General features: G+C 47.3%; 47 protein-coding genes, 1 tRNA gene and 1 pseudogene (1 of these 49 running past the window's edge). 28 read left to right on the top strand and 21 right to left on the bottom strand.

Features of this window, described 5'->3' with window-relative positions; translation table 11 throughout:
• The 4 genes from BLV62_RS14290 to BLV62_RS14275 form a co-directional block, all read left to right on the top strand.
• Positions 1–431, top strand: the 3' portion of a protein-coding gene (locus tag BLV62_RS14290) for a DHA2 family efflux MFS transporter permease subunit (protein ID WP_089762641.1). 1,150 nt of this gene lie to the left of the window's left edge; 431 of the gene's 1,581 nt are visible here — the last part of the coding sequence; its start codon lies beyond the left edge, outside the window; its stop codon occupies positions 429–431.
• A 44-nt stretch (positions 432–475) separates the two neighbouring features.
• Entirely contained in the window at positions 476–928 is a 453-nt protein-coding gene (locus BLV62_RS14285) for a MarR family winged helix-turn-helix transcriptional regulator (RefSeq protein ID WP_089762640.1), read from the top strand.
• On the top strand, positions 925–1,761 hold the full coding sequence (locus BLV62_RS14280) for a universal stress protein (RefSeq protein ID WP_089762639.1): 837 nt from the start codon (positions 925–927) through the stop codon (positions 1,759–1,761). Before BLV62_RS14285 ends, BLV62_RS14280 begins: the two co-directional genes overlap by 4 nt.
• A 111-nt stretch (positions 1,762–1,872) precedes the next feature.
• Positions 1,873–2,889: a DUF3500 domain-containing protein gene (locus BLV62_RS14275; protein ID WP_089762638.1), complete on the top strand. Its 1,017-nt coding sequence runs from the start codon at positions 1,873–1,875 to the stop codon at positions 2,887–2,889.
• Between the two features lie 47 nt (positions 2,890–2,936).
• Here the strand turns inward: BLV62_RS14275 and BLV62_RS14270 are convergent, their stop codons facing one another.
• Positions 2,937–3,482, bottom strand: coding sequence for an AAA family ATPase (locus tag BLV62_RS14270; RefSeq protein ID WP_089762747.1), 546 nt, complete (start codon positions 3,480–3,482; stop codon positions 2,937–2,939).
• 145 nt (positions 3,483–3,627) lie between these two features.
• Between BLV62_RS14270 and BLV62_RS14265 the strand changes: the two genes are divergently transcribed.
• On the top strand, positions 3,628–4,758 hold the full coding sequence (locus BLV62_RS14265) for an FG-GAP repeat domain-containing protein (protein WP_089762637.1): 1,131 nt from the start codon (positions 3,628–3,630) through the stop codon (positions 4,756–4,758).
• On the opposite strand, the gene BLV62_RS14260 is transcribed toward BLV62_RS14265, so the two are convergent.
• Positions 4,759–4,977 carry a hypothetical protein gene (locus BLV62_RS14260; protein ID WP_089762636.1) on the bottom strand — a complete coding sequence of 73 codons (219 nt, stop codon included), beginning with the start codon at positions 4,975–4,977 and terminating at the stop codon, positions 4,759–4,761.
• 138 nt (positions 4,978–5,115) lie between these two features.
• Between BLV62_RS14260 and BLV62_RS14255 the strand changes: the two genes are divergently transcribed.
• The 4 genes from BLV62_RS14255 (at position 5,116) to BLV62_RS14240 (ending at position 9,516) form a co-directional block, all read left to right on the top strand.
• Entirely contained in the window at positions 5,116–5,595 is a 480-nt protein-coding gene (locus tag BLV62_RS14255; RefSeq protein ID WP_089762635.1) for an inorganic diphosphatase, read from the top strand.
• Positions 5,592–6,086 carry a DUF421 domain-containing protein gene (locus BLV62_RS14250; RefSeq protein WP_089762634.1) on the top strand — a complete coding sequence of 165 codons (495 nt, stop codon included), beginning with the start codon at positions 5,592–5,594 and terminating at the stop codon, positions 6,084–6,086. The genes BLV62_RS14255 and BLV62_RS14250 overlap by 4 nt, the downstream gene beginning before the upstream one ends.
• A 204-nt stretch (positions 6,087–6,290) precedes the next feature.
• The gene (locus tag BLV62_RS14245) at positions 6,291–8,927 is read left to right on the top strand and encodes a PAS domain S-box protein (protein ID WP_089762633.1); all 2,637 of its coding nucleotides are present in this window, start codon (positions 6,291–6,293) and stop codon (positions 8,925–8,927) included.
• 118 nt (positions 8,928–9,045) lie between these two features.
• Positions 9,046–9,516: a hypothetical protein gene (locus BLV62_RS14240; RefSeq protein WP_089762632.1), complete on the top strand. Its 471-nt coding sequence runs from the start codon at positions 9,046–9,048 to the stop codon at positions 9,514–9,516.
• Between the two features lie 81 nt (positions 9,517–9,597).
• On the opposite strand, the gene BLV62_RS14235 is transcribed toward BLV62_RS14240, so the two are convergent.
• Together BLV62_RS14235 and BLV62_RS14230 are read right to left on the bottom strand one after the other, a co-directional pair.
• Entirely contained in the window at positions 9,598–12,078 is a 2,481-nt protein-coding gene (locus BLV62_RS14235) for a YfhO family protein (RefSeq protein ID WP_089762631.1), read from the bottom strand.
• A gap of 18 nt (positions 12,079–12,096) precedes the next feature.
• Positions 12,097–12,705 (bottom strand): hypothetical protein, encoded by a 609-nt coding sequence (locus tag BLV62_RS14230; RefSeq protein WP_089762630.1) that lies wholly within the window; start codon positions 12,703–12,705, stop codon positions 12,097–12,099.
• Positions 12,706–12,786: 81 nt separating this feature from the next.
• Between BLV62_RS14230 and BLV62_RS14225 the strand changes: the two genes are divergently transcribed.
• From BLV62_RS14225 to BLV62_RS14210, 4 genes are all read left to right on the top strand, one after another.
• Entirely contained in the window at positions 12,787–14,832 is a 2,046-nt protein-coding gene (locus tag BLV62_RS14225; protein ID WP_089762629.1) for a TonB-dependent receptor, read from the top strand.
• A gap of 222 nt (positions 14,833–15,054) precedes the next feature.
• Positions 15,055–15,849, top strand: a complete 795-nt coding sequence (locus BLV62_RS14220) for an MlaE family ABC transporter permease (RefSeq protein WP_089762628.1) — start codon at positions 15,055–15,057, stop codon at positions 15,847–15,849.
• Between the two features lie 3 nt (positions 15,850–15,852).
• Positions 15,853–16,626, top strand: coding sequence for an ABC transporter ATP-binding protein (locus BLV62_RS14215; protein WP_089762627.1), 774 nt, complete (start codon positions 15,853–15,855; stop codon positions 16,624–16,626).
• 3 nt (positions 16,627–16,629) lie between these two features.
• The gene (locus tag BLV62_RS14210) at positions 16,630–17,646 is read left to right on the top strand and encodes an MlaD family protein (protein WP_089762626.1); all 1,017 of its coding nucleotides are present in this window, start codon (positions 16,630–16,632) and stop codon (positions 17,644–17,646) included.
• A 340-nt stretch (positions 17,647–17,986) separates the two neighbouring features.
• On the opposite strand, the gene BLV62_RS14205 is transcribed toward BLV62_RS14210, so the two are convergent.
• The 6 genes from BLV62_RS14205 to BLV62_RS14180 all read right to left on the bottom strand — a co-directional run bounded on the left by BLV62_RS14205 (position 17,987) and on the right by BLV62_RS14180 (position 27,657).
• Entirely contained in the window at positions 17,987–19,180 is a 1,194-nt protein-coding gene (locus BLV62_RS14205) for a DUF4998 domain-containing protein (protein WP_139170167.1), read from the bottom strand.
• Between the two features lie 23 nt (positions 19,181–19,203).
• Positions 19,204–20,358 (bottom strand): DUF5000 domain-containing lipoprotein, encoded by a 1,155-nt coding sequence (locus BLV62_RS14200; protein WP_168927857.1) that lies wholly within the window; start codon positions 20,356–20,358, stop codon positions 19,204–19,206.
• Between the two features lie 24 nt (positions 20,359–20,382).
• Positions 20,383–22,239, bottom strand: coding sequence for a RagB/SusD family nutrient uptake outer membrane protein (locus BLV62_RS14195; RefSeq protein WP_089762623.1), 1,857 nt, complete (start codon positions 22,237–22,239; stop codon positions 20,383–20,385).
• A gap of 18 nt (positions 22,240–22,257) precedes the next feature.
• The gene (locus tag BLV62_RS14190; protein ID WP_089762622.1) at positions 22,258–25,644 is read right to left on the bottom strand and encodes a SusC/RagA family TonB-linked outer membrane protein; all 3,387 of its coding nucleotides are present in this window, start codon (positions 25,642–25,644) and stop codon (positions 22,258–22,260) included.
• Between the two features lie 216 nt (positions 25,645–25,860).
• Entirely contained in the window at positions 25,861–27,003 is a 1,143-nt protein-coding gene (locus tag BLV62_RS14185; RefSeq protein WP_089762621.1) for a FecR family protein, read from the bottom strand.
• Between the two features lie 72 nt (positions 27,004–27,075).
• On the bottom strand, positions 27,076–27,657 hold the full coding sequence (locus tag BLV62_RS14180) for an RNA polymerase sigma factor (protein ID WP_089762620.1): 582 nt from the start codon (positions 27,655–27,657) through the stop codon (positions 27,076–27,078).
• Between the two features lie 230 nt (positions 27,658–27,887).
• Here BLV62_RS14180 and BLV62_RS14175 point away from each other — a divergent pair, with 230 nt between their 5' ends.
• The 4 genes from BLV62_RS14175 (at position 27,888) to BLV62_RS14160 (ending at position 32,520) form a co-directional block, all read left to right on the top strand.
• Positions 27,888–29,036, top strand: coding sequence for a putative sensor domain DACNV-containing protein (locus BLV62_RS14175; protein WP_211117776.1), 1,149 nt, complete (start codon positions 27,888–27,890; stop codon positions 29,034–29,036).
• Between the two features lie 3 nt (positions 29,037–29,039).
• Positions 29,040–29,645, top strand: coding sequence for a pseudouridine synthase (locus tag BLV62_RS14170; RefSeq protein WP_225889591.1), 606 nt, complete (start codon positions 29,040–29,042; stop codon positions 29,643–29,645).
• 266 nt (positions 29,646–29,911) lie between these two features.
• Positions 29,912–32,377: a glutaminase family protein gene (locus tag BLV62_RS14165; protein ID WP_089762618.1), complete on the top strand. Its 2,466-nt coding sequence runs from the start codon at positions 29,912–29,914 to the stop codon at positions 32,375–32,377.
• Positions 32,378–32,447: 70 nt separating this feature from the next.
• Positions 32,448–32,520 (top strand) — tRNA-Lys (locus BLV62_RS14160).
• A gap of 757 nt (positions 32,521–33,277) precedes the next feature.
• Here the strand turns inward: BLV62_RS14160 and BLV62_RS14155 are convergent.
• From BLV62_RS14155 to BLV62_RS14135, 5 genes are all read right to left on the bottom strand, one after another.
• On the bottom strand, positions 33,278–33,718 hold the full coding sequence (locus BLV62_RS14155) for a very short patch repair endonuclease (protein ID WP_089762617.1): 441 nt from the start codon (positions 33,716–33,718) through the stop codon (positions 33,278–33,280).
• 3 nt (positions 33,719–33,721) lie between these two features.
• On the bottom strand, positions 33,722–34,681 hold the full coding sequence (locus BLV62_RS14150; RefSeq protein WP_089762616.1) for a DUF4928 family protein: 960 nt from the start codon (positions 34,679–34,681) through the stop codon (positions 33,722–33,724).
• Positions 34,671–35,849, bottom strand: coding sequence for a DNA cytosine methyltransferase (locus tag BLV62_RS14145; protein ID WP_089762615.1), 1,179 nt, complete (start codon positions 35,847–35,849; stop codon positions 34,671–34,673). The genes BLV62_RS14150 and BLV62_RS14145 overlap by 11 nt, the downstream gene beginning before the upstream one ends.
• 402 nt (positions 35,850–36,251) lie before the next feature.
• Complete coding sequence (locus tag BLV62_RS14140) at positions 36,252–36,728, bottom strand: hypothetical protein (RefSeq protein WP_089762614.1); 477 nt, start codon at positions 36,726–36,728, stop codon at positions 36,252–36,254.
• Positions 36,729–36,735: 7 nt separating this feature from the next.
• The gene (locus BLV62_RS14135) at positions 36,736–37,119 is read right to left on the bottom strand and encodes a hypothetical protein (protein ID WP_089762613.1); all 384 of its coding nucleotides are present in this window, start codon (positions 37,117–37,119) and stop codon (positions 36,736–36,738) included.
• 247 nt (positions 37,120–37,366) lie between these two features.
• Here BLV62_RS14135 and BLV62_RS14130 point away from each other — a divergent pair, with 247 nt between their 5' ends.
• From BLV62_RS14130 to BLV62_RS14095, 8 genes are all read left to right on the top strand, one after another.
• Positions 37,367–38,008, top strand: coding sequence for a hypothetical protein (locus BLV62_RS14130; protein WP_089762612.1), 642 nt, complete (start codon positions 37,367–37,369; stop codon positions 38,006–38,008).
• Positions 38,009–38,161: 153 nt separating this feature from the next.
• A complete protein-coding gene (locus BLV62_RS14125; protein WP_089762611.1) occupies positions 38,162–38,845 on the top strand; it encodes a FadR/GntR family transcriptional regulator in 684 nt (227 codons plus the stop codon).
• A gap of 246 nt (positions 38,846–39,091) precedes the next feature.
• Positions 39,092–42,442, top strand: coding sequence for a SusC/RagA family TonB-linked outer membrane protein (locus BLV62_RS14120; protein WP_089762610.1), 3,351 nt, complete (start codon positions 39,092–39,094; stop codon positions 42,440–42,442).
• 16 nt (positions 42,443–42,458) lie between these two features.
• Entirely contained in the window at positions 42,459–43,922 is a 1,464-nt protein-coding gene (locus BLV62_RS14115; RefSeq protein ID WP_089762609.1) for a RagB/SusD family nutrient uptake outer membrane protein, read from the top strand.
• Positions 43,923–43,935: 13 nt separating this feature from the next.
• Positions 43,936–45,102 (top strand): sialidase family protein, encoded by a 1,167-nt coding sequence (locus BLV62_RS14110; RefSeq protein ID WP_089762608.1) that lies wholly within the window; start codon positions 43,936–43,938, stop codon positions 45,100–45,102.
• Between the two features lie 5 nt (positions 45,103–45,107).
• The gene (locus BLV62_RS14105; protein ID WP_089762607.1) at positions 45,108–46,031 is read left to right on the top strand and encodes a dihydrodipicolinate synthase family protein; all 924 of its coding nucleotides are present in this window, start codon (positions 45,108–45,110) and stop codon (positions 46,029–46,031) included.
• A gap of 51 nt (positions 46,032–46,082) precedes the next feature.
• Positions 46,083–47,156 carry a hypothetical protein gene (locus BLV62_RS14100; RefSeq protein ID WP_089762745.1) on the top strand — a complete coding sequence of 358 codons (1,074 nt, stop codon included), beginning with the start codon at positions 46,083–46,085 and terminating at the stop codon, positions 47,154–47,156.
• 2 nt (positions 47,157–47,158) lie between these two features.
• Positions 47,159–48,376 carry an MFS transporter gene (locus tag BLV62_RS14095; protein WP_211117778.1) on the top strand — a complete coding sequence of 406 codons (1,218 nt, stop codon included), beginning with the start codon at positions 47,159–47,161 and terminating at the stop codon, positions 48,374–48,376.
• A gap of 26 nt (positions 48,377–48,402) precedes the next feature.
• On the opposite strand, the gene BLV62_RS14090 is transcribed toward BLV62_RS14095, so the two are convergent.
• A complete protein-coding gene (locus BLV62_RS14090) occupies positions 48,403–49,512 on the bottom strand; it encodes a tetratricopeptide repeat protein (protein ID WP_168927858.1) in 1,110 nt (369 codons plus the stop codon).
• Between the two features lie 195 nt (positions 49,513–49,707).
• On the opposite strand from BLV62_RS14090, the gene BLV62_RS14085 reads away from it, so the two are divergent.
• From BLV62_RS14085 to BLV62_RS14075, 3 genes are all read left to right on the top strand, one after another.
• Positions 49,708–51,633: a tetratricopeptide repeat-containing sensor histidine kinase gene (locus BLV62_RS14085; protein ID WP_168927859.1), complete on the top strand. Its 1,926-nt coding sequence runs from the start codon at positions 49,708–49,710 to the stop codon at positions 51,631–51,633.
• The gene (locus tag BLV62_RS14080) at positions 51,623–52,264 is read left to right on the top strand and encodes a response regulator (protein WP_089762604.1); all 642 of its coding nucleotides are present in this window, start codon (positions 51,623–51,625) and stop codon (positions 52,262–52,264) included. Before BLV62_RS14085 ends, BLV62_RS14080 begins: the two co-directional genes overlap by 11 nt.
• Positions 52,265–52,394: 130 nt before the next feature.
• Positions 52,395–52,820 carry a hypothetical protein gene (locus tag BLV62_RS14075; RefSeq protein ID WP_089762743.1) on the top strand — a complete coding sequence of 142 codons (426 nt, stop codon included), beginning with the start codon at positions 52,395–52,397 and terminating at the stop codon, positions 52,818–52,820.
• A 75-nt stretch (positions 52,821–52,895) separates the two neighbouring features.
• Here BLV62_RS14075 and BLV62_RS14070 read toward each other — a convergent pair whose 3' ends face one another.
• From BLV62_RS14070 to BLV62_RS28320, 5 genes and pseudogenes are all read right to left on the bottom strand, one after another.
• The gene (locus tag BLV62_RS14070) at positions 52,896–54,101 is read right to left on the bottom strand and encodes a macrolide family glycosyltransferase (protein ID WP_089762603.1); all 1,206 of its coding nucleotides are present in this window, start codon (positions 54,099–54,101) and stop codon (positions 52,896–52,898) included.
• Positions 54,102–54,287: 186 nt separating this feature from the next.
• Positions 54,288–54,785, bottom strand: a complete 498-nt coding sequence (purE, locus tag BLV62_RS14065; protein ID WP_089762602.1) for a 5-(carboxyamino)imidazole ribonucleotide mutase — start codon at positions 54,783–54,785, stop codon at positions 54,288–54,290.
• A gap of 5 nt (positions 54,786–54,790) precedes the next feature.
• Positions 54,791–55,909: a 5-(carboxyamino)imidazole ribonucleotide synthase gene (locus BLV62_RS14060; RefSeq protein WP_089762601.1), complete on the bottom strand. Its 1,119-nt coding sequence runs from the start codon at positions 55,907–55,909 to the stop codon at positions 54,791–54,793.
• A gap of 132 nt (positions 55,910–56,041) precedes the next feature.
• Positions 56,042–57,070, bottom strand: coding sequence for a phosphotransferase (locus tag BLV62_RS14055; protein ID WP_089762600.1), 1,029 nt, complete (start codon positions 57,068–57,070; stop codon positions 56,042–56,044).
• Between the two features lie 371 nt (positions 57,071–57,441).
• Positions 57,442–57,671 (bottom strand): annotated as a pseudogene (locus tag BLV62_RS28320) (hypothetical protein); the annotation flags it as partial.

Raw genomic sequence — 57,671 nt, 5'->3', positions numbered from 1 at the left:
CGGTGCCTGTCAGCACCATGTCGCTCTCTACGCTGAAAGGACAGGAAATCGGCCAGGGCGCGGCATTTTCAGGAATGATGCGCCAGCTGGGAGGCGCATTCGGCGTAGCGCTGATCTCCACTTTTGTAACCAGGCAAACGGATCTCCACAGGAGTACCCTGGTAGATCACCTGGATGTAAACAACCCTGATGTACAGCACCGTGTTGCACAAATGGCTGCAAGTATGAGGGCCAAAGGATTTGATATAGTAACTGCGCAGAACAAAGCATATGGGATCATGGACGGCGCTGTGATGAAACAGGCCACCGTACTTTCGTATATGGACGTATTCCTCTGGGTGGGCGTGATGTTCCTGGTATGCGTTCCGTTCGTGCTGTTGCTGGTGAAAACCAACAAACAGAAAGTAAACCTGGCGGATGCGGCGCACTGATATGACAGGTACGTTCGTCGGGTTAAAAACAATATATTTGTCTGATGAATAAGCAACACAATATTGTAGACCTGGCGCGGGAACTGGGACGAGCCATCAGTGAAATGCGCACCTTTATGCGTCAAAACTTACAGGTTAAGATCAGGGAACAGAACGTGGACATCACATTCGAGCTCCTGGAAATATTAGGTATCCTTTTCAGGAAAGATGGAGTGAATCAACAGGAGATAGCAGATGTTATTGTGAAGGATAAATCCAGTATGACCTACCTGATAGACAACCTGGAAAAGCGCGGGATGGTAGAAAGAAGAGAAGATCAGAACGACAGGAGAAGTAAACTTATCTATTTGACAGAAAAAGGCAGGGCGCTGGAGAAGGAATTAAATCCATGGATCCGTGAAATGTATGAAAAAGCGACCATGGGTATGGAGATGAATGATTTGCAGGTTGCCTTGTCGCAGATTCAGAAAATGAACGAAAATCTTAGGAAACAATGATGAAAACGTTGCTGGTACCGGTGGATTTTACTCCAACATCCGACGAAACGGTACGATTTGCCACTGCCTGGAGTAAACAGTATGAATATAACAGGATCATCCTGCTGAAAACATTTTATGAGAACGTATTCAGCGGCATTGTCTGGTCGGCGGATTATGCGGCCGTGGATCACGTCAGTGTAAATGCCGACAGGGAAGAAGCCCAGGCCCGGCTGCAAAGCATGGCTGCTGCTATTACGGCCGAAAATGAAAATATACAGGTAACGATCGCGTTAAGCGAATCGCCTTTGCTGAGGGCCGTTATTGACCTGGCCCGTCAGGAAGAGGTGACAATGATCGTATTGGGCAGCAATCCGCATGTCGCAGAAGAAGGGCTGATAGCCAGGAACCTGATAGCCATTGCAAAAGCCAGCCCCGTGCGGGTATTGGTAGTGCCGGCGGGTTATACATTCCGGCCGGTCGATAAAGCGCTTGTACCGTTCGATTTCAAGGCGCTGCATGTATTGGGCAAACTACAGCATATCGCCATCCCTGCTAACTGGGCTATCACACGCCTGTTAGCGCTTAACGTAAATACCGGCGAAGGGGAGTATAAGCCGGATGCAGCTACAGAGGCGGAACTGCACGAATATCTTTCTCCGTTCCAATACGATATTCATTATGAAAGCAGCAAGGATATTATCGGTCATGTATCCGAATTTACCGCTGCCAACGATGTACAATTGATTGTGGCGTTGCCGGGAAAGCACAGCTTCCTTTATACGCTTACCCATAAAAGCATTTCGGAAGCTATCACCAGGTCGGCCAAAGTACCGGTGATGATCCTTAAATGATCTGAAATTTCACGTTAACCGGGGTGGGACAGGTAGTTGCACACTATCTTTCCTGCCCCTTTGCATGTACAGAATTCTTTTTCTATCTTACTTCAAATTCCACGTTCTGCCATGCGTACCTTACTTTGTGCTACATGCCTGCTCCTGGCAACAGTTTTAGTCCATGCCCAGGACATGGCGAAAAATGCAGTCTCCTTTCTCCAATCGTTGTCGGAAGCCCAGCAACAGAAGACTGTATACCCGTTTGATACCGCGGAAAGGTACAGGTTTGCATATGTACCGCTCGACAACCGCAAAGGCATTTCCGTCAATGAATTGAACGACGTACAACGTAAAAAGCTTTTTACCCTGCTGGCCAATTCTTTAAGCGCATCAGGAACGGGGAAGGTAAAGGATATCATGCAGCTGGACCAGGTGCTGAAAGAACTGGAGAAAAGAGGACCCGACGATCATTATCGTGACCCCGGCAAATATTTTGTCACCATCTTTGGAACACCCGCTTCCAAAGGCGTCTGGGGCTGGAGGTTCGAAGGCCATCACGCCGCCTTTAGCTTTTCGGCAGACAATAACCGCCTTGTAGCCGGTACGCCGGGCTTTATGGGTGCTAATCCTGCTGTTGTAAAGGAAGGAGAGCAAAAAGGGAAAGAGGTGCTGAAAGAAGAAACCGCCGCAGGTTTCGCACTCCTGCAGTCGCTGGAGCCCGAACAACTGAAAAAGGCCCTGATCAATACCAATGCGCCAGCCGAGATCATTACCGGCGCCAGCAGGAAAGTACAGTTGCTGAAACCAATGGGCGTCGGTTATAGTGAGCTGAGTAAGGACGCACAACAAAAACTCCTGGCATTGCTGGAAGTATACGTACATCGCTATACGAAATTGTTCGCTGAAAGTACTTTGAAGGAAATCGAAAAAGCGGGGTGGGACAACCTGTATTTCGCCTGGGCCGGCGATACACAGCATACGCCCGGCAAGCCTTACTATTACCGCATCCAGGGGCCTACTATCATTATCGAATACGACAATACTCAGAACAACGCCAATCATGTTCATACCGTGATGAGGGATTTGCAGCACGACTTCGGTGGTGATGAGCTACTGGAACATTACAGGACGGCGCATCTCAAATAGTCGCCGTACCAAATGGCGTTCCTTCATGACGTTTTATTGTCGCGGTGTTAGCTAATCGCCGCCCGTATAAAAGCTACCCGTTCTTTCACGGTAACCAAAGGTATTTCAATGGTTTCATAACCCAGCTCCCGGTACAGGCTTTTCATTTGATGATAGGTTTCCACGGCTTCAGCAAATGGTTGTTTTCTTTCTTCATCCGCCCGGTAAATAGCTTCCCACGGAGGCGTAATAAATACTTTGGGGCCGTATCGTATAGCCCTGGCCGTTGCAAGCATGGAATTCGGTACTGGTAACCGGCATAGTCTTAAATACCCGATAACATCCGGGAATCCCCTGTCAAAGAAGGTGATTGCGGTGTTGTTATGATCCATGTATCGCTGGAAATCGGTATCCCACATGGCATTGGCAAATGCGATGGTATTCAGCCAGGGGAGCGCAGTTCCGCCTGTTGCTACCTGTTGTTTGATGATACTGCGCCCGCTCTCCGGGACAGTCGCGTACCCCGCTTCCTGAAGCGCATTGATCAAAGTAGTTTTGCCCATTCCCGGCCCGCCGGTAATGACAAAACATAACTGTTTCACTGTCGTGAGCATGTTGATTGCAATAAAGTTCCGGGAATAAGTTTCGTGAAGTGCATGCAAGGTAACAAAAAAAATGATCTTCAGCAAACAGGACACCACAGGACAGTTTTATCAGATTTGACCATTATATTGTTCTTTACGTTTTTAACAGTGCCATATGAAAACATACCTGTTCCCGATTATTCCCGTTATGCTGGCGACTGCCGCTTATTCCCAGGCTCCGGCCCATGGAGTGATGCAGTTCGAAAAAAAGGTGATCGCTTCCGAAAGCTATGAATCTGTAGCTGTTTTTGATGTAAATAATGATGGCAAGCCCGATATCGTTTCCGGGGCTTACTGGTACGAAGGGCCTGACTACTTCCGCCGGCATTATATAGGACCGGTAAAGCAGTTTGGCGAGTACTGGGACGATTTTTCCACTATTCCCTTCGACGTGAATGGCGATGGAAGAATGGATTTTGTTACAGGTGGATGGTTCGGCAAACAACTGACCTGGAAAGAAAACCCCGGTAACGAGGAGGAGTGGAAGATACATGAGATCGCAACACCCGGTAATATTGAAACTACCCGGGCTTTTGACCTTGATGGAGACGGCGTAATGGAGATCATTCCCAATACCCCCAACGATCCGTTGGTGATCTACAAACATGACAAGAACAGCAAAACATTTGTTCCCATCAAAATATCTGATCGCAAATCCGGCCACGGGCTTGGGTTTGGAGATATGAACGGCGACGGCAGAACAGACATTGTGGTGCCGGAAGGATGGCTGGAAGCGCCTAAGAAACCATTCGGGGAAAAGTGGATCTTTCATGCAGCCTTTAACCTGGGTACAGTAAGCGTTCCCGTTATAGTGGCCGACGTGAATAACGACGGGCTGGCCGACCTCATAGTAGGGCAGGGGCACGACTATGGACTGGATTGGTATGAACAGCGTAAAAACAAGAAGACCAACAACAGCAGCTGGATAAAACACGCTATAGATCCCTATAATTCCCAATATCATACAATGCTATGGGAAGATATAGATAACGACGGAGCTCCTGAACTGATCACCGGCAAGCGTTACCGGGCGCATAACGATCATGATCCGGGGGCGGCAGATCCCTGCGGCGTCTACTACTTTAAATGGAGCAATGAAAGCTTCAGCAAACAGGTGATCAGTTATGGAACTAAAGGAGTAGGGTTATACTTTGTAACGGCGGATCTTACGGGATCCGGGCGAAAAGATATTATTGTTGCGGGGAAGGATGGACTTTGCATCTTTTACAACAAGGGAAACCGCTGATCAATTGGATAGCAGGTGCTTTTCGATGGCGGTTCCCAGGTCGCTCAACTGCGGCGTTTCATTATCTTTCCCTTCTTCAAACCAATGATTGGCGCCCTCGTTATCCTGCTTCCTGACCAGGTGTATTGTTTTGTCGGGCAGCCTGACTATGAACGTATTTTCGTCTGACTGCGTAACTCCTATTTCGTGTCCTCCCACCTTAACTTGAAACTGGCTCATAACGATATGGTTTTTTCATCAATCGTCACAATCATTATGCCTGTATCATTATATTGATGCGTTGGTTGGTCCTTTTTTTGTTTCTTCGCATAATAGTCCTCTTTATTCTTGATTTTTAAGTTTAACCAAACAGTGAGTATGATCATTAAAGAGTTACCAGTTGTCATTGAAACGCCGAGAGGCAGTAGCGAAAAATATGATTTTGACCCGATCTCAAAGTTCTTTGTATTAAATAAGATATTGCCTGCCGGGATGGTTTTCCCTTATGATTTTGGATTTATCCTGGGTACTAAAGGCGAAGATGGCGATCCCCTGGACGCGCTGGTGATCTCTGAATTCAAAAGTTTCCCCGGTTGCCTGATCAAATGTCGCTTGTTAGGCGCGATCAAGGCGCAACAACGGGAAAAAGACGGCACTGTGGTGCGGAACGACAGGTATATTGCAGTTCCGGTGATGTCGAAGGCCTATAAAGGAGTAGATGCGATATCAACGCAGGCCATCAAGGAATTGGAGCATTTTTTTATATCCTATAATGAATTGGAGGGAAAAGAGTTTATGCCTCAGGGTTATATAGAAGCAGCCCCTGCCTATGAGCAGATTAAATTTCCTGAAAAATGAGTATCCTGGAAACGTTTTGGGGAAGCGGCGATCAGTTAGGCGTATTGCAGATGACAATACGGGCAGTAGTACTGTTTTTCATTACGTTGATGCTTCTCCGTTTGGGGGGCATGCAGATATTCGGGAGAAAGACTTCTTTCGATACTATTATAGTGATCATGATGGGAGCCCTGCTGTCCAGGGTGATCGTGGGGGCGTCGCCGTTCCTCCCTACAGTGGTCGCCACAGCCGCTATGGTGGCTATTAACCGTTTTCTGTCCTGGCTGGCTTCCATTAACGGGAAAATAGACCTGCTTGTGAAAGGAAGCCCCTTAATATTGTTTGATGACGGTGTAATCAACTGGCGTAATATGAAAAAGGCGAACCTGAGCTATTCAGACCTCATAGAAAGCCTCAGGATAGAAACATTGAAGGAGTCGCTCGCCGATATTGAAAAAGCCTACCTGGAAACCAATGGGCAGATCAGTTTCGTGGAAAAAAATAACAACTGATCATATTATGGAATAATTTGTGGAGTATATTATCATGATATGTATTTTTTAGCTTAAAATGGCACTATTGATAAGAAGATTTGCTTAGCCGTATAGACCATATGTGCATTTTTTTACTCAGTTGTTGTGTTGGTTGTGGAAATTTGTAGGTAATATAGGAGGAGGATTATCAACCAAGTGCTGTTAAGTATAGATTTTTTTACAATGATTAATGCTCCATTCCAGGCTTCTGTAGGGGAATCATCAGAACCAGTTGCCAACTTTTTACAGGGAGGAGGAGAATCAGGAAAGGCGATCCGTTCAATTGATTGGAATTTAACTAGTCTTGGCCCTATCTCCCAATGGCCAGCGGGCCTCCAGACGTGTATCAGGATTATGTTTTCTTCGCCCCAGCCCATCTTTATATGGTGGGGAGAGCAGAAGATCAGTTTTTATAATGACGCCTGTATTCAACTGCTCCAAGGGAAACATCCAACAGCAATGGGTCGGCCGGCCAGCGAATTGTTCAGGGATAAATGGACGGAATTAGAGGAAAAGATCAACCTGTGCATGCAGGGCGGCTCCGCACCCCAGTCCGACCCCCTTTTTCAACTTATTCATCGCGACAGCGGTTATAAATTCTTTGGCAGCCCGCTTCCGGGACCTTCGGTAGCGGAAAGCGGCATTATGTGCATAGGCGCCCCGCTGGAGCCTAAGGAATTGTTTTTTGATAGAACAGATATTACCCTTTTCTGCCGGCAGGTCCTCGAACAATTCGATAAAGTGGTACAGGATGCCGGCCTGACACTTATTTTAAGCCTTGCTCCTGTGTCTGCAGAGGTCTATATCAACCGCCCCATGTGGGAGCAGATGATGCTGACCCTGCTTACTAACGCCGTCAGGCATACGCAGAACGGCGCTATTGCCGTTAGGTTGAGCCAGGAAAAAGACAGGATCTGTTTTGCCGTGCAGGATTCAGGCATCGGCATGACGGGCAGCCTGATTGATGCTATCAAGGAAAGTTTTGCAGAGCCCGATATCCATCTCGCCAAAGGCTTACAGGGCTTAAATGCCATTGTACGGTTGCATGGCGGCGAAATAGAGATCAACAGCCATCCGGGAGTTGGCAGCACTTTTACGGTATGCATCCCTGTTGGCAAACATCATTTACCTAAAGAACAACTGAGAATCCCTGGCAGCCTCCAGGCTTTCCAGCTGAATAACGAAGAACCCATGCTGCCATCCGGCAACCTGGGAATTTCTGTAGAACGCCTGAGGGAAACCTTTGGTAACACCCATTACCGCCAGGTATTAGATTGCCTGCCCGCCGCCGTTTATACCTGCGATAAAGAGGGCCGGATACTACTGTATAACAAAGCCGCCGCCCAACTATGGGGCAGGGTGCCTAATGCCACCGTCGACAAATGGTGCGGTTCCTGGAAACTCTATATGGCCGACGGCGTTACGCCGCTGCCGCTGGACGAGAGTCCTATGGCCCGCGCTGTAAAAGAAGAGCGGCCGGTACGCGGAGACGTGATAGTAATAGAAAGGCCCGATGGAACCAAACGCTCTGTAACTCCATACCCAGACCCATTGTTCGACCCAAACGGAAGGATATACGGCGCAGTAAATATGCTTGTAGATATCACCGAACAACGGTTGGCGGAAACCCAAGGTTCCCGCCTGGCGGCCATCGTAGAATCGTCTGACGATGCCATCATCAGTAAAGACCTCAATAGTATTATAACCAGCTGGAACCCGGCGGCCGAACAACTGTTTGGCTATACCGCCGCTGAAATGATCGGGACCAGCATAACCCGCATCATCCCTGAAGACAAATTGGATGAAGAGGTTAGTATACTGAAACAGATCAGAGCGGGTAAAAGGGTTGAACATTTCCAGACAAAAAGGATTACGAAAGATGGCAGATTGCTGGATCTCTCCCTTACTATCTCCCCGGTCAAAGACCTGAAAGGAAATATCGTAGGTGCGTCGAAGATTGCCAGGGATATTACCGAACAACGGCGCCTTTTCATGGCCTTGCAGGAAAGCGAAGCCAAATACATGCAGCTGGCCGTGCACCTGGAAGGAATGGTCGAACTGCGGACCCGGGAACTGGTAGAAGCCAACGCCTTCCTGGAAAAATCAAACCAGGAACTGGAACAATTCGCATATGTAACCAGCCATGACCTGCAGGAGCCGCTGAGGAAGATCCATACCTTCGCCGGCATATTGTACAATGTAAACAAGGAACTGCTGTCAGACTCCAGCCGCATGTACCTGGAGAAAGTGATCCAGAGCGCTAAAAGAATGTCGCAACTGATCAACGAACTGCTGGATTATTCCCGCCTGGTACACGTGAAGGAACCATTTGTAGAAACGGACCTGAACGAGATACTGAAGAATGTATTGACAGACTTCGAGGTCACCATCAACCAGGGCGCCGTGGAAATAGCCGTAGATCATTTGCCTACGCTTACTGTCAGCCCGCTGCAGATGAACCAGCTGCTGCATAACCTCATTGGCAATGCACTGAAATTCCTGTCGCCCGACCGGCAGGGGCTCGTGCAGATCTATTCCCGCTTCCTCACCCAGGATGAAGTAATGGTACTGCCCGACCTGGACCCGTTGCAGAAATACTATCTCATTTCCATTACCGACAACGGTATCGGGTTCGACCAGATATATGCAGAAAAGATCTTCCAGATCTTTCAACGGCTAAACGACAGGAATGCTTACGAAGGAACAGGTATAGGTTTAGCCCTTTGCAGGAAAATTGTTTTGAATCACAAAGGAATTATTTACGCCACAAGCGCTGTAAATGAAGGCGCTAGCTTTAACGTGGTGTTGCCGGCCGTATAATATTTTTTCCAGGTCAATTTCCTGATGTACTTTTGTGCAGGTTACAACAGAACGATCGTTAGAGGGTTGTCTTACCCATCTATATGCCTCTTATAAATTCCTACAAATCTATCCTGCAATGAACGAAAAATTAACCTGCTTGTTAATTGACCCGGATAATGACCGGCGTAACCAATTTTACATGGCGTTAGATCTGCTGGGAAATAGTAAAGCATGTATCTGCCACAACAATGTTCAGTCAGCTATCCAATACCTGCAAGAACATCCCGAACTACAACCCGACTACATCTTCATGGATGCCCCGGCCAATGGGTCAACCCTTGTTCCATCCTTCCCCGAAGCTTTGAACATCAGAAGTTTGCAAACAACTCCAATTGTCTGGTATTCAACTTCTTATCTTGCATCGAGTGAAGCGGCGCTTAAATTGGAAGGCTTTACAACCGGTTTAACCAAACAGTCGAACCTGCTCCAATTAAAAGCACAGTTGAAGAATCTGTTCGCACAGGATTTCAGCATAGAAATCCCCGAAAGCAAACCAAAACTGCGACTGGTGAAATACGAGCCGGCTTACAGTATCGCAAAGGCCTGATCTTTTTTAGTGATCATAGTGAATAAAACTAAAGGAGCGGAGATCAATCTCCGCTCTCTGCTATCTTTTGCGTCCTCTCTTTTAAAGTTCTTTCCTGTATATACTCAAGTATATACTCAAGGCAAACCCGGCAACTACCAGCACCATTATGCCCACTGAAGCCACGCTGCTGATCCGCCTTCCAATCCAGAACGCTTTTGGTTCAAACTTGAAAATGATCTCATGTTCGCCAGCCGGGATCTTCAGCCCCCGCAACGCATAGTTCACCCTGATGATCGGCGTTTCTTTACCATCAATATAAGCTTTCCAGCCAGCCGGGTAATAGATGTCCGAAAACACTCCCAGGCCTTCCCGCACGTTCTCTGATTTAAACGCCAGGTCGTTGAGGCTATATTTAGTTAGAGTGATCTTCGAAGCGCTATCGGCATACGGTGTAAGACCTGCGACCTGCGGTTTAAATCGCTGGTCGATCACCGCTGTATCGGCAGGATTGAAGTGATCCAGCGCATTCATTTCGCTTTCTGCATCCGGCGCCCATTGTATCGCTTTTACAAACCAGGCGTTCCCTAATGCACCAGGATTGCGCTGGGCAACAGGTTGGCCCGTCTGGTTATCAGGCACAATAAAATACCTGGTGTTCAGCATATTCAGGACCGCTATGTTATTCCTCGAAAGCTGGCGCTCTATCAGGTCTTCGTATATCCATAGTTTAGCGGGGCTCTGGCCCCCGATGGATTTATGGAAGTAAGAAGTATTGGCATCCAGGAACGGGTTGGTGGTCAGGTTCAATACCCGGTAATACGGGTCTTTATCCTGCAGGATCTGCTGGTCGGCCGCCGATGGACTCGTGTAGTTGCTAAGCTGCTGATCTTCTGTAAAGTGATCTTCGCTCATATACTGTTTGCCGATGGAAAAGAGATCGATGACCGTTACCAAGGTAATGATTACCAATGCGTAAGTAGTGTTCAGTTTACCTTTTAATGCAAACCATACCGGCATAATTGCCAGTACAAGGAAGAAGAGCGCTCTTACGCCATCCTGCATCAGGGCGCTGGCCCTGTCTTGCCGTAATGCGCCCAATAATCGCGCTGCATTGATCTCCCCGCCCAGCATCTGCGCATAACGGTTAACAAATGCAGTATCGCCCGGCCCTGAAAAGCGGAACAATACCCCGCCACCAAAGGCCAGCAAGGCAATCAATCCTACGGTCACGTATGCAGCGATTTTCAGGTGCTGTGTTAAAAATGTTTTATCCTTCTCTCCATAGATCAGTGTTTGTAAAGCCATCACCGCCAGCGTTACCATAGTGAGCTGCGGGATCACCAACGCCATGGTAGGCGTTCTGAATTTGTTATAAAAAGGAAGATGATAGAAGAGGAAGTTGTTCAACCCCGGCAGGTTGTATCCCCAGCTTAACACGATGCCTGTCAGTGTTGCTGCCAGGAGCCACCACTTGTGCCAGCTGTCTACAATGAACAGTCCCAGTATGAACAGGAAACAGATCACCACCCCTATGTACACCGGTCCGGAAGTGAAGGGAAGGCCAGCCCAGTACAATGGCCAGCGCCCGTTGGTCACCGCATTTTCTGCCTGCGCCTGCGGAACGCCGATAGCTACCAGTTCTTTATAAACATGCGAAGAGGCAGATAACTTCTCGCCGGTTGATCCGCCTACCAGGTGAGGCAATAACATGGTGAATGTTTCTCCCTTACCATAACTCCACTGGAAAGCATAATTAATATCCAGCCCGCTGCTCACGTTCGCAGTTTTCTTATGCGTGAGCTCCGACTGGCTTCCACGGATGGTATAAGGCGTATATTCTTTCATCACCAGCAAATTATCCATAGCCGGAACAGCCGCCAGAGCGCCTGCCGCCGCCAGCAAAACAGAAGCGATGGCAAACCGTTTCAGCTCCTTCGTTTTGTAGGCATTGATCAGTGCTGCAACAAAGAAACAGATGGCAATAATGAAAGTATAATAAGTGATCTGCGGATGGTTGTTATAGATCAGCAAGGCAGCCGACAGCAGTGTGAGCGTACCGCCAATAAGGTATTTACCGCGATAGGTCAATACAATACCGGCCAGCACAGGCGCCATATACGCCATTGCCATCACCTTCGTTATATGCCCCGCATCAATGCTGGTGATGGTAAACGTAGCCAGCCCGTAAGCCGCCCCTCCTAAGATCCGTATCCAGTATTGGCACCGCAATACACAGCAAAGCACATACATGCCAATCATCAGCAGGTAGAACATATTCACCGGGTTGGGAAGGAACAACGCCATGGCTTTATTAAGGGCGCCAAGGTAGTTGGCATTTGGCCCTGTATAAAATACATAGGTGGGCATTCCGCCGAACATGCTGTTGCTCCACAAAGGAAGATCGCCGGTCTTTTCGTAATAATCCAGCGCTTCTTTCTGCATCCCTTTAAAGTGCATCATGTCCGATTGAAAAAGGGATTTGCCTTCCAGTACAGGACTGCAAAAAGTGAATGCGAGTGCGACAAAGATCAGGACAGCAAGCAGGTGAGGGATTAAAGATTTATACCAAACAGGCTTCATAAAATATTGGTTTTGAAATTAGTTTGATGGCAGGTTAACAGGCGCCTCTTTAAGTTCAAATGTTTCCGAAACATCTGTTTCCTGGTAAAACAGGCTATCATTTCTCAGGTAAACTTTTCCCTCCAGTTCTTTCATAGATAACGCATCTCCACCGGTTGGCACCAGGAAGGAAGGGAACAATGGGTTCCATTTATTTGCAGCGAAGGTCCAGGTGGTCAGCGTATAGGTATTGCCGTTCATCGGCGCCTGGTACACGCTGAACTCAGGTTTCCCATCTTTATTCAGATCACCTTCCCCTATGAGCAGGGCTTCGCAGCAGCCGATATTGATGGAAGGAATTTCGTTGTTCGAGAACTCCACCGCATATTCGTCCGGCGTTCCGTCTTCTACCGGGTTGCCTTGTCCTTCTTTCACCTTCTTTACAAATGCATATTCCATCACCCCATCCCCGTTGAAATCGCCGCCCAGGGTATCCGGACCAGTGTAAACCGGCGCTGCTGGTTTCAACGTTGCAGGTTCCCCGACAGGAGCGGGTGTGAAGGCCACTGAATCTTTGGCCGTTGTGTCAGTTGAGGGAGTATGACAACTCATTATCAATCCCCCGATCAGTAACAATCTGTTTTTCATGTTAATCATCTCGAAGGGCGTAAATATAGGGGTTTAATTGTATCTCTTCCGGTTGATACAAATTATTTCTATCTTTCTGGCATGAGAAAACAACAGACAGGCTTAATGATAGGAGCATGGATGATGACGGCTGTTGCGGCAAGCGCGCAACAGGATACATCGCAGCTGCTGAAAGAAGTGGTGGTACAGTCGTACTATTCAAGGGCTTCCCTGCAACGGGTACCCACTGCCGTAAGTATATTAAAAGCAGCTGACCTGCAGCTGCACCAGGGGCCTTCTTTATTGCCTGCCCTCAACACGGTTACAGGTGTGAGGATGGAAGAACGTTCTCCGGGCAGCTACCGGCTGTCGATCCGCGGAAGCCTGCTGCGTTCTCCGTTTGGGATCAGGAATGTGAGGATATATGCCGACGATATTCCGTTGACGGATGCAAGTGGAAATACTTATTTAAACCTGGTAGACCAGGACGCGGTCAATGGCGTCGAGATCCTGAAAGGCCCTGACGACAGCATGTTCGGAGCCAATTCAGGAGGTATCGTACGCCTGTCGTTAGCGCCTTTGCCGGCAGATACGCATCACCTGCAGTTGAACCTGCAAGGCGGCAGCTACGGACTTTTTCATGGAAGCATAGGCTACCAGCAGCAATGGAAAAATTACCAGCTGCAGGTATTCCAGGGGTACCAGAGAGCTGATGGTTATCGACAGAACACCAACATGAAACGTTCCTATACGCAAACGACCCAACGTTGGGAATACAAACCGGGATATGCGTTGAAGTTACTGGCCTTCTATTCGGATCTTTCGTACCTGACCCCCGGCGGACTTACCCAGGCACAGGCCCAGGCAGATCCGCGGCAGGCCAGGCCCGGCACGCCGGCTATCCCCGGCGCCCTTACACAAAAAGCCGGTATCTATAATAAAACCTTCCAGGGCGGACTGGTACACGAAGCGCAATTCAATCCCCGTTTAAAACATGTTCTTGCCGTTTTCGGCCAGACTACCCACTTCGAAAATCCTTTCATCACCAAGTATGAAGTAAGAGACGAAAATACAGTGGGGCTGCGAACCTACCTGCAATGGGAGAATGATCCGCGCCGCAACAGCGCCATTCAATGGAAATGGCTGAACGGACTGGAATGGCAGCAAACCACCACCGACGCTATTGAATACGGAAATAAGAAAGGAGTAAGGGATACCATCCAGCGGGCTTATAAAGTAGCCGCCGATCAGCATTTCTTTTTTACCCGCTTCCAGGCCATGGCAGGGGGATTTACCTTTGAAGCTGCAACCAGCGTCAATTATTTCAGCTATAAATACCGTAATAGTCTGCAGCCCGACAACAAGTTTAATGTACAACTGATGCCAAGGGTTTCTGTATCCTACCTGTTCACGCCGGAACTGACAGGGCGGCTTACCGTTAGCAGGGGCTATTCTCCGCCTACCACTGAAGAAATTTCCGCCGTTGCCAGCCGGAACCTGGAGCCTGAAAATGGATGGAATTATGAAGCCGGGTTAAGGGCAAATACCAACAACGGCAGGGCAGGACTGGACCTGGCGGTATTCTATTACCGGATGCACCAGGCCATTGTAAGGCGAGTGGACGCCGGGGGGAATGATTATTATGTGAATGCCGGAGGAGTGAAACAGAAAGGAATTGAAGCCCAGGGATATTTCTGGTTGTTGCGCCCCGGTACCCATGGTTTGATCAGGGGATTGAAATGGATGGAATCTTATACCTACAGCGATTTCCTGTTTGATGATTATATTATGGGGCAGAAAGATTATTCGGGCAACCGGGTGACCGGCGTGCCTAAAACCATCCTGGTGAGCAGCCTGCATGGGTTATTGCCTGCGAAGCTTTCCCTGTATGTGCAGCATACCTATACCAGCCGTTTGCCGCTGGAAGATGGAAATACCGTGTTTGCCGGCAGTTATCACCTGCTGCAGGCGAATATACAGTGGCAGCTGCCATTGAATATGCGTTTCCCCGTTTCAGTGTATGCGGGAGCGTATAATCTCCTGAATGCTTCGTATAGCCTGGGAAATGACCTGAATGCCGTTGGGAACAGGTTTTACAACCCCGCGCCGGGACGGAACTATGTTGGCGGATTAACGATGCGACTTTGATTCAGTGAAACGGGGAAGTATTTAAACGTTCTGAGAATACATCTCCACTGCGCTGGAAATATCATAAATAAAATAACTAGAGAGGTTGACTGGCATACGCTGGTCGACCTCCTTTGTTTTAGAGGTTTACAGGGCTCATCAGCAGAATTATGATTTTACCTGCCCGTAATATTTAACAAAAGCGGCACAGATTTGTAATTAGTGTAAGCATATGCACGAAAGATGAGTTCAACCAACGGAAAATCGGATAAACCAATAATAAACGGGAAAATTGACAGGTTTTTCCTCAACTTCTACAACATTTTCGACTTCATTCGCCGCCTGGTGAGGGAGGCGGTACGGCCCCCGATCGAATGGGGGGAGTTTATCCGTCAGTGTTACCAGGTAGGGTATAAGTCGTTGGCGTTAGTAACAGTAACCGGTTTTATTACAGGAGTGGTATTTACCGAGCAATCGCGTCCGACCTTGTCGGAATTTGGAGTTACTGCCTGGTTGCCTTCACTGGTGGCCATTGCGGTGGTAAGAGCCCTTGCGCCATTGATCGCCGCGCTGATATGCGCGGGTAAAGTAGGTTCCAGCATCGGGGCGGAACTGGCGTCTATGAAAGTTACCGAGCAGATAGACGCCATGGAAGTTTCTGCCATTAACCCTTTCCGTTACCTGGTTGTAACAAGGGTGATAGCCATGACAGTTTGCCTGCCCATTCTTATGTTCTACAACGCGCTGATTGGTTGCATGGGATCGTATTTCGACGTTCATGCACATGAACAAACCAGCCTGGTAGCGTTTTTTGACAATGCCTTCGCACAAATAACATTTCTCGATTATACGACAGCGTTAACCAAATCCATCGTTTATGGATTTACTATTGGCGTAGTAAGCTGTTACCAGGGGTTTAACGCCACGCAGGGAACTTTGGGAGTAGGTAAAGCGGCCAATATTTCTGTAGTAGTTTCTATGTTCCTCATCTTTATCGAAGAAGTGATCATTGTGCACATCTTTAATTCAATCCGCTAGGTTATGGCAGAAGGTACGCATTATATAGACAAGAACGAGGAAGTGATCAAAATACGGGGGCTTTATAAATCCTTCGGCGATAAACATGTGCTGCGGGGAGTAGACCTGGACCTGTTCAAAGGCGAAAACCTCGCGGTGCTTGGAAGATCCGGAACCGGTAAGTCGGTGCTTATCAAGATCATTATCGGGTTATTGCAACCCGACGCCGGATCGGTAATCGTATTGGGAGAAGATGTTAACCAGTTAAGCTACCCGGCCTTAAGGGCATTGCGCCTGAAAGTGGGCTTTTCTTTCCAGAGCAGCGCTTTATATGATAGTATGACAGTAGGCGAGAACCTGGCTTTCCCGTTGAGAAGGAATAACAGGAGCATGACTAAAAGCCAGATATCCAAAACCGTTAATACAGTACTGGAAGCAATCGGTTTGCCGGAAACCATTAACCAGTTACCGGCCGAGTTGTCGGGAGGTCAGAAGAAGAGGATTGGGATAGGAAGAACGCTGATCCTGCGACCTGAGATCATGTTGTATGATGAACCTACATCGGGTCTTGATCCTATTACCAGTACTGAATTGAATAACCTTATCGTGAATGTAAGAGAAAGATTTAATACCAGCTCCATCGTGATCACCCACGATCTCACCTGTGCCAAAGCGGTGGCCGACCGGGTGGCGGTAATGGAAGAAGGGAAGTTCCTTAAGATAGGCACGTTTGATGAAGTGTTCAGTACGCAGGAAGGACTGATCAAGAGTTTTTACGATTACAACTTTACACAATAAGTTATGGAAGAAACAGGAAAAAGACGAGCAGTAATAGTAGGCATCTTTGTATTTCTGGGCCTGGTCATTTTTATAGCGGCTGTTTTTATGATGGGAAAAAAGCAGCAGCTTTTCACCAATAACGTGAATGTGACAGCCGTATTCAAAGATGTAAAAGGTCTCGCCGTAGGCAGGAACGTACAGTATTCCGGCGTTAAAGTAGGAACTGTAAAAAAGATCCGTTTCCTGCAGGCCAACCAGATCGAGGTTGACATGGTGATAGACAAAGCTTCCAGCCAGTACCTGCATAAAGACGTGGTAGCAACAATCAGCTCCGAAGGACTGATGGGAAATAAAATGGTAATGCTAACCGGCGGAACAGTCCAGATGCCGGTCATCGAAGACGGCGATCACCTGACCGTTGGCAGTGGCCTGAGCACAGACGAGATCATGTCTACCCTCCAAACCAATAACAAAAGCCTCGTCGATATCACCGACAACCTGAAGATCATTACCAAAAGAATGGTTGATGGAGAAGGCTCTATGGGTAAATTATTGAAAGATGAAGCGGTATACGATGATCTCAGCCGCGCCGTTGCAGGCCTGAAAGTTACCGTAGGCAATACCCAACGCCTCACGGAAGCCCTGGCCTCTTACGCTTCACAGCTGCATAGGAAGGGCTCCCTGGCCAACGACCTGGTTACAGATACCGTCATCTTCTCCAACCTCCGCACCGCCTCGCAGGATATGAACCTCGCAGCACAACGCGCCAACGATGCCGTCAGCCAATTGCAGGACGCCAGCGTCGGCATCAAAGAGGGCCTGCAAGACGAACGCGCAGTAGCGGGAATGATATTGCATGATACCCTCTTCGCGGATGCGCTGAAGGCAACCATCCTAAACCTGGAATCCAGTACGGAAAAACTGGATACCAATATGCTGGCCCTCCGGAATAACTTCCTCTTCCGGGGCTATTTCCGCAAACAAGCCAAAAAAGAACGCAAGGAACAAAAGGCCCGCGAAAAAGCCTTGCATAAATAGCACGCAGAGGCGCAGAGGGAGGCAAAGAGGCAAAGATTTTTTTAAGAATAATAAGTAAGCAGAGAGGCAAAGAGTTTTTAAGAAATAATAAGTAAGCAAAGGTTTTTTAAGAAATAATAAAAAAGCAAAGAATCGAAAAGCATGTTATATACATAGTCTTCGATTCTTGGCTTTTTAAAAATCGGTATGATCAAAAATCCTTTCCTTTCTGTCTCCTTACTATTCTTAAAAAAAACTCTTTACTATCTTATTATTCTTAAAAACTCTTTGCCTCTCTGCTTACTTATTATTCTTAAAAAAATCTTTGCCTCTTTGCCTCCCTCTGCCCCTCTGCGTGAAACTAGCGGTCTTTGATTAGAGAGACTTTGTTCACGCGGATAGTTTGCTCGGCGGGGTTAGTGAAGGTGCCCGTGAAGCCCACCGTGATCTTGGTTTCGGCTGATAGCGTGAAGGCTGCCGATATTTGTTTGTTGCTATTGTTCACTATCCTGGCGGCGCCTAATGCGGTGCTCACGCTTTCGACATCCGGTAATTGATCTCCGGCCGCAACGAGGAGCCAGGTGTTTTCCAGTGTTCCGTCGATGTTGGAAACATCCGCTTCGAATTTATACTCGCCGGCTGGCAGGGTGAAGGTCTGGTATATTTTTCCATTAGTGATGGTGCCGTTATCCCAGATCCAGAGCGTGAGGCGGCCCTGGCCCCCGATGTTGTCGTAGGTGCCGTTTTTGCCGGCTTCGCTGTTGAACTGCCAGTCTTTAAGCTGCCCGAAGCGATCGCCGTGCGATTGGTTATCGTCCCTGATAAATGGATTGCCGGCATTACGTATATACTTCTCTGTTATATCCGCCCGCACGTATTTTTTATCGTAGCTTGTAAAGAAAGTATCTATAGCCAGCGTATCCGGCAGGTAACGGGTACGGTATTCAAATGGTTGCATGGCATTGTAGTCGGGCAGTATGGTTACCTGTCCTGTTCCCTGCGCTTTGATAATGGTATCATGCAGCTTGCCGTCGGAGGTGGTATACCTGATCTGCATGCCAACAATACCGCCGGTTGTATCTATATCGGCCCAGGAGATCTCCGCCTGCGTGCCTTTTAGCTCCGCCCCTGCGATGGCTCTTGTAAGCAGGGCGTCTTCATACAGGCTGCCATATACAAAACCGGTAGCTTCTGTTTTTACCGAGATATTGTTGTCTACATCGTAGTTAAATACCTCGAATGTATACGCTCTTTCTTCCAGGTTTTCAATAAAGCAGCGGATGGTGTCTACTCCTTCACCCCGTTTGATAGGCAGGTTTAGGGAGTCGCGGTGATTGTTCCAATAGATCAGGGAACGATTGATCTTTGGGTCTGCGATTAAAAGCCATGAGAGCTGTACCCGGTTCCTGCCAGGGTGAACCTGTAGGGAATCCGCTTTTCCCGTATACCGTATTTCGCCGTTGCCCAGGTATTTCTTATAGTCGTCTTGTTTCCTGCAGGCAAGCGCCAGGAGCAGAACACATACCAGGCAGGCATATTTATATAAAGATTGCATAATGGAATTTTTGATGATGAACACTATTGATCATTTCCCCAGAACTTCATTTCCTGGATATTGGCAGCGTAACCGCCGTCGGTCCACGTACGAAGTATTTTCACTCTTATATACCTGACCTTTGGAGCGCTCAACGGCACGTCCATTTGTTCGCCGGCTGCTGCGGCGTCTTTATCGGCCTGGTTTACCTGGCCAACAGGCAGGCCGGATGGCTTGATAACAGTATGCTCAACGAGTTTGGTCCAGCTGCCCCAGCTGCCATCGGAAGCCGGATTGGTAGAACCCCAGATCTCGAATTTGCGGACGTTGTTCTGGAGGTAGATCCACTCGTTAGGGCGTTGCCATAAGGCTATGCGGCTGAGCTGCGCCGTTACTCCCAGGTCGAAGGTGATCCACATCGGCATGCCATCCAGTTTATCGGCCGAGTGCCATAAGGTGCCGTTCCAGAGGTTAGGAATAGGCAATCCCCAGCCATAGTCTACATCGCCGGGCAGTTTAACTTCCCTGAACTTGTTCTTGTCCAGCAGTTTTTCGTATAGGGGTGTAAGTTCTAACTGGAGGGTATCCGATTGGTTGCCCCAACGGTCGCGGACATAGAAACCAAACTTGCGTTTTTCCGCCGCATAACCTCTTACTGCATAGCTTTCTTTTTCCAGTTTCGTGTAACGGACATCCGCAGGGCCGTAAATACCCGAAGAGTCGTTGGTGAGTGTAACGATGGCTATATCGGCCTTGGCGTCGTTGGCGTAGGAGATGTTCACTCCCCCGAAATCGGCCCTGATCTTCAGCGAGCGGGCAACGTTGAGCACGGGCGGCGCCAGCGGTTTTACGGTGGCGGCAACGCCTTCCGACTGTTTTTCATTACGGGTAACGGCATACAGGGTGATAACATGTTCGGCTGTATCTCCGAACCCGTCGGCTACCAGGTAGTTGTTATAGTAAGAAGATCGTACTTCTCTTTTCTCCCCATTCCTGATAGTATATTCTGCTTTTACATACAATACGTCTTTATTATCAGGAAGGGTGTAAACCAGTTTGGCAGCGCCGGGAAGATTGGTAACGCTGATGTTCTTCACCACATCCGGTTGTTCGCCGGTAGTGTTCACCGGTTTATGTTCTTCTTTTGTACAACCGGCCAGCAGCAGGAAAGTATATAAAATGAATGAACGTGTTTTCATGTGCATAGTGTTAATGTTGAAAAATTACCAGCCTGGATTCTGAACGAGTTTCGGGTTGTTCATCAGGTCCTGGGAACTGATAGGCCACAGGTAATTGCGGGTCTGGAAACTCTGACGCGCCCTTGTCCTGATACGGTAATAGAAGTTAGGATCTGACTGGTCGATATCCCATCCGGTCACCGGCTTGTTCAGCTCTTCCATGCAGCGTTTCCAGCGGCGCAGGTCCCAGAATCTTGATCCTTCCATTGCCAGTTCTATCATCCTTTCCTGTTGTATGATCTGGCGAAGACCTTCTTTGGTAGATGGTTTGCCAGGATTCTTCGAATACTGCGACCACGAAGCCTGTACGCCTTTCAACCCGGCCCGGTCCCTTACTTTATCTATATAAACAAAAACCTCGGGCGTAGGACCGTTCTGCTCATTCAGGGCTTCTGAATAGAGCAGGTAAAGATCGGCCAGCCTGATCTCCGGCCAGGGGTAAGATTCTACATAAATACTCTGTCCTTCCTGGATCACGTATTTCCAGTTAATCACCTTTTTAGCGAAATAGCCGGTTACATTGTTATCATAGATATTTTTACGGGTCTGCCATTGCCCGGCTTTGGATTCTATATGATAAGTGCCGTTCTGCATATACCACATAGCGCCGTCAAACGCCAGGTCGGCATAGAAGCGTGGCTCCCGGTTGAAATGCAGGGATGCGGTGGTATATCCTTCATAGATCAGTTCACCTTCTGCTTTGGTGGCTGTTCTGAGCTTCAGGCGGCCATTGTAATCCCAGGTTTTATCCTCTGTGATAGGCACTCCTTTATCTGTATAGAACAGTTCGGCGATCTTCATAGTAGGGGCTACGGCGCCCAGGCTGATCTCATTGCCGATCCTGGCCGGGTCGAGCCTTGGCATGGCCTGTCGCTGCAGTTCATAGGTCCTGGTATTGGGATTGTTCCAGATCACTTCTGCATTCCATTCTTCACACATGGCATTCCTGATGCTCATCTGCCGGGTTAGTGTATCCGATAACGTTACTCCCAGCTGGTTGAATTTGTATAAAGTGATACCGTTCTTTTCACAGACCTCTATTGCTGCTTTACAGGCTTCTGCTGCTAATTTCCATTTATTCGCATCAAAGGCGGCGGTGAACAGCGGTTTGCCGTCGTAGTTCACGAAACCGGAGTAGTCGGAATTGCCGTTGAAGAGCGGGCTGGCGGCTGTTGCCAATACCCGCGCTTTGATGGCCAGCGCAATAGGCTTGGTGATGCGGCCCAGTTCTGTAGCCTTGTCGGCAATGAACTCCGGAAGGTCGGCGGCCGCTGTATCCATCAGGTGAGAAATATAATTGAATACAGTATCTACATGCTCGCGTGGTACCTGCGCCTCTTCTGCTGTGCTGGAAATAGGCAGGTTCTTTGAAATGATAGGTATAGGGCCGTACATCTGCACTAACAGGAAATGGTAATAGGCTTTCAGGAATTTAACTTCCGCTGTCCAGCGGTCTTTCTCCGATTGTGTCATATCCACTACTTTATGGATATTATCGATGAAGATGTTGCAATCCCTCAATGCGGCGAAGTAGGTATTCCACCTGGACATATAGATATTATTGGCGCTCATGAAGCCCAGCGCGATCTGCCAGGGTTCTTCACTGGTGCTGTATGGGCGTTCCATCCAGAATTCATCGCCTGCCAGCAGGGCGGGGTTGGACGACAGGTCGCCATTTAATGGCAGGTAAGAGTAGCAGGTGAAAAGATATTTCATTGCCTCCTGCCGCATGGTAAAGGCATTGTCGATAGTGGCTACGTTGTCCGGGATCACATCCAGGAATTTTTTACAACTGCTGAAGCCAACCGCAGAAATGATCAGTATATAAAGTAAGCGTTTCATTGTTAGATGTATTAATTGTTAGAAACCCAGGTTAACTCCCATATTCACTACTCTTTGTACCGGGTAGCCGAGGCCGTTACCGCCCATCTCAACATCCCAGGTTTTGAACTTGCTGATCACAAAGAGATTAAAGGCATTAGCGTATACCCTCAGGTTGGTGATACGGAACCTGTCCAACAAGTGTTTCGGAAGACTATAACCCAGTTCAACGGTTTTCAGGCGAAGGAAGTCGCCGCTCCGCATCCACCAGGTGGAAGTCTGGTTATTGTTATTTACAAAATAATCGCTCAATCGTGGCCAGAAAGCATAGAGGTTCCTGTTGCTTTCGCTCCAGTGATCGTCTGCAATCGCCTGCAGCAATCCATGTTGTCCGCCTCCGTTTGCAACAAAAGGCGAGATCTCATAAGACGAGATAAAGAAAGACGACCTGGCAGAGCCCTGGAAGAAACAGCTCAGGTCAAAGTTTTTATAACCCAGTGAAATACCGAACCCATAAACGATTTCGGGGGTGGTTGGCAAACCAATAGGCACCATATCTGCATCGGTGATCTTGCCATCGCCATTTACATCATGGTATTTAATATCGCCGCCCATTACCTGCTGGCCCCAGTTCTGGTTGGCCGAGTTGGCAACTTCTCTATCGTCAACGAATAAACGCTCTGCTATATACCCGAAAGTCTGCGAAAGAGGTTGACCAACCCTGGAACGGTAGGCTTCAGGATACTTCGGCTCTTCGTTTACCAGCAATTTGCTGGTAGCATAGGTGAAGTTACCCCTGAACTGCACAAAGGCGCTGTTCTTAAACGCTTTCGTATAGTCGACGGCGATATCTACCCCTTTACCGGCCGCTTCGCCTACGTTGGCCTGGATAGGAGAGCTGAGGCCCATCGTAGTTGGGATAGTGCTGCGGGTCATGAGGATGTTTTTCCTGTGCTCGTAATAGAAATCGGCCTGCACATTCAACCCGTTAAACATTCCTACTTCCAGGCCCAGGTTGGTTTTATAGGATTTTTCCCAGGTAATGTCCCTGTTCTCATACCTGTTTACAAATATCCCTGGCTTACTGAAGCTGTATCTTTCTCCAAACGTGGCGCCCCGGTTGCCGGCATTCATGTTTACATCAGAAAGATAGAAGAACCTGTCTTCGTCCCTTCCTATCTGGTCGTTACCCACAAGTCCATAAGTAGCGCGGACTTTCAGCTTATCGATCTTCCTGATAATAGGTTTGAAGAAGTCTTCGTTATGAATATTCCACGCAATACCGGCAGAAGGAAAGAACCCGTAACGGTGGTTGCTGGCAAAACGTTCAGACCCATTGTAACCGAAATTGAACTCGGCCAGGTAGCGGGTATCGTAATCATAAGTAAAACGGCCGCTGATGCCCTGGTTGCGGTGAGGGAGCGACAACTGCAGCGTTCCCGCGTTAGCGGTGAGGTAGTTCCTGAAAATACCGATAAGCATTCCTGAAACATTGTGCACTTTGTTGAACTGTTGTCCATAGTTTACGGCCGCTTCCAGGTAAGAGGTAGTGTTCAGTACCTTGTTGCCCGGCGAATAGTTCAGGTATTCGGTACCATTGTTATTAAGAGAAGTAAGTTTCGGTTCTTTGGTGTACATGTCGTAGTTGAGGGAATAGTAATACGGCATGTAAGACCTGCTTACATCGAAGTAAGAATATCTTTCCGTATACCCCATGGCCCGGGCGCTGAGGCCTGGCAGCAGGAATTTCAGGTCTTGCTTTAACTCTACCTGCACCAGCAGGGTAGAACTGTTATATTGCTGGTACCCGCTCACCGAATTGGCATAGGGGTTATTCAGCAGGTTTCCGCCGTCGCCGGGTACAGAGCTGGCTCCGGGCCTGATAGCGCTGCCAAAAAGAGGGTGTTGTAACTGAGGTGCAAAGCTGGATGGATAAATGGCCGGAAATTTTACGGGGTTGGCCCAGATGGTTTGGCTGAAAAGGGATTGCCCGCCGCCAATAGGCCCGTTGTAATCATCGAACTGGCCGTAGGTCCTTACAATGGCAAGGGTAGTAGGAGTGAAGTTAATGTTGACGTTCGACCTGAGAGAATAATTTTTCAGTTTGATATTGCTGTTGAAATTATTCCGTTTGTCGATGTTCAGGATGCCGTTGTCTACGTTATACGTTCCGGCAATATAGTATTGGGCGATCTTGCCTCCACCTTTAACGTTGAAGTTAGTACGTTGATTGTTGGTGTAGTCTTTAATGAGGAGTTTTATCCAGTCGTTGTTGGGATAAAGCAGGGGATCGTCGCCTGCGGCTGTATGATCGATCTTGGACTGGGAATACTCGGTGATGCCCAGCGGGTTTCTTGTAAGTACCGCTTCATTGGCCAGTTTCATGTAGGTGATGTTATCTGCGAACTTAAAGTTGCGGGTGTTGGTAGATAACGAATTCTCGAACCTTACATTGAAAGTTGTGGGCGCTTCAACGCCTGATTTGGTGCTGACCAGTACCACGCCGTTTGCGCCGCGGGCGCCGTACAGAGAGGAAGCGGTGGCGTCTTTCAGGATAGAGAAACCGGCAATATCGTCGGGTTGCAGGCGGGCCAGGTCGTTGGTGCTCGACTCCATACCATCGATGAGGATGAGCGGATCTACCTTTCCTGTGCCGAAGGTAGTGATACCGCGGATGAAGAAGCTGGCATTGTCTTTACCCGGTTCCCCGCTTCGCTGGTAGGAGATTACCCCGGCCAGGCGTCCGGCCAGCATGGTGGTAAGGTTACTGGTTGGCCCTTTCAGCTCCTTGGGATTGATGCTGGTAACGGCGCTGACCATGCTTGTTTTCTTCTGGGTACCGTAGGCTACTACCACCACTTCGCTCACATCGGAGGTTTTGGGGTGCATAACAACCTTCAGCGGTTTATCATTTTTCACCTGCACTACCACAGGGTCCATACCCACCATGGTGAACTGGATGCTGTCTCCTATATTGACTTCTATGGTGAAAACGCCTACATCGTCTGTTATTGCATTGCCGCGTCCTGTTTTATTAACGATGGTTACGCCAACGATAGGATTGCCGTTGCTTTCGGTTACCTGTCCTTTTATTTTCATCCTCACGCTTTCGGGAACGGAAGACGCGATCACCGTTTTCTTTTTGATGATGATATTCTTTTTAACGATGACATAAGTAAGAGGCTGATCTTTGAAAATATCGTCCAGCACTTTTTCCAGGGGAGCGGCGTCGGTAGAGTAATTCACCGGCCTGGCCTTTTCTACCATTTGTATGTCAAATACAAACTGGTAGCTGGTTTGCTGTTTGATAGACTTGATCACCTCTATGAGGGGTAAACCTTTCGCGTGCAGGGTTACCTGGTTGTCGTTATTGGCTGCCTTCAGCTGGAAGACAGCGGAAATAAGCAGTAGTAAAGTCAGCTTCATAACGAGAATTGTTTTTGATTTGAAATGGACATGCCGGTGCCGCTGCCGGACTAAGCGAGTCTGCATCATAAATGGAATTCATGTTTGTTTCGTAGGGGACAGGCATAGAGCTGCCCGGAGCATATTGCGTGCTCAGTGCGTCATGTCTGCCAACGAGGTGAATGTTTTAGTTTTTAACTGATTTGGTTGATCTGTACCCTGTTTGTATCATCTAGCTCAGGGACTTACTGTTATGGTTTTATCTGTTATTGAAAAATGGATATCTCCTGTCATTTCCAGTTGGTGTAATATTTCTTCCAACGAGTCTTTCCTGCTGAAAGAGGCCTCGTAGGACCTTGATGTAACTGTTCCGACATAAACTACTTTAAAGTCGTACCATCGCGCCAGTTCGCGCATGATCACCTGTATGTTATCATTGAACCTGAACTTGCCTTCTTTCCAGGCAGTTGTTGTTTCGATATCGGGTTTCCGTATCCTGATCTGGTCGCCGTCTGATATGGCAGCCTGTTCACCTGGCTGCAATCGTTTTATATTATGGCCGTTGTCTACATTCACGGCGCCCTGCAGGAGGGTGGTGTATTCCTGTTCCTCTTCCTGGTAGGCTTTGATGTTGAATTGTGTGCCCAGTACAACCACCTTGCTTTTGGGAGTAGTTACAATGAATGGTTGTTTGGCATTGGCGGCTATTTCGAAATACGCCTCTCCGTTTACCATTACTTCCCGGTATTCGCCTGAAAAAGAGGTGGGGAAACGCAGGGAGGAAGTGGCGTTTAGCCATACTTTAGAACCATCGGGCAATACAAGCTTGTAGGTACCTCCTTTATCGGTGATCAGGGTGTTGATGGTAGGAGTGGCGTTGGCTGACTGGTCATAGGCCAGTTGGTTGCCTGTTTTGCTGACGGCCAGCCCCTGTTGCACGGTAATGCTGTCGTCTGTTTTTTTACCCAGGTCAATTACTTCTCCTGATCCGATTATCAGCCGGGCATTGGAACTGGAATCTTTTACCTGGATAGACGCTACCGGTTTAAAGGCGGGCGGGCGTTGCTTCGTTACCCACCAGGCGATCAGCAGAACGCTGGCTGCGCTGCCTATCCACCAGGCAGACTTTACGATCATCGACCTGTAGCTTCGTTTAGCCGGTACAGTGGTACTCATGATGGTCTCCAGTATGCGCATGGCCGGTTCGTCTGGCATTCTCTCAGTTCTTTCTTCTTCAGATAACAGCTCTTCCAGTAATGCGTTCAGCTCCTCGTCGTGTTCCGACTGGTTCAGCAACAACAGGAACTCCTGGCGTTCTTCCCAGGTACAGGACTGGGAATAGTAGCGTTTAAACAGATACCGGAAGCGGGATATCGTCATTTGACTAACGTGGTTTATTAAAGGAGACAATGAAACCGGAAAAATGGGTTAGTTGCTACCCAAAATTTTTTTTCAATAAAAGAAACATAATAAAATAATGAAAGTATTCAGGTCCATATGCGTTAGGCAGAAAGCCCTGATGCTACGCATGGCATGGGCCAGGTGTACTTTGATGGTTTCCGGGGAAAGCTGCAGCTTTTCAGCGATCTCCTGGCGTTTAAGTCCTTCTTCCTTACTCAATTTATATATCAGTTCCTGTTGAGGAGGCAATTGGGAGATAGCCGTCTGCAGGATCTCCTCGTATTGTTTGTAAACTGTTATATGGTCTGAGAATTCAGGGATATGGCTGGCAAGATCCGACTCCATGGCTTGCTCTTTTGCTAATTTCTTTAATGCATTGAAGATATGGTTGCGTGTAACAGTAAATAGATAGGCTTTAAAATGTTCGATGGCATTCAGTTCTTTCTTCTTCAGCCATAGTTTCAGAAATACGTCCTGTACAATGTCTTCAGCGCCGGACGGAGTACCTAAGAGTTTTAAGGCAATAGCGTAGATGCGATGACGGTAGTGATGGAATACAGTGGCAAAAGCCTGGTCGTCGCCTGCCGCAAGGTTTTGCAATAACAGTCTTTCATTATAATTGGTCACTTCCATACGCGTGGTTACAAGTGTTAGAAAATTAGTGTATTCGGCACAATTGTATTACCGGTAAATTCACTACCCTTAATAGTATTTTCGCTTATTTTGTCAACTATGTGGATGAAACTTATAATTTTGAGAAAGAAGGGCTGTCGGACTCATTGTAAAATGACTTAATTTAGCAGGAGGGGACTGCCTTAGGGTTAATTTAGTATACCCCATTTTAAAAGTTAGCTAACAGATTTATGGATATAATACATGAGCCCACCTACCAGGCTGCTGTAAAAGTGGCGCCGATAGTAGAGAGCCATTTTATGAAGCACCTGTCAATTGCCCGGGAGAACGGGGAAGATGACCTGGCAGTGGTGCCAAATGCAAGGCAGGTGGAGAAGATCATAGACGTTGCATTTTGGGCCAGTTTAAGAAAAGAAGAAGGAATACCTATCCGCATATCACTCGCTTTCCTGCCGCCGTCGCAGGCCGGGAAGCCGCTCCTGTTCGAAAAACCTATCCGCCTCACCCCGCAGTTGCTCACCAAGCTGGCGCCGGGAGTGGAAAGGGCAGGGATCCATATAGGCGTATGGCATGAGGGAGACGACCTGTACGTTTGGGGAACCACCATCAGACTGCCTAATCTCTGTTTTGTGCTGGATGTTTCCGAACCCGGGCTGCTGGTAGTAAAACACCGCAGGGCCGCGGGTCTCGGTAAATTCACCAACGTGGCGGTGCTGAGGGGCGACCAGGTAAAGATCGTGAATGAAGAGAGCGGGTTGCTGCCTGATAGTCCTTTGATCCTGCAATCGCTGCTGGGCGTAAGCACTTCCTGCATATGGAATAATGGCGTGAACGTATTGATCCAGATAGCGGTATCCATGCGGGCTCATAAAAGGGGCGGTATCCTTTTGGTAACTCCCAGTCATTCCGATGCCTGGAAAAACTCTATCATCCACCCACTACAATATCCTATCCATCCCGCCTTTTCGGGCGTGGCCGACCTGCTGAAGTTCGACGGTAAAAGCGTAACGGAGATATACTGGCAGAATGCGTTAAAAAGGGAGGTTGAAAATATCACCGGGCTTACAGCGGTGGACGGGGCTACTATCATCAACGACCGGCAGGAACTACTGGCATTCGGCGCCAAGATCACCCGTGCCCGCGATGCAGCCGTTATAGAGCAGGTAGCGCTGTCGGAACCGGTGGAAGGGGGCGACCCGGTATTGATCCATCCTTCCGCGATCGGGGGAACCAGGCATTTGTCGGCTGCCCAGTTTGTGCACGACCAACGCAACTGCATAGCCCTGGTGGCCTCCCAGGATGGTTATTTTACTGTATTCTCCTGGTCGGAACAACGACAGCTGGTACAGGCTCACAGGATCGATGTATTGTTGTTATAAGAAGTGAAACACCGGTATTTTATCATTAATAAGCCTCCGGGTATGGTATCGCAATTTGTTAGCTCAGTACCCGTCAGGCTCCTCGGCGACCTGGATTTCGAGTTCCCGGAAGGCACGCATGCCATCGGGCGGCTCGACAGCGACTCGGAAGGGTTGCTCATCCTTACCACCAATAAAGAGGTAACGCAATTGCTGTTTTGTGGCGGGAAGCCGCATACCCGAACCTACCTGGTACGGGTGAAAGGCCGTATGACGGCGAACACGCTGAAGCGCTTGCAAACAGGCGTGCCTATACGAATCAGCGGCGATGATTATTATATTGCCAAACCAGCCCATGTCGAAATCGTGGAGCGGCCAGCCACCCTGCCCGACAGGCCGGGTGAATTGCCCATAGATGCGCCGCAGACCTGGTTGCTGATAACGTTGACCGAGGGGAAATATCACCAGGTGAGGAAGATGGTGGGAGCGCTGAAGCACAGGTGCCAGCGGCTGATCCGCGTATCCATTGAAAACCTGGCCCTGGAAGGGCTGCAGCCGGGAGAAGTAAGAGAATTGAATGAGCATGTTTTCTTCCAACAACTCAACATACTATATCCCACGAAAAATTAATATAGATTTCGTGTAAAAGTGTATTTTTGCGATCCCTGCATCAAAATGATTGACCTTATTTTAAGGTACACGCAGATCTGAAACGTACTGAAAAGGCTTCTCAGGGCCTCCAAGGCGGACTAGGGTCTGCGTTTTTGTTTTCCAATTCTATTTTATATCTCCCCTTAAGATTATTATATTTTGATGAGCGGTTATGAAGGGTAGTATAAGAAGTTTACTTTTAGAAAACGTAATTTATACACTTAATTGTAATATAAATTCCCTTTATGAGGAGATTAGTTACCACCTTAGGCATCCTGGGTATCTGTTCAGGAGCCATGGCACAGCAGAAAGCGCCTGCCTACCCGTTGATCACACACGATCCGTATTTCAGTATCTGGTCGAACACCGATGCGCTGAACAGCAGCACCACTACTCACTGGACCGGCGCCAAACAATCGCTGGTTGGCCTGGTTAAAGTAGATGGAGTGACCTACCAGGTATTAGGGCAGAATGAAGACAACTACAAGGCTATACTTCCCACATCAGACGAAAGCAGTTACCGGGTTAAGTACACAGAAACAGCGCCCTCCGGCGAATGGACAGCGCCCGGCTTCAATGATAAAGGCTGGAAAACGGGTAAAGCCCCGTTTACAGACGAAGACAATGCTGATGGTACCCAATGGAAAAGCCGCGATCTCTGGACCCGCAGAACATTCGACCTGGCAGATCCGGCTGCCGACCTGCTCCTGAAAATAGGGCATGATGATAACGTAGTTGTTTACCTGAACGGGGAGCAGATCTACAGGCATAAAGGATGGCATAATGATCCGCGTTTCATTCCTATCCCGGCATCTGCAAAAAGTAAATTGAAACAGAAAGGGAACGTGTTGGCAATACATATCGAAAACACCGCCGGCGGCGCTTTCCTGGATGCAGGGATTGCCGTAAAGGAGCCGGCAGTGAACCTGGCCCAAAAGGCGGAACAGAAGAGCGTAGAGGTTAACGCCACCCAAACGAAGTATAACTTCACCGCAGGAAAAGTGGATGTGAGCCTTACTTTCACTTCTCCTTTATTAATGGACGACCTGAACCTGCTTTCCCGCCCGGTTTCCTACATCTCTTATAAGGTTGCAGCAAACGATAATGCTTCGCACCAGGTGGAAGTATATTTTGGTGCATCAACGAATATTTGTGTGAACGTACCAAGCCAGGAAGTAGCGGCTTCCAGGTATACCAATGGCGCTTTGTCTGTATTGAAAGCAGGAAGCGTTGAACAACCGGTGTTGAAGAAGAAAGGCGATAACCTGCGCATCGACTGGGGTTATATGTATGTAGCCGCCCCATCTTCTTCCAAACCTAATCAGTATATTTCAACAGCCGAAGGAGCAGAAGATGCTTTCATAAACGGCAAAGCCGCTCCCGCAGCCGGCAAAAAACAGTTGATGCTGGCAACAGCTGTAAACCTGGGCGCTGTGAACAGCACGCCTAAAGAACAACTGTTCTTATTAGGATATGACGACCTGTACGCGTTGCAATATTTCCATACTAACTTAAAAGCCTGGTGGAAGAATGATGCCAGTCAAACCATCGATAAACAACTGAATGCAGCCTATAATGATTACGGCAGCATCCTGGCCAGGTGCACAGCCTTCAACCGGCAGCTGCATGCAGATGCGGTAGCAGCGGGAGGGGAGACTTACGCAGCGCTTTGCGAACTGGCTTATCGCCAGGCTATCTCAGCACACAAACTGGCTAAGAGTCCGCAGGGTGAGATCTTGTTCCTCTCTAAAGAAAACTTCAGCAATGGTTGTATCAATACCGTAGATGTAACTTATCCATCTGCCCCGTTATTTTTAATATACAACCCCGACCTGTTGAAAGGCATGATGAACGGCATCTTCTATTTCTCTGAAAGCGGCAAATTCAAGGAGCCTTATGCGGCGCACGACCTGGGCACCTATCCATTAGCCAACGGCCAGGTATATGGAGAAGGAATGCCGGTAGAAGAATCAGGCAACATGCTGGTGCTGGCAGGCGCCATAGCACGCGCAGAAGGCAATGCCGAATATGCAAAGAAACATTGGGCTACACTCACCACCTGGGCCGAATACCTGATGAAAGAAGGCTTTGATCCGGCCAACCAGTTATGTACCGACGACTTTGCCGGTCATCTTGCCCGCAATACCAACCTTTCGCTGAAAGCCATTGCCGGTATTCGTTCTTATGCTATGCTGGCGCGCATGCAGGGTTTAACCACGGTTGCAGATAAATATGAAGCCGCAGCCAAAGAGATGGCCGGCAACTGGGTGAAACTGGCAGATGACGGCGATCACTTTGCCCTGGCGTTTGAAAGCCGCAACACCTGGAGCCAGAAATACAACATGGTTTGGGACAAGGTTTTAAACTTCAATCTTTTCTCGCCCGACGTTTATAAGAAAGAGATCAAATACTATCTCACCAAACAACAGGAATTCGGCTTGCCACTCGACAGTCGCAAGACCTACACTAAATCCGACTGGATTATGTGGACAGCTGTACTCGCCGATAACAGGCAGGATTTTGACGCGTTGGTGAACCCGCTCCAGCGCTATGTAACAGGTACGCCTACACGTGTTCCGTTAAGTGACTGGCATGAAACTACTAATGGCAAGATGGTGGGTTTCCAGGCCAGGAGTGTGGTTGGCGGTTATTTTATGAAGTTGTTGCAGGCGAAGTTTAATCCGTCGCCGGCGGTAACTCAGCAGAAATAATTGAAAATGAATTTGGAAGAGAAAGTAAATTGTTTATCTTTGCACTCCCGTTAATGAAACGGGGGTAATTGATTCCGTAGCTCAGTTGGTAGAGCAATACACTTTTAATGTATGGGTCTTGGGTTCGAGTCCCAACGGGATCACAGGATGAATATAAACCTCACGCGCAACGTGGGGTTTTATTTTTTTAGTCATGTGTTTAGTTGAGTTTCCTTTGTAAGACCCTAATTTTTTTCTCCATACTTAATTACATATTGACGAGCGTTTACTAATTTACAAAACGTAGCGAATCTCTTCAAACTTCACAAATTAGAACAACATTTCTTTGCACACAAAGCTAGTCGCATAAAAATCAAAGTAGTCTCATTCCACTAACTCACTGAATGTTCTTTAAGTTTTCAGGCAACGGTAGTTTTTCATTTTACTCATTACAGCGCTAACTGTTCCTTTGTCATGTAGCATGTAAAAAAGAGATTTCACTTTGTTCTCAGGTTTTATTTTCTGTCTACCGGAATTGGCGAAGTTTCCTGTGGTGGCGGTTGACAGACTTGTTAGAGATTTGGAAAAAAATAATCATCTGCTAAAATATCCGTCAGCAAAGGAGATTGGACACTATTACCATATAGCATGGCCGATAGTTATCTGCTGTATTTTAGGGCGAAGGCTGGATCGTGAAGAACATGGAAAAGACCTGGTGCCATTACCATTAATCAAAGACACTGTGGTAGTACCACGAATATCCGCACTATTTTGCCAATGCCGTGTTGCTAACCATCAAAAGCAATCAGCGCTCCAACGGATACCTCGAGGAAATAGCTAAACCTCTATATTATTCAAAAGAATTTCACCATTTACATCGCGCGACATATTACCCCCACTGTTACGTTGGTCAACAGTGTTCTACTGAAAACCGTAAGCGTCATTCTGGGTATACCTTTTTATTTCAGTTAAAGGAGTAAGTTTTCGTACCGCAGTTCCATTTTTTATTTCACATTCCCAAAGCCTGATAACAACCCAGTTATGAGTACTCAGATGCTGATTAACAATATTATCACGAGTAATGTTTCGTTCGCGCTTTTTTGTCCAATATTCCTTGTTTTGTGAGGGGCGTGTATTGCGGCAATCATGTCCGTGCCAGAAACAGCCATCTGCAAAGACTGCAACTTTCAATTTTGGAAAAGTAAAATCTGGATTTCCAAAAAGTTTATATTTTCTTCGCCACCCTTTTATATCTAACGCTTTGAATAGCTGTATTAGTTTTAACTCTGTTGACGCATTACCGGTTGATTTCACTTTTCTCATTACTTCGCTACGCTGTCCCTTGTTAAATACATCAGTCATGTCTCAATCATTTAAGTTCGACGGAAGTTCAATCATTAAGGATTTATCTATTTCTACCTTATCTACTCGGTCATTGTAAATTTTTACTAAACTTATAACGTTTTGCCTTAATTGATCATTGGAGAAAGTACTGATTTCTTCAATATTTTGAGAGATAAATGATTCCAAAGATTCAACAGCAATTAATCCTCCACAAAGTTGCTCACCCAATTCCCTCGCCGCGGCAAGCTTTGAATCTGGAACAAGTAAGTATGCTTTTAAACCTTGATCTATATTTTTTTGACATTTTTCAAATACCGCAGGCATTGGAGCTACAGTAACATGAAAAATAGTATTGTTTATAGAAAAATCTCCCCATCTATTAGTTGGCGCATCAGCGGCGCTCGTTGGTTCATTTGAAATTTGTAAGTCTGGAAACCGAAGTTGCAGTTTTGCACCAACAAGATGTTGGGCAACCGGGCCGCCTTTATTTTCTGTTTGAGCGGCTTTTATTAATTGATGAATAATTTGCCAGGTTGAACGCTTAGAATCAAAAACAAGTTTGAGCTTTTGGCGATTATGGAAATCTCGGACACGCTCGACCAAAAATTCCTGAAACGAACTCAATATTGCATTACGATCAAATTCAGTCAATGCTTCTAAACTAAGAGATTCTAATGCTTCGAGTAGCGGTTTAACTTCTGCTAGGACGCCTCGGTTAGTTCTTCCCCCTTCGCGAGCAAATGGACGCTCCTCATTAAAGCTTTTTAGAATGGTAGCCACAGCAGCGCCACTAACACCTTTAATTTGTGCTCCTCCTGCGGCAAGGTGGGAGCGTATATCTAAATTATAGTCTTTTTTCAATCGATCAAGTAAAACCAAACTGGCAGCAATAGTCCCAATAGCAGGCCCGCCATTCGCTTTTACTGTTTTTAGTGAGTTATACCAATTTTCAAACGTTGTAGATGGTTGATTAGCTTGCATTGAATACTAGATTTTCAGAGTTTGCTTTTAACTTAATTAGCAAGGGGTTAAGATAATTTTCAGCAATCCACGTTACAACGGGAACACAAACAGCATCACCAAAGCCAAATAAATCTCTGTTGATATTACCGGTTATCTTGTAATTATCAGCTCCCATTAATCTCGCGCATTCCCTTGGTGATACTAATCGAACGCTTATTTTATTTTTCCCAGATCTTATTAATATTTGTCTAGCACTCCCTCCTTTAGGTGTTCGCAAGCAACCTGCGATTCCGTCTGAGCGTACTTCAGCCATCGAGTTACCTTCCCTAATCCTCCGAAATGCTGTAAAATATGTGTACTTTTTCCCCTTCTTAGCTTCTTCAAGTAAGATACGATGACGATCGAAGGTTTGATTAAGTAAATATTCTACTCGATCCTCACTCCACCATTCTGCCGCCGTATCTGGAAGGTTTTCGACAATATCAGATAATTGTATTTCGCGTTGAGGTAAAGGTGGTAAGGAAGTTATATTCCAATTGATTTCAGGGTGATCACATATGAAATTGGCTAGCTTAGCTGGCCGGATCTTGCTCTCGTAAAATGACAATTGTTTTTCTTCCATGATGTTATCATTTGACTCAAGTTTTCCAACAATAAACAGCCTAACGCGGCTTTGGGGAACAAAATGTGAGGCATCAATAATAAAGGCATCAACAGCATATCCTAGTTTATTTAGTGCTGTCAACGCGCTATGAAAATCTTTTCCATTGTGTGACGTGAGAAAGCCGATAACGTTTTCAAGTAAAATTATCGGAGGCTTATTTTCTTGCATTTCGTCCAAAATTCTGACAAATCCCCAAAAAGCCGATGATTGTTTTCCAGCAAGTCCTTCGCGTCGCCCTGCATGAGAAAGGTCCGTACAAGGAAAGGAGGCTGTAGCTAAATTAACTTTTGGTATGGATTCTCCGGCTATTTGGTGTATATCGCCTAGTTGGAAATGATTTTGCTCATCATTGAAATGCCGTTTATACATAAGTTCTTTTGAAGGATCGATATCATTTGCGTAAGCAATATTCCATCCTGCGTTTTCAAGCCCCATTCTCATGAGGCCTATTCCCGCGAAAAACTCTGCAAATATTTTTGAGTCATTTTGTGCATCTATTATTTTGTCTCTTATAGAGGGCATGATTTATCATTTTGACATTAAAACGACCTCCTGTATAAAGAGGTTATTTTGATAAGCTTTGATTATTAATTATCAGGCAATAATACTAATTATTTTAGCAATATCCAAATGGATACAAATTGAATGGTAAACGACCTCAAAATTTAAAATTTCATTATGTGTGGTTTGTTAATAAAGGAAAACATTATAGGTCAAAGAAAAGAACAAATACCATAAGCTTGTCAGTATAATAAAGCAACGCTGAAAAAGTGCTATCGAGATCAACGGAACACAATCACCCAGTATTAATTTTTCGAGGTGGTAAAGCTGACCAAGAACAGCATCATAGTTTATTAGTTTTTTACAGTTTTCCAGAATCAAGGTGGTAAGTTGAGGCGCCAAAGAGGGAGATAATTACCTCTACTAACTCATCCACCAACAGTTATAAATACCAGAATAATAACCATCCAACTCCTCAAATTCTCCCGCCTCTTCACATTCCAGCAGAAAAGCCAGCGCTTTAGATGCATCCGGATCGTTACTTGTTTGCAAAAAAGAAATCGTTGCGGCAACGCCCATAAAAGCTACTAGCTGAATGTCTAAACCGCAATAAGCGTCGAAATCGACATTTTTTGCTTTCCAGATGATCAGGCAGTCTTCGACCTGCCGGTGAAGCGCTACTAACAGGCAACCAAACATTATATCTTCTATGCCGGGCCCGTACTGTTGTGCTTTGCGCTGATTCGTCAATGTATTAAGCACCGCAATAGCAAAATCATGTTGAAAATGTAAAAGAAGGTAACTATATACTTCTTGTTTATTTGCAGTTAACCAGGCAAGATCAGGAACGGTAATTTCCTGGCGTTCGTTAAATTGGCGAATAATGGTTACAATGTTCATTATATCTCTATTTAATGGGAAGGTTATTCGCAGGATCGGGTTCTCTTGGAACGGTCGACAGACCTATTATCTTGTCTTTTAACAGCAGCTCAATCATAGATAGGACAGTGTTATCTAAGTCCGATGGGATCTCCTTTTTATACTTGCCTGCCAAATGGCTGACATATTCTGTAATTGTTAGTTTACCATTAGCTGCCAGGAAAATCAGTTGGGGCCAGGGGTTCATGGTAAAAACTCTTGAAGCATGGCTGTCAATCACCGTTATCATATCACGATTAAGCCAGCGCCATTGCGCTGCCCTGTAAAAATAATGGCCCCTTATTGGAGATTTTTTTAAAACTTCGAAGCAGGGAATCACCGGACGGGAAGTTCTGAATAATTTAAATTTCATGTGTATTGGAAAGGTAAATGTAACCGGATTAACTTAAATTTCCTATTGCCGATCTATCTGCATTAACAGCTGATCGTTTTCATTAATAATGGATTCGGCGTTGTAGCGGTTGAATTGGTATCAGCCCATTTTTCTTGTAAAAACTCTGTGATAAAGAAATATCTTGTCAAGCCAAGCGACCAACATTTTAGGCTAATTCCTCAATGATAAACCGAGACCAAATTAACTTTTAAAGTAATAAAAAAACATGGAAAGCACTTTCCCCAAAATAAAAAACCATCTCCAAGACCGGAATTCCCTGGCCTGGACAAAACTTTGCGCATATATCGACATCGTTATAAAGGAAGAAAGAGAGATATTTTCGCCTGCTGAGGGCATTGGCCAGGAATGCTATCAGCAGATATATACCCTGCCCGAGTCTATTGGTTTAATGAAAAACGTAAAGCATGTGGATTTATATGGAAGTATGCTAACAAGCATACCTCCGGAAATAGGACAAATGGAGGCTTTGGAGACTTTTAACTCATATACTTCCGACAATTTACATTGGTATCCCTATGAAATAACGAATTGCACGAGGCTTCGCAGCAGTAAGGTTAGCACCCGGGTGCTTTATACGCATTTAAAGGGAAAGCGTGGATTTCCGGATCTGAAGGATAATCCTGTCAGGTATCATGGAGAAACCGTTAAATGCAGTATATGCCAAAAAGAAATGACTTACGGGCATACAAATCAACGCTGGATCTCCCTTTGGGTAGGTAATAATGTATTGCCCTTACTTACCAATCTATGTTCGACACAGTGCCAAGCCCTGCTTCCACAGCCGCCGGAAGGATATGTTCAATTCCCCCATAAAGGAGGTCCGCGATCCAATTATATCAGGAAGTAACCGTGTAAAGGAACTTCCCGGTATTGTGTTATAATTAAAGCGCATCTTCTTCCAATGACTAACTCATTGAAGTCAGCGGTATACTAAATACCCCTTTGAAAATCTCCCCATTTATGTAAATTTGTTCTATTGTAGTACAAAAAGATATCCTAAATGGTCAACGGTATTAAACCAATCGCTTCCAGATCCATGGCAGAAAGGGTAGAAGCAAGTTTGCGGGAGTATTTCGCCAAAGAAAATTTTAAACCCGGAGATCCGCTGCCTACGGAACTGGAACTGGCCGCCGCCCTCGGTGTAAGCCGCAACGTAGTGCGGGAAGCCCTCAGCCGCTTCAAAATGCTCGGGATCATAGAAACTAAGAAGAAAACCGGTATGGTTATCTCCAACCCCGATATTGTAGGCACATTTGAAAAAGTGCTGAACCCCGAAATCATGGACGAGTCCACACTGCAGGACCTCTTCGAACTCCGCCTGGTATTGGAAATGGGCATCGCCGACCTGCTTTTTCTCCGTAAAACACCGGAAGACCTGGACGAGCTGGAAGAAATCGCCGCCCGCGAAGTGAAAGAAAAAAGTTTCCGCATCAACACCGAAATAGCCTTCCATGGCAAGTTGTACGAGATGACAGGCAACCACACCATGAAACGTTTCCAAAACCTCCTCCTGCCTATTTTTGGCTATGTAATAAAGCTGGAGAACCGGAAAAGCGTTTCGGGGAAGGTTAGCCATCAGGATTTGGTTAAAATACTACGGAAAGGTACCGTGAAGGATTTTAAAGAAGGTATGCTGGCACACCTGCAACCACATTTCGACCGGTTGCAGCAACTTAAAAAATAAACGCAGCGCCGCAGGCGCTTCTTCCTTCCATCAAAGCAGCAGGGGACCAAAGACCTTTGCTGCTTTCTTGTTTATAAACTTCTCCCGGAAAAATTTCTCTCAAAAATTTTGAAATCAAAAAACAATTCCTACATTTATTATGTAGAACATAACTACTAATACTATTTTTACGTTATGAAATAATTGCATTCCACGTTCCCGTGGTAAAGGGGACCTATACTCATATCACATTTTAAACTCGCGCAAATGAGGTTATTTAAACTTTGTTGCTACCTCCTGCTATTATTGGGGGTAAAGGAAAGCTTTGGCCAAAACAGCGGATTTACTGTAACCGGATCAGTAAGAGATTCCGCCACAAAAGAACCGCTCATAGGAGTGAGCGTAGCAGTAAAAGGCAACCCTGGCATGGGAACCGCCACCGGCCCCGATGGCCGCTTTACACTGAAATTGCCATCCGGTAACGAAACGCTGCTGGTCCGCATGATGAACTATGCACCAGCTACCATTGCCGTTAATGGCCGCGCCGCACTGGATATCATGCTGGCTACCTCTTCTTCCCAACTGGGCGAAGTCCTGGTAGTAGGCTACACCGAACAATCCGTGAAAAAAAATACTGCCTCCATTTCCAAAATGGATATCGCAGAACTGAAGAACAATCCCAATCCCAACCCTGTACAGGCTATGCAGGGTAAGATTGCTGGCGTATCTTTACCTATCAACCAGGGACAACCAGGCGTTGGCGCCGCTAATATTATTATACGCGGCGGCACTAAACCTAACGTCTACGGCTCGGGCCTGGCCAATAACAATGGCGCACAGGTTGGCGCCGTTGATGGTACCAACCCGCTGGTAGTGGTGGACGGCGTTTTCCGGTCGATCAACGACGTAAACCCCGACGATATCGAATCCATGCAGGTAATGAAAGACGCCGCCTCCACCGCCATCTATGGCGCACGTGGCGCCAACGGCGTTATCGTTATCAAAACAAAAAGAGGTAAACTCAACACGAAATCAACTATCACTCTCAATCACCGCACCACCTGGGAAACCCAGGCCAGGAACTACGATTACCTCGGCGCGGCTGATTACCTCCGCCTCGCACGTACAACAGTAGCCAAAACCAGCGACGCACTGGATAAAAACAACCTCCTGTACAACGCCGGGTTCTCCGCCGGTACAAAAGTATTTACGCAAAAAGGACAGTTCGGAAAAAGCACCTATCTCACTGCCTTATACGACAACATCGTGCAGGTAGAAGGACAGGCATACGTCGATAACCTCCTGGCTCATGGCTGGCAAACAATGGACGATCCTATTAATCCCGGTTCCAAGCTGCTGTTTGCTGATAACCACTACCAGGATCTGCTCTGGAACACCGGTGTAAGCAATACAGACAATGTTACACTGAGCGGTGGCACAGACAGGGCCGATTATAACTTTTCCATGGGCTATACGAACCAGAAAGGCGTACTGGTAGGCACCCGGTACCAGCGCTACAACGCATTGGGCAACTTCGGTTACCGCGCATCCGACAACCTGCGCCTTGAGTTCATGGTCAACTACCAGAATGTAAAACCGAACTATGTAGACGCCTATCAAAACGACCTGGTACGCGCTATCCGTATCACACCCCTGATCCGCATTTATAAAGACGATGGCAACCCTGCCCTTGGTGAACTGTACACCGTACGCAATCGTTTTCACACGCTGAAATACGATGATATGCGCACCAATACGGAACGCCTGGTCACACGCGTCGGCGCCGACCTTACCATTACCAAAGGTTTGCACTGGCGCCCATCTCTTTCTTACCTCCTGGAAGACTATACAGAACTTTTCATGCGCAAAGCCACGCCGGCCGACGAAATACAACCGGCGCAGCAACGCTGGAAAGACGATTATACCAACAGTTCCCGGCAGCTGATGCTCGACCAGGTGCTGCAATACGATTTCAGCATCCACAACGATCATCACTTCTCCGCACTCGCCGGTATGAACTTCACACGTAATACCAACCACGAAAAAGATATGGGATCGCAGCGGGCAGCTAACGATTACATATATACGATAGAAGAAGATCCTACTTCCATTATTAACGGTCAGGTAGTAAGCAATGTGTTGGACTTCCGCACAGGCCTTGGCGAATCCCGCTCTGCCAGCTTGTTCGGGCAATTCAGCTACGATTACAAAATGCGTTACCTGTTGGGTGGGTCACTGCGTTACGATGGTTTCTCCAATTTCGCGCCGGGTAATAAATATGCTTTCTTCCCGTCTGTATCTGCCGGCTGGAATATAGACCAGGAGAAATTCTGGAACAGCCGCAAAGTGAGCAGCCTTAAACTCCGCGCCAGCTGGGGCGCTGCAGGCCTCAGCGGTCTTAGCATTGCAGATACCTATGGCAAATACAGCTCCGCTACCTATGCTGTAAGTTCCGGTATTGTACGTGCAGGGCTTTCTAATCCTAACCTCCGCTGGGAATCTACCGTAACTACAGACATCGCAGTGGATGCGGGGTTCTTCAACAACCGCCTGAACCTATCATTAGACTATTACAGCAAGCTGACGAAGGACAGGCTTACTTCAAAACCGCTGCCATCCGAAGCTCCATTCCCGGACATTACCTATAACAACGGTTCCCTGCGCAACCGCGGTATCGAAGTTGCAGTAGGCGGCACTGTTGTCAAATCAAAGTCGTTCAGCTGGAATGCCAACTTCACGTTTGCTTTCAACAGGACCACCATCACAGAACTGCCTGATAATGGCCGGGCTAAGAACCGCCAGGGTGGAGATATTATCTACGACAAAGCCGCAGGCAAAGAAGTGGAGGCAGGCGGCCTGGCAGTAGGCGAGCGGCCTTACGCTATCTACGGTTATCATGTACTGGGTGTGTTTGCAACAGACGAGGAAGCTGCTGCATGGAATGCAAAAGTGAAAGATAACCTTGCCTCTCCACAGGGTATTAAAGTGGGTAAACACGGCGGTGATTTCATTTTCGAAGACGTTAATAACGATGGGGTGATCGATACAAAAGACCAGGTATTCATCGGTTACCGGAACCCTGATAAACTGGGCGGTATGCAAAATACCTTCTCCTATAAAGGCTTTTCCCTGCGCGTGAACCTGGATTATGCACTGGGACACATGATCAGCAACGGTGCGCTTGCCCGTTCCATGGGCCAGGGCCGCGCGTTTAACGAAGGGGCGCCTAAACAGGCGCTGGGCAACGATGTTTGGAAAGAACAGGGCGATCAGGGTAAAAAGTATGCCCGTTTCTCCTTTGCCGATTACGACTATGGTCAGCGCAACTACCTGCGAAATGCCACGCTGGGTAATAACTCCAGCTACAACTCTGATGTATCCGTGATGTTTGAGAAAGGCGATTTTCTTGCACTGCGTGAGATCACGCTGTCGTACGATTTCCCCGCGTCCATGGTTAAAAGGATTCACGCATCGGGGCTGAATATTTCCGGCAGTATCTACAACGTGGCCTACCTTACTGCTTATAAAGGATTGAACCCTGAAATATACAGCGGTTTCGACCCGGGCGGCTACCCAAGGGCCAGGCAGTTTTCTTTGGGCGCAAATCTCAGGTTCTAATATTAAATCATGAAGTATGAAAAGAATTAGCTGTTATATATTGCTCCTGGCGCTGCTCACAAGCTGCGACAAATTGCTGGAGGTAAAACCGCAATCGCAGATCACTGAGCAGGTTTTCTTCCAGAATGAAGGCGATTTTGAACCGAACGTGATCGGCATTTACACCGTATTACGGAGTATAGCCAACAACGTTACTTATGGCACCGAGCGTAGCGAAGAATTGATATCTGCCACCAACTCACGTTTCGGAGTGGCCTGGTCGCAAACATTGTCACCGTCCAACGGGGCAGTCAATTATTCAGAATGGTACCGCGGCATCGGGCATTGCAACCTGCTGCTGGAAAAGATCAAAGCTTTCCCGTTCAGTTCCAACCCTGATCTGAAAAAGAAGATCACCGGCGAGGCGCTGGCCTTACGGGCTTATTTTTATTTCCACCTGCTGCGTGTATTCGGCAGCGTACCCATCGTGCTGGAAGCGATTACAGACGAAAACGTCATCCTGCATAAGCGTTCCACCGGGGCAGAAGTGATGACGCAGGTGCTGGCCGACCTGGACGCTGCCGCAGCGCAGTTCAGCAGCATGTCCGGTTTTTCGAAAACCGCTTATCCTTCCAAATATCGTTTTGCATATGGAAGCGTCATGGCTATGAAGGCAGACGCGCTGCTATGGAAAGCAAGGGTGATAGGCGGTGTGGAGGCTGATCTGCAGGCCGCCATGAATGCAGTTGCTGAAGTGGAAGCAACAGGCGTACAACTCAATGCCGATTTTGCCAAAGTTACCGGCGTACGCGCTGCAGGTAATACTGAAGTACTAATGGCCGCATATTACAGCAAGGACGAAACACCTGGTGGAAATTATGCCAAGAATGCATTACCTTTTAAAGACGTACTGGAAGGGGCTATCAACAAGGAGCAGATCCCTTATGTGAAAAATTCTACCAACGGCCAGGGCGCTTACCAGATCAGTCCTTTGTCGAAATCGCTGTTCACAGACCCTGCAGACAAACGCATTCCATTCACCTGGATTGCGGATATGTATCCTTCCGGGCCTAAGATCAGCTGGATCACCAAGTATCCGGGAACTGTATATGCCGACGACCGGTATGCGGATAATGATATTATCATCTACCGCCTTGCCGATCTGTACCTGCTGAAGGCAGAAGCCTACGCGGAGCTGGGCGATTTCGCCAACAGTAAAAAGTACCTGGATCTGGTGAAAACACGTGCAGGTATAAACGCTTACGACGGTGCAATGTCAAAACAGGCGATAGAAATGGAGATACTGGACGAACGGGGACGGGAACTATTTTTCGAGAACAAGCGCTGGTTCGACCTGGTTCGCTTTCACAAAGGAGGCATTATTGATGTTTACAATTACGTGCCTAACCTGAAAGGCAAGACCACGCCGTTGTTCTGGCCTGTCAATACAACAGTGCTGGCTAACAACCCGAACATGACACAAACAGAAGGTTACAAATAGAATACTACGGATAATGAGAAGAACCCGACTATTTTTATTGATCATCGCTGCCGGCAGTATGATAACTGCCTGCCGCACCACGCGAACGGCAGGTGGCGGTGCGTTAAACGAAACACATGTTGTATTGGAACCCGACAGCAAATATGCTTCCATGCGGATTCCGGCCCTTGTGCTGACGCCGAAACAAACCCTGATCGCGTTTTGCGAGGGGCGCATCGGCAATGCCAGCGACTGGGCGGATATGAACCTGATCATGCGCCGCAGTACAGATGGCGGCAAAACCTGGAGTGAGATCAAAGTCCTGGATACGATGAGACAGGGGCCGGTAGGCAATCCTACACCCATTGTAGATGAACGGGGAGTAGTGCATCTCCTGTACCAGAAAGATTACAAAGAGGCCTGGTATATACAGTCTGTTGACGATGGTAAAAGCTGGTCGCAGCCCCGCAACATCACCGCGGTATACGACCAGTTCAAACCGGAGTATAACTGGAAAGTACTGGCGCCTGGCCCTGGCCACGGTATCCAGCTGCATTCGGGCCGGCTGCTTGCAGCCGTGTGGTTGGCGGATAGCCGCAAACTCACACCCCGCAGAAGTCACAGCCCTTCATGCGTGGCTACCATCTATAGCGACGATCACGGTCAGACCTGGCATCGGGGAGCTATCGTTGCTGATTCTTCAGCGTTAATTCCGAACCCGAATGAAAGTCAGCCCGTCGAATTATCAGATAACCGCGTACTCATGAGCATTCGTAATCCATCGCCCCTGAAGCGACGCGCCTTCAGCGTAAGCACAGATGGTATTGCCGGTTGGACTCCCGCACGGTATGCCGACGAGTTGTTCGATCCTACCTGTATGGCCAGTATTGTACGGGTAAGCGACTGGAAACCGCAGGGCAAACCTGCCATCGTTTTCGTGAATCCAGACAGCAGGAATATAGAAAAACATCCCCGTGCCAATCTTTCAGCCAGTATATCATTCGATGATGGCAATACCTGGAACCTGCACCAGGTGCTTAGCACCGGTCCCGCAGGATATAGCGATATGGCCGCCGGCCCGGGAGGAGTGATCTACTGCCTGTATGAAACCAACACGCAGCAGAACAAAGGATTCAATTACAGCCTGGTATTGAGAAAATTCAATACCAAATGGCTGGAGCAAACAAGTAAACAGAAATAACGAACATGAAAATACAAGGATTGATTGCTGCAACGTTCAGCACATTTCATGCGGATGGGTCCCTGGACCTTTCGCTGGTACAGGCGATAGTAGATAAACTGGTAAGCCAGGGCGTTAAAGGAGTATTCATTTGCGGCACCAATGGGGAAGGACCTAATCTTACCTCCGAGGAACGCATGGCTACCGTAGAAGCCTATATTAAAGCAGTGAACAAACGCTGCCTGGTGCTGGTGCATGTGGGCCATTCTTCCATCGCGGAAGCCCGCAGGCTGGCTGCGCATGCCCAGCAGGCAGGGGCGGATGCTATTTCCGCAGTATCCGCATTTTATTTTAAACCTGCTTCTGCACATACAATGGTAGACTGCATGGCGGAGATTGCAGCAGCAGCGCCGGCGTTGCCTTTCTATTATTATCATATTCCTGCGATTACCGGCGTAGCCGTGAACCCGCTGGAGTTCCTGCAACTGGGAGAGGAGCGTATTCCCAACCTGGCTGGCATCAAGTATACTGCCAGTACGTTGCACGAATACCAGGCCTGCCTGAATTACGGGAACGGGAAATTTGATATTCTCTTCGGCTACGATGAGCTGTTGTTGCCGGCGTTGTCGGTAGGCGCAAAAGGCGCTATTGGCAGTACCTACACCTTCGCTGCGCCGTTATACCTGAAGGTGATGCAACTCTTTAATGACGGGCAACTGGAAGCTGCCAGGGAAATGCAATACCAGGCGGTGAAAATGATCCAATGCCTGGGATGGTATTCGCCTATCCCGGCGCAAAAAGCGATCATGAAACTCCTGGGAACAGACCTGGGTCCTTGCCGCCTGCCGCTAAAAGCCTTGACCGATGATCAACAGGCAAAGATAGCAGCGTACCTGGAGCAGATCGGTTTTGCAGCCCTGCTGGGATCTGTAACTCATACTGCCGTTTAACTTTTGCTTATGCGGATCTTCTATTTCATAATTGCTATATTAACCTGTTTGATGAACGAAAGTTGTGACTATAAGAGCGCGGAAACATCCGCGCTCTCCCTGCATTGGGATACGCTGCCCGAGGTGCCCGACAGCACAGGGTTTGCCGGATCGTTTGCCGGCACTTCCCATGGTGCGCTGATAGTGGCAGGCGGCAGTAATTTCCCCAACGGGGGTACGCCCTGGAACGGAGGAAAGAAAACCTGGTACGATCATGTTTTTGTAATGGAGAAGCCCGGCGGAACCTGGCGACTGGCTGGCAAATTGCCACGGCCGCTGGGTTACGGGGTTTCCGTCTGCGATAACGAAGGACTGATCTGCATCGGCGGCAGCAATGCCGATGGTCACTACGGGGATGTATTCCGGGTTGTATGGGAGGCAGGGCGCATGCGCATAGATACCTTGCCGGCATTACCTGTACCATTGGCTAACACTTGTGGAGCAAAGGTACAGGATCGTATATACGTGGCCGGTGGATTGCGCCAGCCGGCGGATGATACAGCGGTAAATGATTTTTATATGCTGGATCTATCGGTGGGCGATAGCCTGGCTCATTGGCAGCAGTTGCCTTCCTGGCCCGGAGAGGCGCGTATGTTAAGCGTAGCGGGAGCGGCTGGCAATAATTTCTATCTTTTCAGCGGCACAGCATTGCATGCAGGCAAGCGCGGTTACCTGCGGGATGCTTACCGTTATAACCCCGGCAGCGGTTGGTCACATTGTGCAGCACTTCCTGCCGCCGTGGTAGCGGCGCCTTCGCCGGCCTGGCATCCGGGTAACAACCAGCTTGTCATCTTCGGGGGCGATGACGGTAAAGACGCTGCCAGGGCTGCTGAACTGCGTGAACGGCACCCCGGGTTTTCCAATAAAGTGTTAGTTTACGATACGGAAGCCGATAGTTGGGAAGTACAGGGAGAAATAGCTGTTCAGCGGAACGCCGACGCCATAACGAATCCGAACGGCAGTATCTGGGCGCCTGTAACCACTACACTGGTAGATTGGAATGGCATGGTCGTATTGCCCGGCGGAGAAGTACGACCCGGCACAAGAACGCCGCATGTAATTACCGCCACTAAACATTCCCATTGAACATGTTGATGAAAAATAATAAATATTATCCCTGGATGGTAGTTGGGTTGCTGTGGGTAGTAGCGTTGCTGAATTACCTGGACAGGCAGATGCTATCTACCATGAAGCCGGCTATCCAACAAAGTATATCGGAGTTGGAAAGCGCTACCAGCTTTGGCCGGCTGATGGCTATCTTCCTGTGGATCTATGGTTTTATGTCGCCTGTTTCGGGGATGATTGCCGATAGGATTAACAGGAAGTCGCTGATTGTAGGAAGCCTGTTTGTTTGGTCTGCCGTTACATTGTTGATGGGATACGCCACTACGTTTAACCAGTTGTACTGGTTGCGGGCCGTGATGGGCGTCAGCGAGGCGCTGTATATCCCGGCGGGGTTATCGCTGATCGCGGATTATCACAGTACGCGTAGCCGTTCGCTGGCAGTAGGCATCCATATGACTGGCCTGTATACCGGGCAGGCGTTGGGCGGTTTTGGCGCCACTATTGCCGCAGCGTTTTCCTGGCAGCAAACATTTCACTGGTTTGGTATTATTGGGATTGTATATTCCTTTGTGCTGATCTTGTTTTTGCGGGAACACAGGCCGGATATAAAGGAAGAACGGCCTCCTTTTTTTCGGGGTATCAAAGGCGTAGTAACATTGCTGCCGTTCTGGATCATCTTTCTTTATTTTTCTATTCCCAGTATCCCGGGATGGGCTATAAAGAACTGGCTGCCTACACTATTTGCCGGTTCTTTAAATGTACCCATGGGCGAAGCAGGCCCGCTGGCGACTATTTCCACCGCTGTTTCCTGTTTCATTGGTGTGGCGATAGGCGGACCTTTATCCGATAAATGGGTACAACGCAACATCAGGGGAAGGATCTATACCAGTGCAATTGGATTGAGTTTAACCATACCTGCATTACTGTTCCTGGGTTTAGGCCATTCGCCCCTGTTCCTGGTTGCTGCCTCGTTTTGCTTTGGGGTGGGTTTTGGGATGTTTGATGCGAACAATATGCCTATCCTTTGCCAGTTTGTGCCCAGCGCCAAACGTGCTACCGCCTATGGCATTATGAATATGGGCGGTGTTTTTTCAGGCGCCGTTATAACGGATTTCCTGGGCAAGAGCACGGATGCCGGGCATCTGGGGCGGGATTTTGCATTGATGTCGCTGGTGATATTGGGCGCAGTGGCCATGTTGTTGCTCTGCCTGCGGCCGACAACAAGCGATTGCAAAGTGTAGTGATTTCGTGCAGGTTGTAAAACTATTTATTCAAGATATTTTTCAAAAAGCTTAATCGCCAGCGCCTTAAGGTTCTCATATTTAGTATCCTCTTTTAACCCGATACCCGGGTTCAGGTGCGAATTGCCTTTGCTGGCGCAGAGCAGGTATTTAGGTCCCTTTAATTCAACAGATATGGGCGAAAATTCAGATTGTACGCTCAAAGCGGTTTGTTCCTGCTTGTCGAGTACATAAAAGATATGTTTGTAGTAAATCCGGCCTTTGTTTTCGTTTTCATACCGTTCAAATACCATTACGCTGTAATCCTTCCATTTAAACTGGTCGATGCAGAACCTGTCTTGCATGTTACCAGGTAGTTTGCCATCCTTGTGGGCTGCATAAAGTTTTTCTTTATAGAGTTGTGCCTGTTCATATTTTTTCTGCCGATTAAATACCTGTATTAACCGGGCATAGGAAGGATAATCATCCGGCGCCGTTAGTATCAGTTCTGTGAGCACGGTAGCGGCGTGGTCTGCATCACCGTGCAGGTATTCCATTGTGCCCAAATTGTACAACACACTCAGGTAGGAGGCAGACTCTTTTGAAATTTTTGATTTCGCCGTATAATATGCTTCAATTGCCTTCGCGTATTCTTCTTTGTCTGTATAGATCTGGGCTATCATAACATAAGGCCTGTCTGGGCAGTGGTCGAGCGATGTAGCCTTTTGATAAGCCGCTAAAGCCTGATCCTGTTGTTTCAGGTTATAATATGCGTCTCCAAGCCCGCTATAATTGTCGGCTTCCGCTGGTTGCAGGCCGATTGCCGTTTGGAGCAAAGGGATAGCCGCCTCAAATTTTCCCATATACGAATAGGTCATTCCTTTTAGATAATAAGCCTCTGCAATTTTTGAGTCCTTTGCAATGGCCATATCCATATATTTCAGGCAATTCTCATTATCTTCTTTCATATAATACGCCTGTCCGATATAGCACAAGGCCTTTGCCGGGTAGGCGCTGGTATTGGAGGTATACCTGCTAACTATTTCATCATATTTTCCGTTATCGGAAAGCGCTTTAAGTTCATCAGTGATCTTTTCCTGTGCCCATGCTGCAAAAGCCGAAAAAATAAATGCTATAGCAAGAAGTATCTTTTTCATCGGAAGAAAGATTAGTATAGGAGTTTGGGCAAATATAAAGTTTAATATAAGATAAAAAGACGGCGGGCCCTGGATATCCGGTGAAATACGTGATCCCAGGCAGTTTACGGGCATCAATTGCCTCCATTTGTTCATTCAATGCCTGAAATAATCTCTATAATTACTAACTTCCGCGTCCAAACAAAAATCTTTTTCTTGATCACGGATGCCATAATATTAACCCGAACCAGGCAAAACAAAGCGTGGGTTCTGCTTTTTGCAGTCCTGCTGGCTATCTCCTGTTCCTGCCTCGCTCAAAGTGAAGCCGCATTTACAGGATATGGAGAGGTGCCTGTTAAAACCCCGGACTCCCTTTTATGGAAAGTGCGCCAGGCCACTGATATCACGACGAAAATAACGGCTACAGAGCCGCTATTGGCTTTCCATGCCGCTCATGGCACCACGGACTCGGTAATAGTCTATACCCGGCAGCTTATCGACAGTCTTAGCTTGAGTAGTCTTCCCTCCGCAGAAAAACATCTCTTCCAGGTTTCTCTTTATCTTACTCTGGCCAACGCTTACAGTGAAGAAGGATTGTATGACGAGGCATTACGCTTTTACCTCCAGGGGATCAGGATGGCCGAGTCGCTCAACAATAAAATCGCTGTGAATGACTACAAACTGGGTATAGCCAACATATATGCTGCCCGGAAGGAATACAATAAAGCAATAGCTGCGTACAACGACCTCCTGGATACCGGCGGTGATATACAGATCGAACATTTGGTGTATGAGCGGTTAGGAGCTATTTTTCTTGAACAAAAAGACCTGTCAAAGGCAAAGCAATACACCGGGAAAGCATTGGCTTTTTTCCGTCAGCAACACCAGGAAAAGAAAGAACTGCAGGCGAAACTGACGCTCGGCATCATAGAAGAATTGAGCCAGCAGTCTGCGAATGCATATTCCATTTACAACGAGGTGAAAAATGATGCGCTGCAACACAGGTTTTTTGACTTATACATCAGTGCAGGACAAAGGATGGGGGATCTCCTTATTACAAAAAAAGAGTATGATAACGCAAAAATTTTGCTGTCGTTGGTCTATGCTAACGCACTTCAATGGAATAACGTGGAAGCGCAGCTCAAAGTGTTGAACAGCCTGCGTAATCTCTATGCGGCAACAGGGGATTATAAAAATGCCTATGCCCTTATGACGCAGTACATGGGCATTTCCAGGGAAGTATTGAACAGGCAGAATAAAAAGGAGATCAATGAACTGGAGATAAAATACCAGACCGCCCGTAAAGAAAAAGAAATACTGAACAAGGAAAATGAATTAAATCATCAGAAAACGGTAAAATACAGCCTGCTGATAGGGTTTCTCGTAATATTGCTGCCGGTTATAGGACTATTGTATATGTATTACCAGAAATTGCAGACCCAAAGCAAACTAAATGCTACGATGGAGGAAATGAACCGGCAAAAGATTGCGGCGCTGCTGAAAGATAAGGAGCTGGAATTGCTTAAAGCCTCTGTCAGCGGCCAGGAAAAGGAGCGGAAACGGATCGCAGGAGAATTGCACGACAGTATCGGCGGCAATCTTGCAGCCATAAAACTTCAACTCTCTGATCCAACCCGCGTGAACAGGATGGAAAGCCTCATCCGGCAGTTAGATGATACTTATCGCCAGGTGCGTGATCTTTCTCATGACCTTGTACCGCAGAAATTCAGCAACACGGGTTTTGCCGATCTCATTACCGGTTATATCAGGCAATTCGATATGCCGGGTAATGCTGTCATCACTTTCCACGCTTTTCCGGCCGAAGAAATTGATCGCATCGGTACTTCGCTGAAAGTGGAGCTCTATAAGATCATCCAGGAATTGATCACCAATGCCCAGAAACACAGCCAGGCTTCGAAAGTGGAAATACAACTGACACAACTCGATGGCGTACTGAAGTTGCTGTTTGAAGATGATGGCCGGGGATTTTCTCTCGAAACCGTTAAATATGGCATCGGGTTCCAGAATATCCGCGAACGGGTGAAACTATTCGATGGCGTATTTTCTATTGATTCTTTTCCCTCAAGAGGCACTGTGATAGACATTGAAATACCTTTAAATCCTAAATGTTATGAAGCATAATATTATTCTTGCAGACGATCATCAATTATTCCTGGAAGGCGTTATCAGGTTGATAGCACAGGAAAAGGACTTTCATGTGCTTTATTATGCCCATAATGGTAAACTGGTTATGAACTATCTGGACCAGCATCTGGCCGAACAGGTCGATCTTGTTATTACCGATATCAGTATGCCGGATGTAGACGGTATTACACTGAATAATTATATAAAGGAAAAAAGGCCGGAGATCAGTACGCTCGTAGTAAGTATGCACACCGACGCCAACATGATCGACGCGCTTATCCAGAATAATGTCGATGGATTTTTATCGAAAAATGCGGATTCAGAAGAACTGCTGGCCGCGGTAAAAACAATCCTCAAAGGTGGAAAATACTTTTCCGAAGCCGTAAAGCAGGACTATCTCAAAAGCGTTTTCAATAAGGAGAAGGAAACCCTTGAAATGCTTACTTCCCGCGAAAAGGATGTTCTGAAGCTGATTGCGGAAGAATACACTACACAGGAAATTGCTGATAAACTCTTCCTCAGCAAACATACCATTGAAAGTTACCGGAAAAATCTTATCCTGAAGCTGAAAGTACGCAACCTGGCAGGACTTACCAGGTACGCTGTCAAATTAGGTCTTCTCAGTTAACCCCCTGAAAACAGGGTATTGAAATTCACTGGATAGGAGGTTGCTGCCCCTATTCCGCCTGCCTACCTTTGTTGCACAACAAAACGGAACAACCGTATCAAACAATCTCTTAACTAAAAAATGCAACATTATGGTTTACGGAATTACATTAATCCTGCTGAGCATTATCGCCGTTCCTTCCCTGATCTTATCAAAGAAACCCAACGCAAAGGAATTGTTGGAAAAAGTTGAACCTTACCAGGGATGGATCGGGATTATTTTCTGTTTTTGGGGAATATGGGGACTTGTAACCGCTGTGTTGAACCTGGGTTGGCTTACTTCGACGCCTATCTGGTGGGGTACTTTAACCGCAGGCAGTCTTGTGGAGGCATGCCTTGGCTTTTTGCTCGGATTCCCGCTCATCAACCGGTTCTTTCTTTCAGGGAACCAAAAGGCCAGGGAAAAGGCGATACGTATCCGGGCACAGGTTGCACCTAAACAAGGCAAACTGGGAATACTGGGAATCATCGTTGGCGCATGGATGATCATTGCATCCTTCCTCTTTACCATCGCATAGCATCATTCTCCACAACTCAACTTAAACCCATGAAAAAAATAGTAAAAAAGGAAGCCGGCCTTCATCCATTACTGTTCATATGAACCTCACTGTGTGCGGAGGAAAAGCCTGCTGAAACCCAACAATAGCATCAGTTGCGCGCAAATACCCTCCCGCATTACGGATTGCATCCTTTATCTCGTTTACAGAATGCCTGATCGATTCGCTCTTGTATACTGTCATTACCGCCTCGCGAAGTACTGCCGCTGTAACAGTATCACGGTCAGGCATAATGCCAAGGTTCAGATCCCGTACCCGTTCTCCTGTTGTCAACTGTTCCCGTATGGACGGGAAAACCACCACAGGCACACCGTAATACAAACTTTCCATTGTGCTGTTCAGGCCTCCATGCGTAACAAAGACATCTACGTTTGGAAGCAGGGAGGTCTGGGGAACGGAACGTTTCACCACAAAGTTGCCTGGAATAGGCTCCAGCGCAGACAGGTCTATCTGCTCACCGACCGACATTACTACGCTCCAGTCGGGCGCCGGGAAAGCGGCAAAGCACATGCGGTAGAAACCAGGTTCGTTATTTCGTAATGTGCCCAGTGAAATATAGACTTTGATCGCCGTCGATTTGCTGCTTTCAGCTACCGGCCACGGAATTGGTTGCGGTTCTGTAAACGATGGCCCAACAAACAGGAAACGTTCATCGAACTGTTCTGCATGTACCTGGAATGTTTTTGGAAGAAAGACCAGCGTCAGTTCCGGTATCTCTGAAAGCAGTTCTTTAAGCGTAAGACGAGGGAGCCCGTATAATGTTGTTACTGCTGTAAGCGCCTCATTTGCACTATGCGCAAGTAATTCGAATTTTGGGTCGGTGAATGTTTCAACGATCTTTTGCTGTCGCCTGGCGCTATGAAACGGCCGGAAGCCGATCAGCGGCAATCCCGATATCCGTGCCGCCAGCCTGGGTGCAAGCAGCATGGTGTTGGAGATTATACAATCGGGCTTTATATTTTTCAACTTCTCCAAAATCTCCGGTACTGCGCGCGGCAATTCACGCGCCATGAAAAACGGTAAAAGCGCAATCTCTTTATCGCCCGGCGGCTTCGTATTTTGATCCTGCTGCGTTCCCGGTAAAACAACAGGGATGCCGCCTGCCCGCTGCACCACGTCAGCAAAGGAGTCATGGGTCCAATAATAAACCTGGTGGCCGCGCCGGGTTAGCTCTGCAACGATGGGAAGCGTTGGATTTATATGACCATATGCGGGAACATTGAAAAAAACGTAGGTGGACATAGGCTATATATGATGTCTTCCCAAATTTATAATAATTGTTCAGGAATAATCTCCATTGTCTGTCATGTGATGGGAGTGGTGTTGTTGTTCGTGCAAACCGGTACTTGGTAAAAAGTAAATGGCATAAAAAAAGGATACAGTCAAACCTGAAGTTCACTGTATCCTTTTCCTGGTAACTGTTAAACCTTATTTATACTGATCTAACGTTTCGTTCTGTTTAATAACCTTTTCGTTATTCTCCTTCTTCAATTCCGCTACTTTCTCTCTCAGTGCGCTGTTGCTGGTTCCCAATATCTGTACTGCCAGCAAACCTGCATTGCGGGCGCCATTAACGCCAACTGTTGCTACCGGGATATCGGCAGGCATTTGTACGATAGATAAAAGCGAATCCCAGCCATCAAGGGAGTTGGATGATTTGATAGGAACGCCAATTACAGGCAAAGTAGTAATAGCGGCAACCATACCCGGAAGGTGTGCTGCGCCGCCGGCGCCCGCGATGATGATCTTCAAACCACGCTGTTCTGCAGTAGATGCGTATTCAAACATTTTCTGGGGAGTACGGTGCGCCGATACAACGTTGAATTCAAAGCCAATGTCGAATTTCTTTAAAACCTCGATCGCCTGGCTCATAATAGGTGCATCGGAGCTGCTGCCCATGATAATGCCTACTTCTACCTGTTTCATATTTTTTAATTTAAAACTTTTCGTATGATTTCAGCTTTCGACAGTACGCTTTCCATTGTGTTGTCTGCAATGGTGATATGACCTATTTTCCTGCCGGGTCTGTGACCAATTTTGCCATACCAGTGAAGATGTGCGCCCGGCACCGCTAAGATGCTTTTTATCTTTTCTTCTTTGTTTGCATTCAGTGAAGTGCTATCCAGTATGTTCAGCATTAAAGAAGGGAAGAGAAGGCTGGTATCGCCAAGCGGCAAGCCTAATATGGCGCGGAGCAGTTGCTCGTATTGTGAAGTAACGCTGGCTTCAATTGTATGGTGTCCGCTGTTGTGCGGCCTTGGCGCCAGTTCGTTCACTATAACTTTATTATCTTTTGTTACAAACATTTCCACGGCAACAATGCCAACAAGGTTGAGCGCCTCTGCAATCTTTTCGGCCAGGGTAGCGGCTTCTTTAAGGATGGCTTCATCCAGTTGCGCCGGGGCTTCCTGGAAATCAAGTATAAACTTCTCTTCAGAGAACACCATTGCTACCGCATCATAACATTTCACTTCGCCATGTTCATTCCTGGCTACAATTACAGCAATTTCACGCTTGATATCTACCAGTTCTTCTACCACGCATGGCGCGTCAAAAGCCGATGCAATATCTTCTTTTGTCTTCAATACCATCACGCCATAACCATCATACCCGTCACGGCGCTTTTTAAGACAGAAAGGCAGTTTGCTTTCGAGGGCGTACAGGTCATTTTTACCTTGTACTGCTTCCCCAGCGGCTACCGGAATATTGTGCGATTGAAGGAATTGTTTTTGAGTGAATTTATCCTGGATCACTGCAATAGTGTCGGGCGATGGATAAACCTTTACCCCTTGCTTCTGCAGTTCGCGCAAAGCGTCAATATTTACAGCTTCACGCTCTATTGTAATAATGTCCAGGCCCTTGCCAAATTCCAATACTGCTTCATATGAAGTGGTATCGGCACAAAAAAAAGAAGACGTATAACGTGAACAAGGCGCATTGGCGTCTTTTTCCATTACCGAAACGTTGAGGCCAAGATCAATGGCATGCCGTATTAACATAGCACCCAGCTGACCGCCCCCTAATATTCCCATTTTCAAATTCTCAAACATAGTCTTTTGGTTTGCAAAGGTATGAAACTATTGCAAAAGATTGTAATACAATTCTCTAATTACCAGAACTTTACTTTACTGGGGTATATGTATTAATGATAAATATAAGATGATGGAAAGGGAAATCCTGCCTTACCTGGAACTCCCTAATAAATGCAACGCATCCTCAAACCGGGGAGTACGCATCTGCTGCACTGCCTCGTTCATCAGCGCTTTACCGTAGCTGAGCTGCCCTTCATAGGTAGCCAGCGACAAAGCGCCGCTGCCCAGCAACGGACCAATGTCTTTCAGGTACATGCCCTCCATCTGCTGGTCGTGCGCATGATCCGCTGGCTTAGCCCTGGCAGCCAGTTGCAGCATCATCATTGCATAAATGATCCGGCTTACCTGCCGCATCACATAAAACCTGGAAGACTTATAATCATCTACTTCGCCAAAATAGGTTTGCAGGAACGCCGTTTCCTGTTGGGGACTATGGACAAAAAAGTTAGCCACGCCTGCCAGGTCTACATACCTGTCGTTAACGAAGGCGGTATCCCAGTCGATGATCCAGACGGTTTCCCCGTCGCACAAAATATTGGAAGGATTCAGATCGTTGTGACTGAATACTTTGTCCGTATCGGCCCAGGGGTAAACCGCCTTCACTCTTTCGTATTGCTGCAGGCATTCGTCCGGCACCGGTCCCGACAGGATACGATGCTGAAGAAAGGTCCCGAGGATACGATCGACCGATTCTTTCATATCGCTGCCTGGTACGTCGTAATGTACTGCATGTATCTTCTTCACCGCTTCCGCCAGTTTAACAGCCAACGTTTCGCCGTTGAAAATCGCCCGTACCGGCTTGTTTTCGATAAACTCGCTGATGATAATACCCGCTTCTGCATTCTTGTAGCGCAGGGGAGGAGCAATCCCCGCTTCCGCTGCCAATGCAATTTTCACAAAAGGATCTGCTGCCGTATTAGCATGCGGTATATCCAGCTTCATAACATAGGGGCGATCTCCTGCAATGATCTTATACACAGGCGCGCCGGATAAGCCGCCTGCCAGCAGCGTAGCTTCGCTGATAACAGTGTTGCCGAATGCTTTTTCCAGTGCTGCATTCACCGCTGTTGTACGATCAGCAGGAAATATGTTTGAGTAATTCAGATAATTTAATGACATCAGGATATATTTTATAGCGGCATGGGTTGTTAACCAGCTCAGGGAGCAAATATAAATGTATTTTCACCCCACAATCTCTCTTTCCTTTCTTATTTCACAAAATACTTGCTCCTTTGCTATCTTTGCCCTTCTGCGTGAAAACTTTGCTCCTTCGCGTGCAAATTGTAAAAATTTATGTAAAAAAGGAAACCATGTTGGATCATTAATCGTAAGTACCACGAAACTATATGCCGGAACTTTAAGAAAAAGAAATAGAAAAATTCATTATTGTCCGACAAAAATCGGGTTAAAAATGGCTGTAATCCCTTTCTGATAAGGATTACAGCCTAAAGTTTGATTGTTTCAAAATGGGGGGAAGCTCCCCTCCTTTATTACGGTGAAAAGGCAAGCGATGATGCATTGTGTTTTTTTCTCCATGCTTTATATGTGTCTTTAATAAATTCCATCAGTCCAACATAGCTTGTCAGGTGTAATCTTATAACGGTGATCATATTAGCAAAAGATTTTTTCGTGGCAGCTTTCTTTCTGATGACCACCATCAGTAATTGAGCGATCAGCACGCAATAGACCTGCATTTTGACTGCATTGGGGCTTTCTCCCC

It is taken from the genome of Chitinophaga terrae (ex Kim and Jung 2007) (assembly GCF_900107795.1).
In the GTDB taxonomy this organism is placed as follows: domain Bacteria; phylum Bacteroidota; class Bacteroidia; order Chitinophagales; family Chitinophagaceae; genus Chitinophaga; species Chitinophaga terrae.
Note: the sequence above shows the minus strand (reverse complement) of the source record. Positions and strands in the feature narration are given on the sequence as shown.

Bases quoted from the DNA above. Each gene is read 5' to 3' on its own strand.
- BLV62_RS14285 (WP_089762640.1), top strand. From the start codon at position 476: ATGAATAAGCAACACAATATTGTAGACCTGGCGCGGGAACTGGGACGA.
- BLV62_RS14280 (WP_089762639.1), top strand. From the start codon at position 925: ATGATGAAAACGTTGCTGGTACCGGTGGATTTTACTCCAACATCCGAC.
- BLV62_RS14275 (WP_089762638.1), top strand. From the start codon at position 1,873: ATGCGTACCTTACTTTGTGCTACATGCCTGCTCCTGGCAACAGTTTTA.
- BLV62_RS14270 (WP_089762747.1), bottom strand. From the start codon at position 3,482: ATGCTCACGACAGTGAAACAGTTATGTTTTGTCATTACCGGCGGGCCG.
- BLV62_RS14265 (WP_089762637.1), top strand. From the start codon at position 3,628: ATGAAAACATACCTGTTCCCGATTATTCCCGTTATGCTGGCGACTGCC.
- BLV62_RS14260 (WP_089762636.1), bottom strand. From the start codon at position 4,977: ATGAGCCAGTTTCAAGTTAAGGTGGGAGGACACGAAATAGGAGTTACG.
- BLV62_RS14255 (WP_089762635.1), top strand. From the start codon at position 5,116: ATGATCATTAAAGAGTTACCAGTTGTCATTGAAACGCCGAGAGGCAGT.
- BLV62_RS14250 (WP_089762634.1), top strand. From the start codon at position 5,592: ATGAGTATCCTGGAAACGTTTTGGGGAAGCGGCGATCAGTTAGGCGTA.
- BLV62_RS14245 (WP_089762633.1), top strand. From the start codon at position 6,291: ATGATTAATGCTCCATTCCAGGCTTCTGTAGGGGAATCATCAGAACCA.
- BLV62_RS14240 (WP_089762632.1), top strand. From the start codon at position 9,046: ATGAACGAAAAATTAACCTGCTTGTTAATTGACCCGGATAATGACCGG.
- BLV62_RS14235 (WP_089762631.1), bottom strand. From the start codon at position 12,078: ATGAAGCCTGTTTGGTATAAATCTTTAATCCCTCACCTGCTTGCTGTC.
- BLV62_RS14230 (WP_089762630.1), bottom strand. From the start codon at position 12,705: ATGAAAAACAGATTGTTACTGATCGGGGGATTGATAATGAGTTGTCAT.
- BLV62_RS14225 (WP_089762629.1), top strand. From the start codon at position 12,787: ATGAGAAAACAACAGACAGGCTTAATGATAGGAGCATGGATGATGACG.
- BLV62_RS14220 (WP_089762628.1), top strand. From the start codon at position 15,055: ATGAGTTCAACCAACGGAAAATCGGATAAACCAATAATAAACGGGAAA.
- BLV62_RS14215 (WP_089762627.1), top strand. From the start codon at position 15,853: ATGGCAGAAGGTACGCATTATATAGACAAGAACGAGGAAGTGATCAAA.
- BLV62_RS14210 (WP_089762626.1), top strand. From the start codon at position 16,630: ATGGAAGAAACAGGAAAAAGACGAGCAGTAATAGTAGGCATCTTTGTA.
- BLV62_RS14205 (WP_139170167.1), bottom strand. From the start codon at position 19,180: ATGCAATCTTTATATAAATATGCCTGCCTGGTATGTGTTCTGCTCCTG.
- BLV62_RS14200 (WP_168927857.1), bottom strand. From the start codon at position 20,358: ATGAAAACACGTTCATTCATTTTATATACTTTCCTGCTGCTGGCCGGT.
- BLV62_RS14195 (WP_089762623.1), bottom strand. From the start codon at position 22,239: ATGAAACGCTTACTTTATATACTGATCATTTCTGCGGTTGGCTTCAGC.
- BLV62_RS14190 (WP_089762622.1), bottom strand. From the start codon at position 25,644: ATGAAGCTGACTTTACTACTGCTTATTTCCGCTGTCTTCCAGCTGAAG.
- BLV62_RS14185 (WP_089762621.1), bottom strand. From the start codon at position 27,003: ATGACGATATCCCGCTTCCGGTATCTGTTTAAACGCTACTATTCCCAG.
- BLV62_RS14180 (WP_089762620.1), bottom strand. From the start codon at position 27,657: ATGGAAGTGACCAATTATAATGAAAGACTGTTATTGCAAAACCTTGCG.
- BLV62_RS14175 (WP_211117776.1), top strand. From the start codon at position 27,888: ATGGATATAATACATGAGCCCACCTACCAGGCTGCTGTAAAAGTGGCG.
- BLV62_RS14165 (WP_089762618.1), top strand. From the start codon at position 29,912: ATGAGGAGATTAGTTACCACCTTAGGCATCCTGGGTATCTGTTCAGGA.
- BLV62_RS14155 (WP_089762617.1), bottom strand. From the start codon at position 33,718: ATGACTGATGTATTTAACAAGGGACAGCGTAGCGAAGTAATGAGAAAA.
- BLV62_RS14150 (WP_089762616.1), bottom strand. From the start codon at position 34,681: ATGCAAGCTAATCAACCATCTACAACGTTTGAAAATTGGTATAACTCA.
- BLV62_RS14145 (WP_089762615.1), bottom strand. From the start codon at position 35,849: ATGCCCTCTATAAGAGACAAAATAATAGATGCACAAAATGACTCAAAA.
- BLV62_RS14140 (WP_089762614.1), bottom strand. From the start codon at position 36,728: ATGAACATTGTAACCATTATTCGCCAATTTAACGAACGCCAGGAAATT.
- BLV62_RS14135 (WP_089762613.1), bottom strand. From the start codon at position 37,119: ATGAAATTTAAATTATTCAGAACTTCCCGTCCGGTGATTCCCTGCTTC.
- BLV62_RS14130 (WP_089762612.1), top strand. From the start codon at position 37,367: ATGGAAAGCACTTTCCCCAAAATAAAAAACCATCTCCAAGACCGGAAT.
- BLV62_RS14125 (WP_089762611.1), top strand. From the start codon at position 38,162: ATGGTCAACGGTATTAAACCAATCGCTTCCAGATCCATGGCAGAAAGG.
- BLV62_RS14120 (WP_089762610.1), top strand. From the start codon at position 39,092: ATGAGGTTATTTAAACTTTGTTGCTACCTCCTGCTATTATTGGGGGTA.
- BLV62_RS14115 (WP_089762609.1), top strand. From the start codon at position 42,459: ATGAAAAGAATTAGCTGTTATATATTGCTCCTGGCGCTGCTCACAAGC.
- BLV62_RS14110 (WP_089762608.1), top strand. From the start codon at position 43,936: ATGAGAAGAACCCGACTATTTTTATTGATCATCGCTGCCGGCAGTATG.
- BLV62_RS14105 (WP_089762607.1), top strand. From the start codon at position 45,108: ATGAAAATACAAGGATTGATTGCTGCAACGTTCAGCACATTTCATGCG.
- BLV62_RS14100 (WP_089762745.1), top strand. From the start codon at position 46,083: ATGAACGAAAGTTGTGACTATAAGAGCGCGGAAACATCCGCGCTCTCC.
- BLV62_RS14095 (WP_211117778.1), top strand. From the start codon at position 47,159: ATGTTGATGAAAAATAATAAATATTATCCCTGGATGGTAGTTGGGTTG.
- BLV62_RS14090 (WP_168927858.1), bottom strand. From the start codon at position 49,512: ATGAAAAAGATACTTCTTGCTATAGCATTTATTTTTTCGGCTTTTGCA.
- BLV62_RS14080 (WP_089762604.1), top strand. From the start codon at position 51,623: ATGAAGCATAATATTATTCTTGCAGACGATCATCAATTATTCCTGGAA.
- BLV62_RS14075 (WP_089762743.1), top strand. From the start codon at position 52,395: ATGGTTTACGGAATTACATTAATCCTGCTGAGCATTATCGCCGTTCCT.
- BLV62_RS14070 (WP_089762603.1), bottom strand. From the start codon at position 54,101: ATGTCCACCTACGTTTTTTTCAATGTTCCCGCATATGGTCATATAAAT.
- purE (WP_089762602.1), bottom strand. From the start codon at position 54,785: ATGAAACAGGTAGAAGTAGGCATTATCATGGGCAGCAGCTCCGATGCA.
- BLV62_RS14060 (WP_089762601.1), bottom strand. From the start codon at position 55,909: ATGTTTGAGAATTTGAAAATGGGAATATTAGGGGGCGGTCAGCTGGGT.
- BLV62_RS14055 (WP_089762600.1), bottom strand. From the start codon at position 57,070: ATGTCATTAAATTATCTGAATTACTCAAACATATTTCCTGCTGATCGT.